We start from the raw sequence: 57,671 nt of genomic DNA, 5'->3' as shown, positions 1-57,671 counted from the left end.
CGAAGCAGAAAGGCAATTCTCAAAAAGGCAAAAGAAGAAGCCGCAGAACTTCTGAAAGAAAGTAACAAGAGAATCGAAAACGCCATCCGGGAAATCAAAGAAAGCCAGGCTGAAAAAGAAGAAACCCGCCGTATCCGTCAGGAACTTGATACCTTCAAGCAAGAGGTTCAAGAAATTGATACCAAGGAGACCGATGACAAAATTGCCCGCAAGATAGCCCAGATTCAACAACGCAAAGAGCGCCATGCCAAGCGCCAGGCTGAAAAGAAAGAGAATCAAGAAAAGGCTGCTGCAGCACTAAGAAATGCACAGAACAAGACTCAAGCAGATAGCAAACGTGATATTCAGATTGGCGATACGGTGCGCATCAAGGGACTGACTACTGTCGGAAAGATAGAAAACATTACTGGAGATACAGCAACTGCCGTATTTGGAGGAATGAGAACCAAGATGCGCCTGAACCGTCTGGAGCATGCCACAACTCCTGTTGAAAATGCAGACAAGACAGAAGAGCGCAAGGAAAATCTGGCTTCATACGGTATCAGTAAGGAAACCAGAAAGACCATAGACTCACATAAATCCAACTTCCACCAGGATCTGGACGTTCGCGGAATGCGAGGCGATGAAGCACTTAATGCGGTACAATACTTCATCGATGATGCTATCCTGGTAGGAATGCCAAGAGTCAGAATCCTTCACGGAAAGGGAAATGGCATCCTAAGACAACTCATTCGCCAATATCTGAGTAGTGTGCCTAATGTGACCCATTATGCAGATGAACACGTACAATTTGGCGGATCAGGCATTACGGTAGTTGATTTTTAGCAAACAAACGTTAAACAACTGAAGTTTTTCGGCAAAACATTTGGCGGGTTCAAAGAAAAACCGTACCTTTGCACCCGCTTAAAAATTGAGACGGACAAGTCTCATACGACCAGCTCCCTCGGAATCCCCCAGGATGGGAACATAGCAAGGGTACTTGGTTGTAGCGGTGCGATATGAATCGCTTGTCCACCCGCCTCTTTAGCTCAGTTGGCCAGAGCACGTGATTTGTAATCTCGGGGTCGTTGGTTCGAATCCGACAAGAGGCTCAAAAAGGAATCTTCTTTTGGAAGGTTCCTTTTTTTTATTTACATACATTTTACTTCTATATTTCATAACATTACAGTTCAAACCTCTATTTCACGAGGATTTATCTTTAATTATATATAAATATTTCCACCCTTTACACCTTATATAATAAAAAAGTTGTATTTTTGCAAATTGATATGTTACATCCGTAGAAATACAATAAAAACAATGAATACAGAAAATAACGAGAATCAGGAAGAAAAGAAGACAAGCCAGCAAATGCATAAGGTTAAAACGATTATCATCGACACAGGCAAGATAAGACAAACCAAAGCATTTGCCCGGCAAGACGGCGCCATCCTCGGAGTTGTCTGGATTGTCAGTTTCGTATGTACCATGCTGGCAGTAGACCCGCAATATCAGATGCTGGGATTCATTTCCAACATTCTCATCATAGCAACCCCATTTGTTGTGGCCAAGCGACTGAAGGCATTCCGTGACTATGCAAGAGACGGACATATCTCTTTCCGTCATGCATTCTACTATTGCATCCAGACATTCTTCAATGCAACCCTTCTGCTTACCCTTGTGCAATATCTTTGGTTCCGTTTTATGGATACGGGTCTATTCATGAACCAACTGCAAACCAACTATCAGATTGTAGCACAAGCGTATCAGTTAACTGCAGAGGAATCTAAAACCCTTCTTGATGCCGTCAGTATGATGAAACCGATAGCCTGGGCTTCCATGTTTATGATTACCGACCTGGTAGCAGGTGCTGTACTCAGTCCGATTATTGCTGCTGTAATGGCAAAGAAGGATAAACAACAGCATACAAAATAACAATAAATAAGAAACAAACAGATAAATACAAGATAATGGATATTTCAGTAATAATTCCTCTTTTTAATGAGGAAGAGTCGTTACCAGAGCTCTTCGCCTGGATAAAGCGAGTAATGGACTCAAACGATTTTACTTATGAAGTCATCTTTGTGAACGACGGTTCTACCGACCGTTCATGGAACGTCATAGAAGAACTTGCTGAGAAGAACGAGCAAGTAAAGGGTATCAAATTCCGCAGAAACTACGGAAAGAGCCCAGCACTCTTCTGTGGTTTCAAAGAAGCGCAGGGCGATGTTGTCATCACCATGGATGCCGATCTTCAGGATTCTCCAGATGAGATTCCGGGGCTCTACCAGATGATTAAGAAAGAGGGATACGACCTCGTGTCTGGTTACAAGCAGAACCGTAAAGAAGGAGACCCTCTGAGCAAGACCATCCCTACCAAACTCTTCAATGCTACTGCACGCAAAGTAAGCGGCATACACAATCTGCACGACTTCAACTGCGGTCTGAAAGCTTATCGCCTCGACGTAGTTAAGAATATCGAGGTATATGGTGAGATGCACCGTTATATCCCATATCTAGCCAAGAATGCAGGTTTTGCCAAGATAGGCGAAAAGCCTGTTCATCATCAGGCAAGAAAGTTCGGCAAATCAAAGTTTATGGGATGGAACCGCTTTGTAAATGGTTATCTTGACCTGATGACTCTCTGGTTCCTGAGCAATTTTGGCAAAAAGCCAATGCACGTATTCGGCTTCCTGGGTAGCGTCGTATTCTTCATAGCCTTCCTATCGCTCATCGGCTTAGGCATAGACAAGGCCATCGACCTGCACAACGGCATCTACGGACATCTCATTACCGATTCACCTTACTTCTTCATTGCTCTTGTAGCGATGGTTTTGGGTAGCCAGCTGTTCCTTGCCGGATTCCTGGGCGACCTTATCAGCCGCCAGAACCCAAACCGTAACGATTATCAAATAGAAAAAGAAATAAGATGCGGAAAATAATACCTTTCGTCGTTTTCATGGTTCTAGCCATGATGGGATGTACATCTCTCGACTGCCCACTCAACAATACTGTATATACCAAATACAAGTTGATGGGCGACAATAAAACGCTAAAAGACACGCTAACGATTTCTACGAAAAAGATAGCAGGAACAGATAGTGTGCTGATCAATAAGGATGTAAACGTAGACAGTTTCAGTCTGCCTATGAGTTACAGCCTGGACGAAGACGTATTGTTTTTCGAGATACATACCCTATCGAAGCAAGTATTCAAGGACACCGTGACTGTATCAAAGGAAAACCGCTCTCATTTTGAGTCGGTAGACTGCAGTCCATCGTTCTTCCATACGATAACCGATGTTAAGACTACTCACAATTTTATTGACTCAATAGTCATCAATCAAAAAGAGGTAAATTATGATGCATCCAAAGCACATTTCTACATATATTTTGGCAGCCGCAACTAGTATGCTATCCCTATTTGCTGTTCTCCCCTGTCAGGCCCAAAGCAAGAAGAAGATCATAGAGCAGCAGCCTGATACCATACCTTTTTTTAGAGGTATGGCTGTGGGAGTTGACCTGATAGGTCCCGTACAGTTGATGGTTAGCGACTATGGGCAGTACGAAGCATCTCTCCGTATCAATCTGAAAGATAAGTATTATCCTGTTTTCGAATTGGGTTATGGAAAGGCAGATGCCAGCGATGAGGCAACCCAAATCACCTACAAGACCAGCGCTCCCTATTTCAGATTAGGTGTAGACTGGAATCTTCTGAAGAACAAACACGACGACTACCGTCTGTTTGGCGGTTTCCGTTATGCCTGCACCTATTATGAATATGACCTGAGCGCCCCACCCGTTACAGACCCAGTATGGGGCGGCGAAACGCCCTATGGAGGTAACGGCATTTCCTGCAACTATCATTGGCTGGAAGGCGTAATAGGTATTGATGCCAAAATCTGGGGTCCCGTCCGTATGGGCTGGAGTTTCAGATACAAACGCCGCCTCTTCAAGAACGATGGAGAATTAGGCAACACCTGGTATGTGCCAGGCTACGGTAAGCAGGGAGGTTCACGCCTTGGCGGAACATTCAATGTAACCCTAGAGATTTAAAGACTTCATAATGTGTAAAGAATGAAAAAAAAGAAACTTATCTGGCAAATTCCATTTCTGTTGATACTTATCGTTGGTACCATCGTTATCATACGTCAGCAGCATAATACGCCCTATCAGAAAGATACCGGCTTTATCTTTGGCACCATCTATCACATTACCTATCAGAGTGATACCAACTACCAGCAAGAGATAGAAACAGAACTCAAGAAGGTAGACCAATCCTTGTCTCCTTTCAATAAGACCTCTGTCATCACACAGGTAAACCAAGGTAAAGATATTGAAGTAGACGAAATGTTTACCGAAGTATTCCGCATGGCAGAAAGCATCTCAAAAGAAACCAATGGAGCCTTTGATATCACGGTTGCCCCAATGGTAAACCTCTGGGGCTTTGGATTCAAGCAGGGGGTACCTCCTACGAAAGCCAAGATAGACAGTATCAAAACGCTGGTTGGTTATGAGAAAGTAGCCTTGGAAAAGGGACGCATCATCAAGCTAAATCCTAAGATCATGCTTGACTGTTCTGCTATCGCCAAAGGATATGGCAGCGACATTGTTGCCAGATTCCTGAAAAAGAAAGGTATCAGCAACTTTATGGTTGAGATTGGTGGAGAAATCGTAGTAAACGGTGTTAGCGAGAAACAAGTGCCTTGGCATATTGGTATCAACAAGCCAACTGACGATTCTACCAATACGAGTCAGGAAATTCAGGATGTACTTGATATTACCGACATAGCCATGGCTACGAGTGGTAACTACAGAAACTTCTATTATAAAAACGGCAAGAAGTATGCACATACCATCGACCCAAAAACAGGCTATCCTGTGCAGCATAACATCTTATCAGCAACGGTTTTAGCCAAGAACTGTGCTACAGCCGATGCCTATGCTACCTCGTTTATGGTAATGGGAATGGAGGGCGCAAAACAGATTCTGAAAAAGCATCCGGACCTCTGTGCATATCTCATCTATGCTGACAAGAAAGGACAAAACAAGATATGGTATTCACCGTCTCTCAAAAACAAGATATTAAATAAATAAACTTACATGTCAACCAATAGACTATACGACAGTTTATTATCACTCCCATTATTCCTGGGAATGACTTGCTATGACTTCCAAAATGTAGCTGGTAAAACCCGTTTTGACTTTCAAAAACTGGAAGCGGGTGAAACTATAGTTGAAGAAGGCACCAGTTGTACACGTCTATATTATTTAATCAGTGGAGATATTAAGGTGATAACCCAGGCAGATGACTACGGCTATCAGGTAGAAGAAGACATTTCGGCACCGGAATCATTCCAGCTGGAACGACTTTTCGGTCTTACCCAGCGCTTCACCCACACTTATGTGGCAAAGAACAGCTGCAGCATCATGTCAGTCAGCAAGCAAGAGATCATGAAGTTATCCGATGAATATGAAATATTCCGCATCAATCTTCTGAACTTGGTCTGCACCCAATCCCAAAAGAACAACCGCAGACTGTTCAGAGTTCCTGCCAAGACACTGAGTGAGCGTCTGATCCGTTTCTTCGAGAGCCACAGCGTCCGCCCGGCAGGCGAGAAAATCTTTCATATCAAGATGACCCGTTTAGCAGAAGAGATGAATGTAAAGCGCATCTATGTATCCAAGGCCCTCAACGAACTACAGTCAGAAGGACTTATCCAGCTAGAACGAGGCAGAATCTATATCCCTGCACTGGAAAATCTCATCAAACGCTAAAGACTGAACTTTCGCATGTGGTTTAAGTACGGGCTGAAGGCCCAAAAGCTCCTAGCTCAGGGCATCGCCCTGGGTATAATAGCAGTCAGCAAGGCGCCCTGTAAGGGCAAAAGCTTTGTTAACTGCCCGGTATTTAAAGCTTTTGCCCTTACAGGGCGACAAGTTTGCGTCCATAATACCCCAGGGCGCTGCCCTGGGCTAGGAGCTTCTGCCCTTTCAGGGCGTGTGGAGCCAACTTGCGAAACTTGAGTAAAGAAAGTATAACGACCGATAAATATAAGTTAAAAACGTTTATTATCAAGGCAATAAAGCATTTTTTTGCTAACTTTGCAGCTAAAAAGTAACAATATGCAAGACAATACAATACAAAATAGAACCAACCCATTCTTCGTGCCTTACAATACACCGCACGATACAGTACCATTCGAACGAATCCGTCTCGAAGATTATGAACCAGCATTCATGGAGGGAATCCGCCGTGATGACGAAGCCACAGACAAGATTGTAAACGATCCGGCAGAACCGACCTTTGAGAATACCATTGCAAGAGTTGATACCGATAAGGGCGAACACTATTACGACCTCTTGAGCCGTGTATCTAACGTTTTCTCATGCATGATGAGTGCTGAAACCTGCGATGAGATGGAAGAGATTGCGCAGAAGATGAGTCCGATTCTCACCAAGCACGCAAATGACATCACGCTGAACAAGAAACTCTTTGAGCGCATCAAGTTCGTTCACGATCATCCCAACAGAGAACTGACTCCTGAAGAGAAGATGCTTCTGGATACCAGCTATGACGGATTCGTACGCAGCGGTGCGCTTTTAGATGAAGAAGGTAAAGAGAAACTTCGCGAACTTACAGAAGAAGCCAGTATGCTCACTCTGCAGTTCTCACAGAATCTCTTAAAAGAAAACAAGGCATTTACGCTCCATATCACAGACGAAGCTCAGCTCGACGGACTTCCTGAAACAGCAAAAGCTGCCGCTGCGCATACCGCCAAAGAGCAGGAAAAAGAAGGCTGGATCTTCACACTCGATTATCCAAGTTATTCTCCTTTTATGACCTACTCTACCCAGCGTGAGCTCCGCAAACAGATGTATATGGCACGCAATACGGTATGTACCCATGATAATGAGCAGAACAACCTGGAAATCTGCAAACGACTGGTAAACCTGCGCAGAGAACTCGCCCAGTTGCTCGGTTTTGAAACCTATGCCGACTATGTTCTTCGCCATCGTATGGCAAGCAATACAGAACATGTATATAAACTTCTCAACGACCTGATAGAGGCTTATAAGCCAACGGCAGAAAAGGAAGTGAAAGAAGTGGAAGCCCTTGCCAAGAAGCTGGAGGGTAAAGATTTCGAAATGAAACCATGGGATTTCGGCTTCTATTCTCATAAACTCCAGATGGAGAAATATAATCTCGATGCAGAAATGCTTCGCCCTTATTTCCAGCTGGACAAAGTGATAGACGGTGTGTTTGGCCTCGCCAACAAACTGTATGGCATCACCTTTAAGGAGAACAAAGAGATACCGGTATACCACCCAGACGTCAAGGCATACGAGGTATTTGATAAAGACGGCAGCTATCTGGCAGTATTCTATGCCGACTTCTTCCCTCGCAAGGGCAAGCAAGGAGGTGCCTGGATGACAGAGTTCCAGGGACAGTGGATAGACCATAAGGGCAACAACATACGTCCTCACGTAAGTGTGGTAATGAACTTTACCAAGCCAACAGAGGAAAAGCCTGCTCTCTTGACATTAGGAGAAGTAGAAACCTTTCTCCATGAGTTTGGTCACAGTCTTCACGGCATGTTTGCCAATACCCGCTTCGAGAGTCTTTCGGGAACCAACGTATGGTGGGACTTCGTAGAATTGCCATCACAGTTTATGGAGAATTATGCAATAGAGAAAGATTTTCTCCGTACATTTGCCTTCCACTATCAGACAGGTGAACCGTTGCCAGATGAACTCATAGAGCGCATCGTGAAGAGTCGCAACTTCATGGCAGCCTACGGTTGCCTGCGCCAGGTAAGTTTCGGATTGCTTGACATGGCATACTACACCCAGAAGAAAGAATTTACTGCCGACATCATGCCTTATGAAAGGGAAGCCTGGAAAAAGGCGATGATATTGCCACAGTTGCAGGAAACCTGTATGACCGTACAGTTCTCCCACATCATGGCAGGAGGTTATGCCGCAGGATATTATAGCTACAAATGGGCAGAAGTATTGGATGCTGATGCTTTCAGTGTATTCAAGAAGAATGGAATCTTCGACCAGAAGACTGCTCAAAGTTTCCGTGACAACGTACTCTCTAAGGGTGGAACAGAGCATCCTATGGTTCTCTACAAACGGTTCCGTGGACAAGAGCCAACCATCGATGCACTGCTGGAACGTAACGAAATCAAGGTACAAAATAAAGGATAAGAGGATGGCAAACGAACTTTCCAAACAAACCAAGCTCGACCTTCGCTATTTGCGAATGGCACGTATATGGGCTGAAAACAGCTATTGCAAACGCCGACAGGTAGGTGCACTGGTTGTAAAAGATAAAATGATTATCAGTGATGGCTACAATGGTACACCGAGCGGATTTGAAAATGTCTGTGAGGATAACAACGTAACCAAGCCATACGTTCTCCATGCGGAGGCTAATGCTATTACGAAACTGGCTCGCAGCAGCAATAACAGTGAGGGAAGTACGCTTTACGTCACCGCCTCTCCATGTATAGAATGTGCCAAACTGATCATACAGTCGGGCATCAAGCGTGTTGTATATGCAGAGAAATACCGTCTGGACGATGGTATCAAACTGATGCAACGAGCAGGAATCAAGGTAGAATACCTCAATCCTGATGAAAAGACATCTTCTGTAGAAGATTAGAGATAAGATAGATAAAACGTTAGTAAAAAGAGAATTGTTATGAACATGAGTAAGAATAAGACCAACCGCTTTATGCCATTCATCATGGCATTCTGTGTTGTGATAGGTATTATCATCGGAACATTCTTTTCCAACCATTTCTCTGGAAATCGCCTCAACGTTATCAATAGTGGAAGCAACCGTCTGAACAACCTGCTCCATCTTATTGATGACCAATATGTAGATCCCGTGAACATCGACTCGCTGGTAGATAAGGCAATTCCACAGATTTTAGCAGAACTGGATCCACATTCCGTATATATCAGTGCTAAAGACGCAGCTCAGGCCACCGACGATCTGAAAGGATCTTTCTCGGGTGTAGGCGTAGAGTTTGTCATCCGCCAAGATACAATACATATACAGAATGTGATACAGAATGGACCTGCCGAGAAAGCAGGACTTTTGGCAGGAGATAAGATTGTAGCCGTAGACGGCAAACCTTTTGTTGGCAAGATTGTAACCAATCAGGAGGCAATGCATCGCCTGAAGGGTCCAAAAGATACCAAGGTAAAAATCGGAGTTATACGATATGGAAGCAAGAAGGTTCAGACCTTTACCGTAACCCGAGGTGAAATTCCGACAAAGAGTGTTACAGCTGCCTACATGCTTAACGATAAAACAGGCTATATCCGTATCAAGAACTTTGGCGAGAACACCTATCCGGAAATGCTGATTGCCCTGGCCAAACTCTCACAGCAGGGATTCACCAACCTCTGTATTGACCTTCGGGATAACTCAGGTGGTTACCTGACGGCTGCAGTAAACATGGCAAACGAATTCTTGCCAGACAAGAAGCTCATCGTTTACACACAGGGACGCAAATCGCCTAGACACAACTATATGAGTGACGGTAAGGGTGCCTACCAGAAGATACCGATGGTAGTTCTCATCAATGAAGGTTCTGCATCATCTGCAGAAATCTTTGCGGGTGCCATGCAGGATAATGACCGTGCTACCATCATCGGACGACGCTCGTTTGGTAAGGGACTGGTTCAGCAACAGATAGAATTCCCTGACCACAGCCTCATCCGTCTGACCATTGCGCGCTACTATACTCCTTCAGGAAGATGCATCCAGAAGCCATATACTTTGGGAGATGACAAGGATTATGAGCAAGACTTGCTTGACAGATATCAGCACGGAGAGTTCTTCTCACAGGATAGCATCAAGCATACAGGACCAGCTTATCATACAGGTAACGGCCGTATTGTCTATGGCGGAGGTGGTATCACCCCAGACATCTTTGTTCCTGAAGATACGCTCGGCATGACATCCTATTTCAAGGAGGCTAGTCTGAGTGGTCTCATCTTGCAGTTTGCCTTCACTTATACAGACGATAACCGTCCGAAGTTGAACAACTTCAAGGAGATGATGGAACTTGCCGATTATCTTGACAGTCAGGACATGGTTGAAAAGTTTGCCAGCTATGCTGATAAACGTGGTTTGAAACGTAGAAATCTTTTAATCAAGAAATCACACAAACTATTAGACCGTGTCATCGACAGCCGTATCATCTACAATATGTTGGACGAGCAGGCATGGACCCAGTACATCAATCTTGATGATCCAGTCATCAAAAAGACGCTGGAGGTATTTGAGAACCATGCAGCATTTCCAAAGAAACCAGAGCCAGCCAAAAAACGCGCTGCGAAGAAAGAAAAGATAGCTATGGCGAATACGCCCTACAACTATTCTTCCTTACACCATAATAATTGTATGATAGCAAATGCTTAAGGCATGGACAAGAAAGAATTAAGAAAAATCATAAAAGACAGAAAGCGACAGTATTCCTCAAGACAACTTGAGGAACTGTCGCTTTCTGTATTATCACGTTTAGATTCCAACCCGTATCTTCAGAATGCCCAAACCATACTGATGTACTATTCGCTTCCTGATGAAGTGGACACCCATCATTATATAGACCAACTTGTTTCCAGGGGAAAACGGGTGATACTGCCCGTTGTGCTGGACGATACGAATATGGAACTGAGAGAATATTCCGGAGTTCAAGACCTGAAGGAAGGAGCCTATCATATACTTGAACCGAAAGGCAAGATTTATCCGGAAGAGAAATATCCCGAGATAGAACTTGCCGTAATCCCAGGTATGAGTTTCGATATGAAAGGCAACCGGTTAGGAAGAGGAAAAGGCTATTACGACAGATTTCTTGTCCAGATTCCACATGCATACAAAATAGGAATCTGTTTCGACTTCCAGAAAATCAAAGAGGAAGGACTCCTTCCTGTTACCCCTACAGATATATGCATGGACGAAATCATATAGCATATAGAGCGGGGAATATTAATAAAAGCGTATATCTGCAATAACCTGTGCACCAACCTGTTCATTCAAACGGCGAACAAGGGTAGCACGGCTCATCGTGAGGTCAGCCCTCAATGCAGCATTCTCTATCTTTACATAGAGAGTCTGGTTCTTGATAAACTTATCACCACAATATGCAGCAATATTTTCCCCTACTACAGAATCCCAACTCATGATCAGGCGTTTCTGCTGCAAAGGAGTCTCCAAGCCTTCCTTTCTCAGAAATTCGGGCAAGAGTTCTGCTATTGACTTAACTTTTCTTTTAAACATATTCTTACTTTATTATTTCCCCATTCTCTACATAGAATATCGTATGATCTCCCTGCATGTTCTGGAGAATCTTATCCAAATGATCACGGTTCGTATCCGTGATAAAGATCTGTCCGAAATGGTCACCGGCAACCAGTTTCACAATAGCCTCAACCCGCTGAGCATCCAACTTGTCGAAAATATCATCTAAGAGGAGCAAAGGAAGCGTATTGGAACTCGTGCGCTGCAGAAAAGTAAATTGAGCCAGTTTCAGGGCTATCACGAAAGTTTTGTTCTGCCCCTGACTTCCCTCTCTCTTCATCGGATAATCACCCAGCAAAAACTCCAGATCATCACGGTGAACACCATGCAGAGAATACCCTACAGCACGGTCCTTAAACCGGTCGCGCTGGATAACATCCAACAAAGGACCTCTCTGGCAATGAGAAACATAGTGAAGACGGACCTGCTCCTTATCACCCGAAATCTGCTGATAAATCTGCTGAAACAGCGGAACCAGTTCGTCAACGAAAGCCTGCCGTTTCCGGTACAGCAATTCACCATTACTCGCCATCTGCTGTTCCCAAAGTTCCAGCAGCGTAATATCAGGCTCCTCCTCCATTTTCAGCAAAGCATTTCTCTGTTGCAAAGCCTTATTATAGTTGGACAAAGCCTCTATATAAGAGTAATCATACTGAGAGATGACCACATCCATCAGTTTTCTGCGCTCTTCACTTCCTCCTTCTATCAGAGAAACATCAGATGGAGAAACCAGAATCAGAGGGATGAGCCCGATATGTTGCGAAAGACGCTTATACTCCTTCTTGTTTCTCTTGAAATGCTTCTTGGTACCCCGTTTCATGCCACAGTAAACATTCTCTATCTCCCCCTTATCATTATCATAATTTCCCTCCAGCATAAAGAAAGGCTCATCATGAGTAATAATCTGGGAATCGATAGAATTATAGGCACTCCTACAGAAAGAGAGATAGTAGATGGCATCAAGGAAATTAGTCTTTCCCATGCCATTATGTCCTATCAGACAATTGATTTTGGGCGACAACTCCAGATTGGCGCTCTTTATATTTTTAAAGTTAATAATGGAAATATTCTTTAAAATCATAGTCTCTTTTCTGCTTTTATAGTGCAAAGTTAGCAGAAAAAGAGGAAAAAACAAAAAAAATAGGCTAGAAATTTCAATAATTGAATAAAATTGAGTAAATTTGCAGAAGTTTAGCGGCATTCCACAATTTGAAAGCTAACTTTCTATTGAACAGATTGCCACAAAACCAGAAACGAAAAAGTATAGAATAATAAAAAAGCAAAATAAAAATGGCAAACAACAACGTACAGGCTCAGGAAACAGAGAGCCTAAACATTCGTGAGGCCTTCTTCTTGAAGTACAAGAAGGCAATTATCATTGCAGTAGTAGCTATCATTGTTATCATTGCAGGTGTATTCGGTTATGTATCTCAGATCTCAGGTCCTCGTGAGGACAAGGCTAGCACTATGCTTGCTAAGGGTCAGACCTACTTTGCTAACCAGATGTATGAGCAGGCATTGAAGGGTGATGGCGCTGGCTATGTAGGTTTTACTAAGATTGCTGACGAATACAGCAGCACAGATGCAGGTAACCTGGCAAACCTCTATGCAGGTCTTTGCTATGCAAACCTCGGCAAATGGGCAGAAGCTCAGAAGAGTCTGGAAGCATTCTCTTCAGAAGACGACCAGATGATCAGTCCTGCTGCTGAAGCTGCCTTAGGTGATGCTTATGCGCATCTCAACCAGCTCGACAAGGCTGTAGATGCTTTCAAGAAGGCTGCTTCTATGGCTGACAGCAAGGCCGAGGATGGTACAAACAACAGTCTTTCTCCTACATTCATTATCAAGGCAGGCGAGATTCTCGAAAGCCAGGGTAAGAAAGACGAAGCTTTGAAGCTTTATCAGGATGCTAAGAAGAAGTATGTTAACGCTATGCTCGTACAGGGTGGCGAAATCGACAAGTACATCGAGCGCGCTTCTAACTAATCTGTACTGATAACAATTCGAAATCAATATGGCAACAGCACTTCATAATTTATCTGAATACGACTTTACTAAAATACCAGACGCCAGTAACATGTGCTTTGGTATCGTTGTAGCAGAATGGAATCCTGAGATAACGGGCGCTTTGCTCGACGGAGCAGTAAAAACACTCGAAAAACATGGAGCTCTCACTGAGAATATCCATGTAAAAACTGTTCCAGGCAGCTTTGAGCTTATCTATGGAGCCCATCAAATGGTTTTGAATGGCGGCTATGATGCAGTCATCATTTTAGGTAGTGTGATACGTGGTGAAACTCCTCACTTCGATTACATCTGCGAGGGTGTTACCTACGGAATTGCCCGTCTGAATGCTACTCAGGAAATACCTGTTATCTATGGTCTCTTGACTACCAACGATCTGCAGCAAGCTAAGGATCGTAGCGGCGGCAAGTTGGGTAACAAGGGTGATGAGTGTGCTATAGATGCTATCAAGATGGCTAAGTTCTAGTCTTCACAACGAGAGTTGATAAACTGAATGTTATATATATAATAAGGTATAAGCATATGAAACTCTACCAGCTATTGCAGTCGTTTGAATTTGAAGAGATTTTTCCAACAGTCAATGTGATGTTTCCAAATGCACAGTTGCATCGCGATATTTTTGAAAAAGCATTCGATATGCTTTGCAATATCCAACCTATCACATCCAAAAAGGTTATCAAGTTTGAACTGATGGAAGATCCTGACTCAAATGATATGTTTGTTGGAGCAAATGATAGCTGTTTCCAGTCCACATGGGATGTATGCCTGGGAAAGGAAGTCAAAAAAGGCAAAGGCGCTGATCTCAATGATGTAGAACTGGCAGCCAACTGCTTACTCAATGTTCTTTTCATCGGACGTCATCCTCAAGGATTTGACAAGGACTACAAAAAGTTATTGAAATAAACTATCAATACAAAATAATCAAACTCCTGAAGTTGTTTGAAACAAACTTCAGGAGTTTTTTTATGTTTCTTCAGTAAAAAGAGCCTTTAAAAGCCTTTTACCTTTTCACACAGTTCCCAGTATCGCAGAGCAAGGTCATGGATGAACTTCCGTCCTCGTTCGGTCCATACGAGATAGGTGTGGGTGTAGGCTCTGCCCATCTTCTCCTGTCTACCATCGCTTTTCGGGTCTAGGAAGGCGCTGTAGCGGGTGCGGCTCTTGGCTAAACCCATGTGGGCGTAATCGGCATAAAGAAGATACTGACCGCTCTGGTAATACTGGATATGCAGAGCACAGAGCGAGCGGTTCAGCTCCTGCGCTGTGATACCGAGTTCCTTCGCAATCTGCGTGGTAGTGAAGCAAGAAACGGAATCGAGCACATTATCGCTGTAAAGCGCTTTCGGCAGAAGATTACCCACCTGATTCTCCAACTGTATGATGTTCTCACCATTTTTGGCGTTGCGAACCACCTGCTCATCCACCACATCATTCAAGCGGCGGATTTCCGTATCCTGTTCGCCGATAAGTTTCTTCTGCTGTTCAATCTGCAGACGCTGCTTCTTCAGCAGATTCTCCTTCTCCTTGAGCGTAGCACGGAGGATTTCTTCTGCATGTCGGATTGTCTCCTCATCGCTCTCTCCCTGCTGAACCGGAATATAACCACCCGTCTTACGGATCTGTGGCAGCACATCGGCCGTAACCCAGTTCTTGAACTTCACGGCAGTAGAAAGCTTGGAGCCGAGAACCAAAGCATAGAAACCGCTCTCGTTAACGAAGATCATCTTTTGGAGTCGTTTAGATGGGGTTCCATCCTTACGCAGGCTTCCCGATACCTTGACGCTGTGTTTTACAGCGTCAAGTGGGTTAACTAGCTGAGCTACAGCGCATCTTGCTCTTTTATATCCCAGTACATCACAGACATCCTTTGCACAGAACAAAGGTTCTCCGTTCTCATCGGTCAAGGTACGAATCTTACCGAATACAGGATTTTCAAACACGACAGCAGCTGCTGCCTTCTTATCCATTTCTACTTTATTTGTATTAACTGACTTTACCATAATAATTTGTTTTTAAAAATTAATCACTAAAAATTCAACATCCAACATTCAAAAATCAACATTCAACACTCAACACTCAACATTACAAAACGGTAATCCAAACGCTCTCCTCCCGTTCCCTTGCTGCGGTAATGGCATTCATGAGCCTGTGCAGCCAGATGCGGGAATTAAAGACTGCGCCCTGTAATTTATTTTCACCTACCAGGATGCAGCCCTGCGTATCATCGGGATAATTACCGGCATGAATGCGGATGCCCTCAAAATCGGGAACACCCTGCACCAACGGAAGCCACTTCTTGAACCTTGGCGATTTCGAGATAACCACAGGATATGAACCCTCCGGTATCGCCGTATGACCCGGTATCTTGCGGGCTTTCTTGCCCGATACCCTACTGTACCGTCCATCCTCCTCTTCCGGTTTCAGTTCGATACCCAGGAGGTTTCTCCACGTAGGCTCCAGGGTATCACAGAAGTAATGCTCCTTGTCCAACTTCGCCTTATCGAAGCTGTGCTCAAAGATACGCTTGTCGCCTATTTTTACCCCCGAACGCCAAGTACGCTTCACGTCCTTATCGCTCAGGATATAAAGATGACCTATCGTATAAGTCTTCTTTTTTGCTATTCTTTTTACTACTATTTCCATACGCTATGAATTCTCCTTTCGGAATTTAAGTTTAATAAAAACTGAGGAACTGAGGAATTGAGGAACTGAGTCGTTCTCCTTAGCCCTGATGTAATGGCGATCCTTCCAGTTTCCCAACATCTTGGAAGTACCTTTCTGACTCATCCCGTTTGCTACACGCAAGTCTATCACCTGCTGGTAAGTAAACTCATCCGGCAACTGCATCAGCATGTTGGAAGGTCCTCGCTTGCTCGACTTCTCGCCTGTATCATTCGCCCTCTTGATGGCATCACCGAAGAAACGCATCTTGCAGTAGAGGTCGTAACGCTCGCTCCAGCGGATGAACTCGTCAATCTCCGGCTCCCATTTGCAACCGTTCGCCACATACAGCACACACGCCTTCAGGTAGGCGATGACGTTGGCACGGAAGGAAAGATTCTCATAAACCCTATCCTGCGACAGACGTGAAAACTCAGCATTCTCATCCTTCAGCCGGAGGGCAAGCTGGAACGCCTCAGGACAGTCAATCAATCCCCTGGCGTTGTTCAGATTTTCGATATAAGGCTTCAGCGCCTCACGGTAAGCATCATTGTAATCGCCGTAAACAGGCATTTCGTCACCGATTTCACGCTCCGGAATGGTACAGAAATTGATACGGCTTATCGGACCGTCTGTCAAAACTTTTAAGAAGTAACGCTGCCCTTTCTGGATGGTGGTAGAAGCATTCCAGTTGAACCTGATCGTTACCCTTTCTGTCACACTTTGAACGCCCACGCGCTGTTGGCCAAAGAGGTTGAATGGATCAAAGGCGAGGCACATGATGCGGAACTGCTGGTTACCGCTACCCCGGAGAGCATCAAACTGGTCCAGCTCGTTAAGCGAAGTATAGAGGAAACGCCCCTGCGCCTCAGCGGTTCGCATCACGAATGCCGGACTGGTCATATCAGCATCAATCTCCTGGATAACGAGATTATCCGGTCGTTTGCGCTTATCCTTGTTGGCACCCTTGCGCGTCACTTCCTCCTTCCATTCCTTCTCACGTTTCAGATTCTCCGCATCCCGCTTTCTGATATCCTCCATAATATACCTAATCGGCTTATCCACAGACGATTTACCTGCACCCGTACCAGCCAGCAAACAAGTAGAAAGCGTAGCCTCATGCACAACATTATCAATATATCGGAAGCTCGTCTGCCAGAGGTGCGTAGCGAGCGGTGGGAAGATAGCGTGCGCCACAGCCGGCTTATAAATCTCCGGTGTCCGAGATATCAGCAGTTCCACCAGCTTCGGCAGTTTCTCCGGCATCGCTGGCGGTTCCGGATAATCCTCCTCGGTACTTTGAACGTTAGGCTCAGCCCTATTAACTGTAGACTGTAAACTATTAACTTGCTCAGCCCTATTAACTGTAGACTGTAAACTATTAACTTGCCGGCTGGCCTGTTCTGCGGTGGCATTGATGCGGATAACATCACGTGAGAAAGGTTTCGAACTGTCACCATATTTCGCATAGAAATCATGGATAAGTTGGTGGCAATCCGGCTCCTGATAATAGCTCGGCATTTTCTCAGCCACCACCTTCATCAGTTCCTCCTCGCTCATCACCCTCGAAGCGCCTGCGCTCATGATAGCCAGCAGGGAGGAATGTCTTGATCCTACGGAATCAATCGTCATCCCCTTCAGTCCCGCTGATTCCTGAAACAAATCAAAGGCTATCAGATTCTTCTCACTGGCCTCTCCCAGTTCACCAGTGCCATAATTGCCTCCAGGATTCCCGAGATGAGAATCATCAGCATGATTGCTATTACCAGATTGGGCAGGCTGAACAGCAGTGCCAGCAGGAGCAGCATAATCGCCATGATTGCCCGAAAGTCTATTGTTTTCATTATTTTTACTATTGCTATTAACTGTAAACTGTAAACTATTAACTTTTGCATTTCCTCTTCCGTCCACGGTCAGCCCACGGTCGAGAAACGCCTGTCTGCGAGCCTGTATCTCGCTCTCCGGCAGCACTGCACACCACATTTTAGACCGGTAGATTTCCGAGTCCTTATCCGTCAGGAAAATCATTCTTTCAGGTGTGATGCAGCTCTCATCATAAGGCACGCCCAGTGCCTCACAATATGCCTTCTGCGTCTCTTCGATGGTCATCCCAATCGGCATTCTAATCCCGATATGCAGCTTCTTGCGAGCGCTATAGCAGAGATGCAGCAAACTCCCATTCCAGATACCCGAAGAGCAGTTCAGCTCGCGCGCCTTCTCGATAGCCTTCTCCACATACTCCTTATCATCCACATCGATAATCGTCTGGAAGAGAAAGCTTTCCGGCAGGGCATTCTCCTGTCTGCGCACATTATTCTTGAACATGCCGTAGTGCGGACAGAAGAAAGGCAGCTCGCTCTTGAGCCTTTCCTGCGCCTTCTTCACCGCCTGCGCATCGTTCAAATCCACTCCGTCAATCGGCAATTCACCCCGAATCTGCTGAATCATCTTTTTAACGGCAGCCGATTCAATCACCTTATCATAAGTATCGATATTGTAAGAAAAAACTTTCCCCTTATTTCCCTTGCGATAAGGATTAATTGCCACTACATGTACTATCTCCATTTTACCTCCATATTTTTCAATTAATCGAACATTTCGCTGTTAATCATGATATACCCTGAGCCATAACTTACATTAATCGGCAGAATCAGCGAGTTATCCGAAATCTCCTGGACCCCGTTCGCCTCGAAAAGCGAAGCATTCTCAGCATCATTCAGTCTGCTCTTGACGAACCCTAGCACCCATTTTGCCGCAATCTTCTCGGCGGCAACACGCCTGTCTACGAGGTCCTTCACCAGCTGTTCATCGCAGAAGTTGATATCCGCATCCACGTTCTCAGCCTCCGCTTCTTCCTTCCCCATTTCCTGGTTCTCGAAGAAGAGGTTATACTTGATTTTCATATTCTTCATCATTACGATGTTCAGATTTTTCAGTTCCCCCTCCGAGTCAGCAATCGTCTCATAGAGTTTCTGTACCGACTTTTTGAAGATGTTCTTCACGTCCATCAGGCAGTAATAGATTTTCCCGTCAATCACCACCACCCTCAGTTTTCCGTACTGCGGATGAACAAAATAAAAAGGTTTCATTGCTTTCATCTTATAAATTCCTTTTTAAAACAGTTGGGCGCTCCCACAACGGTTGATGTGCCTATACACAAAAGCCCCCGAAACCCAGACCATATCGGTTCTGAATTCCGGGGGCAAAGGTAGGAAGAATGTTTGGTTCCTACTTGGTAGTCGGTTGGTAGGCTACCAACTGGTATTACCCTACAATTCGTTCCAATTTCTTATAATAAAGCATAGCAGCTTTAGTATCACAGTGCTTCTGATAGGCACTCTGCAAAGCACCTTTATCACAATGTCACAACTCAGCAAAAGGCTTCCACATGCACATTCTCTGCACCTTCCCCGACAGGAATGCGACAATCACGCTACGCTGAGTCCACGACTGGTTCCTCAAGGCATAGGATGCCCCTAGGATACCAGCTTCTGAAAGCCTATCCAACAAGTTTCTCATCTCTGGAAAGTCCAAAGACATAGGCAACAACGGCTCATTCCCACAAGCCCTATCATTGTCAACACCACAAAGAGAAGATTCCATCTCTCTTATCATCACCTCCAAGGTACTAGCCTCGGTCATTACTTTTTTCAACTGCGCTTTCAGGTTATTAATTCCTATTAAAATTGTTATTTCAGTCTTCATTATAGTATTTATTAAATAAATACCGATTTTGACGTGTTTGTTCCGCATAAGGCCTTACACCAAAATTGCCCATGCAAGATCGGTTTGGGTTAATTAATAGACAAAAAATCCCGTCTCCAACAAGTGAAAACTCGTCAGAGGCGGGACATTCATTTATCTTTCGATTACAAAGGTATAACAATTTTCTCGAATTACAAAGAATTTCTGAAATAAAAACTAAGAAAAAGTCATTTTTTCTTTCGTTTTAAAACGAAATATCCCTTAACAAGGCCATCGTACATACGATACCAAATTCGTGCTTCTGGATTTATCACAGACAACAGTCGCCTAATATGTGTCCAATTCAAATTGTGTACGAACTCGTACACTTTTGAATAACTTATCCTTTCTGCTGCTGTAACTGACTCTCCGACAATCCTGTTATTTCCATCACCGTGGCAGCATCCATACCATTCGTCAGCATCTTTCTGGCAATTTTGCAAGATGATCGAGCATCTTCTCCACCCAGTGGTCTATAATATGTCCTTGTATATCCATAATTATCTTGTATTTTAGTATTCTTAAAACTTTCGCTCGTAATTCGCTCGTACTTTTTATATCTTCGCCAAAAATAATTACGTTATTATTCTACTAATAATCAACGCATTATAATTCTATCGCTCGTAATTCGCTCGTAATTCGCTCGTAATTCGCTCGTAATTCGCTCGTAATTTGCTCTTATTTTACGAGCGACCAATTTGATACATTACCTTTGGTTTCATTTTGCATGATTCCATCCTTACGAAGCTTACGTAGGATATTTCCTATTTTTGTCTTTTTCTGGGTATCATCCAACTGGTCAGAAATGACATTCCACAGCAGTTTGTCTATTTCTCCTCTTGACAACACCCCATGGTCTTTCAATGAATCTACGAGCAATCTCTCGCACGACTTCGAGTCAAGCCCCTTATGCATCGAATACTCCACCTTCTTGTCTGCACGCTGTGCAATGTGTTTCGCCACAAACAAATGAGGCTTTCTGCCTTCTATAAGATGCTTCTTTCTTAATTCCTTGATAGCTTCGTCACCGATTGGCTTATCACGCTGTACTTGATCAAGAAGTACAGCCTCCGTAAGGTTGATGTTCTGGTTGGCGAACAACATAAGACTATAATTCTCGTCAATAACCGTACCATACATGTGCATTACAACATGCGAGTCATCTGTCCCATTGTAGTCGGGCATCGGCAGAAATCGTTCCTTCTGACGCACAAACAGGTTGTGTATGCCATAACCTTGCGAATCTATCATCTTCAAGTTCACCATGGCCCTCATAAGGAAAGGGTTGCGATACAACTTCGGCGTCTTTGTACCAAAGATATATTGTGTATAGTCACCTTCAAGGAAACCGCCTGCGTTCTCAAACGTCAGTTTGTCCTTGTCTTCAGTAACTATAATACGCTCATTCTGCAAGTAATTCTGATGGGCTATGCAGTTATGCAGCCCCTCAAGTATGCTGCGCGTATCGTATTTCCAAACCTCGGCTGGTATAAGCGAATCCTGCGGATATATCTTGAAACGATAGTTGCGTATACGGCTCATCAAGGCCGTTGTCGCTTTGATGTATGGAATGGTGTAGATGTCACCAAACACCTCACCGTCCTGGTAGCATTTCCAAACTATCTGCGAAATGTGATAAAGTTTATGCACCTTTTCCGACTTACCCACAAGCAACAATGCCGTACGCGTAATCAGTCCGTCCTGTGTAAGATGGGCTTTATCCAAGAATGTGGCATCATCCCAAGTCTCCACGGCTTCTGCAAAATCGGGATAGCGCAGTTTATAACCTGCCCGAGCCAATTGTATTGCCTCAGGATCAAGATCGTCGAGTGTTGCATCCTCTACTATCTGTGCCGACCAGTCGATTTGCGAGGTATATATCTGGCGCATCCAGTCAACGTATGGAGTAAGGTCTGTAACATGGCTGTCCACTCTGATATATGGTTTCTGTTTATAAGTAGTTGGCTCATTAACAGCAGCAGGAATCTTGAACAGCACAACACGCAGTTTCCCTTCATACATGAACTCTATGATAGAGAAATTCACCTTAGGAACAACCATTCTTCTTAGGTAAAGTTCCAAAGCCTCATTACCTACCGCTTTCATCCTTGCACAGTCAAAGGTTGTACCTTTTATTTCTAGAGTTTCGTCATCTACACCAAAATACAGATAGGCAAAATCCTTATGATCAAGGCATGCACCATTCGACAAGGCTGAGATATATCGCCCCAGCTTATCTACTTCCTGATAATTGGATTTGAACTCCAAATATCTACATTCTTTTCCTATTTTGGCAATCTGCTCATTAAGCAGACTGGTATACTTCTGATTAACATCCATATTTAATTCTGTTTTGATGTACTTAAAATAGTAACGATGCCTGGATAATGCCAGTAACCTATTTATCTACCTAGGTAAACTTCATCCGCAACAGATGCTTTCCCCTGCATTTTCTTATACAGATAATCGATGCTGCAAAAAATAGTATTTTCTTCGTATTCATTATCGTTAGTTGTTGTTACTTTTTTGAGAGCAAAGGTACATTATTATTTCGAAACACGCAAGAAAATCGGGGAAAAGTTTTAGAAAAAGTTATCAGGAAGTATTAGGGGAGGCTGGTATCACATATTGGCTTTCATCAGAACTGAAATTCAAAGTCACACTTTTCTACGTTGCGCAACTTCTCCAGTTGCTCAGCTTTATGAGCCTTCAGTTTCTTTACCCATTCTGCCAGCTTGGGAGAAGAGCTCTTTATAACTATTGTTTCATTTACATGTACCATAAGCCTATAGTTTTATATATCGGGGCAAAAAGACTATTTCACTTGAAATTACCTCCATAATGGTTCCATTTGCCATCCCTGCGGAAAGCCGAGAGCTTTTAAGTCAATTTCGGGAAACCGAATGAACAACCATGTTATTTTGGGATAGCAATTTCAATCTTTTCTATCTCATTGAACATGAGTAGTCTCAGTTTCTTATCAAAACGATAAAGCATCATCACTTTTTTGAAGGATGAACCTTCCTTGTATAAATGTGCTGTCTTGGGCATCTTCAACAAAGGATACATATAAGCAGACAATCTGTAATAACCAATATTGTCAAGGTACTGTATGGCTTTGTTCCTATCATAAATCTGTAAACCTCGTGATTCAAGCAAATTAACGAGATTTTCTGAAGATTCAAATCGTTTTGTAAAAGGTATAAGATTTGCCATATTCAAATGTGTATAAATAAAAAACGCCTCGCACGATTTGAGCATTGTTAAGAGGCTTGGCGAGGACTGACGCTGCAAAGATACGAATAATTATTGAAATCACAAAATTTTCCGCAAGAAAAATCTCGCAAAAGTGAATATTTATGTTTAATAGTAATAATGGAAAGGGTTTAATGATATGAAACAACGCTAACACTCAATTTCCGAATACCTTTCTTACTGCATACGATGTGAAGGAAAAAGCCATCGTAACACCAGAGAATTGGTTGGAATGGGTGCTATAAATAAAAGGTAAAATCACCATATAATCAAGGGTCTATACGCCACCTTTTCATCGTGGCATATAGACCCTTGTCGTTTCCCGTGAGGCGCAATGTGTACCAAACCTGTTAATTATAAGTAATAAAAACAAAAAATCTATCGTTTTTGTTACTTATGTGAAACAAAAAGAGTATCTTTGCGAAAAGTTTTACTCGTATGAAACAAAAAATATTAGAAAGACTAGGGTATTCCAATCGTATCGAACGCATGTTTGGACGTGGAATGATGATTGCATTGACGGGCCAGAGGCGTGTCGGCAAGAGTTGTGTGATCAGTCAAACCAATATTGATGGCATTAAGCACATTCATCTGCGAGATTTTCTGAAAATGACTACTTTGGTTTGATGCCATGTAGATTATGAATATCACCATATAATCAAGGGTCTATACGCCACCTTTTCATCGTGGCATATAGACCCTTGCCAACCAAGTTAATTGCAGATTTACTACTATTATTCGGGCTTTGTATCAAAGAAACCGATAAACTCATCAAAATCTCGAAGAATGTCATTCAACTTAGGATTACTCTTTTGAACTATAATGGCTATGTAATTGTCAACTTCTTCATCCCTAAGAATAGAAACCTTGACACAAAAACGATCTCGTTTATCGAATTCGTTAAACCATCTGGTAAAAAGGCGAGCTCGCATAGCCTGTCTGCTATCACCCGTTTCACATTGATATAGAAGTATATCGGGATTCGTAAGAAAGAATTCCTCTATAATACATTGTATAGTTGCTTTAACTTTAGAATCGTTAGGAGAATTCTTCTTGTTTTCATTGAGAATGCCGAATTCATACGCTTTTTCATCCTCCCAAATATTATTGTTTTCTACAAATTCTATTCGATACTGAACACCATAATCTGTTAAGAACTTATATGATCCATTATCTATCCAGACCTTATAAGGAGAATGAAAATTGAGGCGAGTTAAGTTAAAGGCATGCATAACAGTCTGCAGCCTCCTCTCGTGCTTTAGCAAAGTCTATTTGAGCCTTTGCTTCCATTTCTTTTTTACGTCTAACCATATCTCGTAATACAGCAATTGCTTCTTCACGAGTTTTAATTTTTAAAGCCATACTTATTCATTTTAAAGTTCTACTTCTTGTTGGTTGCAAAGATAAGCTTTTATTTTGAAAGTGCAAAGAAAACGGGAGAAAAGTTTCGGGAAAATTTGGATTCCCGTATTTTAAAAGATAAAAGATAGCCATTCCATGCCACAAATGAAGGGTCAATACACCACCTTTTCATCGTGGCATATAGACCCTTGTCCTGTCACATAAGAAACGCAATCTCTTACTTTTTCATAAACTTTTCACTGAAATCTCTTGCGGGTTTGAAAATAAAGTCGTAACTTTGCGGCATGGATTTTTAATACAGATGATTATGAAACAGGTAGAAGAAAGATACATCAGCTTGCTGACCGACTTCGGTTTCAAGCGAATTTTCGGAACAGCAATGAACAAGGATTTGCTCATTTGCTTCCTCAACAGCTTGTTTAATGGCAGACAGGTTGTGAAGGACGTGTCGTATCTGAATCCAGAGCACGTAGGAGATGTCTATACAGACCGCAGAGCCATCTTTGATGTATATTGCGAAGGCGAAAACGGCGAGAAGTTCATCGTAGAAATGCAGAATGCCTACCAGACGTATTTCAAGGATCGCGCCCTCTTCTACTCCACCTTCCCTATCCGAGAACAGGCACCAAAGGGGAATGAATGGGATTTCAGACTCAATCATGTCTATACCGTAGCCCTGCTCAACTTCAGCATGAACGAGGATGCCTTCGATAAGGAGAAAATCCGCCATCATGTGCAGTTGTGCGACACAGCTACCCATAAAGTATTTTACGACAAACTCGAATATATCTATGTAGAGATTTCCAAGTTCAACAAATCCCTGGAACAACTGGATACTCTATACGAGAAGTGGCTCTATGCACTCAAGAACCTCTACAAGCTTACCCAGCGCCCTAAAGAACTGTGCGATAAAGTCTTCGACCGCCTCTTCGAGGAAGCCGAGATAGCCAAGTTTACTCCGCAGGAAATAAGGGAGTACGAGACCAGCAAGATGGCATATCGCGACATCAAGAATTCCGTAGACACTGCTAAGCGTGAAGGTATAGCTGAAGGTAAGGAAATTGGTATGAAGGAAGGTATGGAAAAAGGTATGGAAAAAGGTAGAGCAGAAGGCAAGCATGAGGCCAACACAGAAACAGCACAACGATTGCTGGCAATGGGACTTTCTGCCGAACAGGTTGCCAAAGCTACCCAGCTACCTTTGGAAATCATTAAGAATCTGAACAATACATAAAAAATATAATAGCGGAGATATTGATGACGAATATCACCATATAATTAAGGGTCTATACGCCACCTTTTCATCGTGGCATATAGACCCTTGTCGCTTCCCATGAGGCGCAATGTGTACCCAACCTGTTAATTATAAGTAATAAAAACAAAAAATCTATCGTTTTTGTTACTTATGCGAAACAAAAAGAGTATCTTTGCGAAAAGTTTTACTCGTATGAAACAAAAAATATTAGAAAGACTAGGGTATTCCAATCGTATCGAACGCATGTTTGGACGTGGAATGATGATTGCATTGACGGGCCAGAGGCGTGTCGGCAAGAGTTGTGTGATGCGGCGAATTTATAATCACATCGCTGAGAATGAAGAAAATCACGTTATCTATATAGATAAGGAGAAAACCTCATTTGATATGATAGCCAACTATCAGGATCTGGAGGCTTATGTAGCAGCCAACATCGTTGAGGGTAAGGAAAACTATCTGTTTATCGATGAGGTGCAGGAGATTTCTGATTTCGAGAAAGCACTCCTCAGTATCCAATCGGATGATACCTGCCAGATTATGATTACCGGCAGCAACGCCAAGATGCTTTCGGGCGAACTGGCAACTCGCCTGAGAGGCAGATATATTGCTTATCGCATTAGAGGACTCTGCTATGAAGAGTTCCTGACGTTCCATGAACTGAAGGATGATGATGCTTCCTTGAACCTGTATCTGCAGTATGGCGGGCTCCCTCAGTTGCGCAGTTTTGGATTGGAAAATACGGATTTGGTAGAAGATTATCTTGACAATGTGTATAATACGATAGTACTTCGTGATATCATAGAGCGAGAAAACATCAGAAACATACCATTGTTGCGAACGCTGCTGAAGTTTGTGAGCGATAATATCGGTAAACAATTCTCAGCAACGAGTATTGTAAAATTTCTGAAAAGCCAGAACACCGAAACGTCTGCCAAGATGATTCTCACGTATTTGGAGTATTTAAGCAATGCTTTTATTATCGATCGAGTTAACAGATACGACATTCATGGCAAGCGACTTTTCGAGTTAGGCGACAAGTTCTATTTCGAAGACCTGGGAATCAGGAATCATATTATAGGTGGCAACAGGCGTTTTGATATCGAAAAGGTGATGGAAAACGCTGTATATATCCATTTGTGCAGGATGGGGTATAAAGTATATGTTGGTCAGATGTATAAGGCTGAGATTGATTTTGTTGCCGAGAAAGCGGATAGTGTGGCGTATGTGCAAGTTACCTATCTGCTGGCTTCTGAGGAAACGGTAGAGCGTGAATTCGGCAATTTGAAATTGATAAAAGACAGTCATCCCAAATACGTGATTTCTATGGATAGGCTTTATGGTCAAACCAATATTGATGGCATTAAGCACATTCATCTGCGAGATTTTCTGAAAATGACTACTTTGGTTTGATGCCAGGTAGATTACGAATATCACCATATAATCAAGGGTCTATACACCATCTTTTCATCGTGGCATATAGACCCTTGTCGTTTTCCCATGAAGTGCGGTAAAAGTCACTGTATTAAGGACTTATACAATATTATTTTCTTGTTCAGCAGCAAACGCCAGCATATAACTTATCTATTGGAAATATCAAATCCCAATTCTTTCCCCAAACGATATTACCAAACTCTATCTTGAACTTTTTGAATTTGTTTTCATTCAAGTAAGAGTTATATTGCGGATGTGGGTGATTTCTGATAAAAGCACCTACATCTATCGTCTTAATGGTGTCATCATTAAAGTGTAATTCAACTTTTAATGGCGCCACATATTTTGCAGAAACGATACTTAAGTTCATAATTTCTTCGTTATTTTAGTTGAACGTGTATTGGTTCATGCTCATTTGAATAGAACAGAAAGATAAATCCGAAGTATTCAAATATCTTTGGCATCGCAACCTCCTTTTTTAATCTATCTTGATTGCAAAGTTACGACTTTATTTTGAAAACGCAAAGAAAACGGGAGAAAAGTTTCGGGAAAAGTTTGGATTCCCGTATTTTATAAGATAAAGGATAGCCATCCCATACCACAAATGAAGGGTCTATACGCTACCTGTTCATCGTGGCATATAGACCCTTGTCGTTTTCCGTGAGGTGCGGGGGATATATGTTTGCTGGGTAACTTATACTCCTGCCCAGCTTAGGAATGTATATGGAACTCTTACTGAAACTTCATCCCACATGTTATAGACTTGAATGTCATTCCAAGGAAAGATATGCTTGTATGGTCTTCACTCATCTGATAGGGTTCTTTAGTTGGAGTCCAACAATAACGACCATCAATTAGTTGCTTGGTCATTATTCTCTGTTTTTCAGACAACTCTAAATCTATATTTTCTATAGAATGAGAATCGAAGCCAAAAATACCATCCCCGTGTTCATAGTCACCTTTTACATTCGTGAGTTCTCCCAAAGTTACTTTTCTCAAATGGTAACATTCTGCAAATGCACCTTCATCTATAGCAGAAACATTCGGAGCACAAATTTCTTCCAAATCCACACAGAAGAGTAAGGCATTCTTTCCAATTTTTGTCACATCAGGCAAAGTAATAGACTTTAATGCCTCTAGTCCTCCTGATTGGTTGTTCAAACCATCTGCAGGAATTTCCTTGCATCCTATTAGAGTGAGATCTATAGTGCCAGATTTCACATTCTCAAAAGCTTCGCGGATAGCCTTAAACTCATTATCGCCAGCATCAGAAGCGAGGTTAAGTCTTATAGCAGTCTTGCCGTCTGCTACTTCTTGCTTGATAGCTGACTTTATTTCTTCTGCACTATTTGCCGAAATGACAGTAGCATCCAGAGCATAACTCTTAGCTTTTTCTGTTGCTTGCAAGAATGTATGAGTTGCCAAAGTTGCTTCTCTATATTTCACAGTGACTTCGGCATATCTATCAAAAGTACCATATAAATAGGCATTGCCCTTTTCATCAGAAGTAAGGGCATAATTTTGATCCCATATCATATTGCTGCTGCCCGCAGGAGTGTATTCACTGATGCTAACTGTTATTGGCTTATTTGGCATAGTTGCAATGCGGAGGCGTGAATAATTACGTGTGACATTGGCAAACGATATGTCTATATAATTATCATCTCCATAATGAACATTACAAGTTGCTTCGATGAACTCTGCTATTCCATCTTCTCCATCATCCTTATACCCAAGATAACCATCATTTAAATATTTACGACCTGGAGCATAGTAAGCATAAGCCGTCACAGGTTCCCCCTCAAGATAGCACAATGAGTTGCCATCTTGGATTTCAAACTTTACTCCATTGTATTTTAAAGTTGCAGTCTGGATTCCTAACTCTTTAGATTCTAACTTTATACAGATTTCGTCTCCAACAGCCCATGCTGTCTTACCCTTGTCTTCTTCGCCGATAGTTCGGGTAGAAGGTTTCTCAAACATAGGAAAGTCATCTACAACAAAACGTATATTACTTTTAACAGTTGGTGTAGATTCTTCGCTTATATCATTAGCACATGATGCCAAAACAACAGCAATCAATGCCATCATCATGTATTGAATAATCTTACGCATAATTATATTCTCCTTTTATTTGTTATAGTTCTTCTTCATTTTCCCAACCAGGCAGAACACCTTGATTGCGGACTGCGAGTTCCACTTTGTCTCTTCCTATTTTTTTGAGACTATAGGTGTAACGATGCCCTTCCAAAAAATCTGTTTTTTGCTTTAACTTGACGGTATAATCTTGCCCGTCTAAAGTAAACTTCAAAAAATCAGCACTTGTGTCTAACGAGCCTGGTACAATGATTGCAGAGAAAGACTTTTCTCCATCATCTCCTGTCTGGCATGCATATACCAACGTTGGCTCTTTATAATTAGAAGTGTCCATTATCCAATCAGTATTTGATCTTCTGCTAAAGCTAGCCCCATTGCATGGCGAACAAATCCGTAGGTTACTTATATCCTTATTAGGATGATCGTATGCACCAATTTCATAGAAAATTGTAACCAGCGACATGCGATGCTGCATAGGAATTCTTAAATCGTACCGAGGAACATCGTGCCAATATCCAGTTATGAGATCAGCGTTTTTCAAATTACCTTCGCTGCTTTGGTCTGTCTGTAAATCATACTGTAGATTTTCTTTCCCAAAATCCGTGTCAGATGGATATACAGCCAAAATAGTATGTTGTTCGTATCCATTTAACCAACGGAAACTACCACTGCGGGACCAGGTTTCGCCATTAAAAGAAAGAACTGTCGTACTACCAGAATCATAATCCGTAAATATACTTACTTTCAGTTTATCTTTATCCTCCCAATTTTTACCGTGTCCCAATGTATTGACACGAGTCTGCATACCTCCAACAGAGAAAGTGGCATTGATTTCCTGCCCTTTCAGCGTTGGAGCCATATCTTCATTTTGCGTACATGCTGTAAAGCCCATAGCCATAAGGCCCATTACCGCATAGGAAATTCTTTGTTTTATCGTCTTCATAATCTTCAGTTTTTTATTGTTAGTGAGTTAGTGAGCGGCCAAGCTCACTAACCCTGTATTCCCTATTTTCAGTACCTTATTTATCATTACAAAGCTATATCTGCGTCTAAATCACTTGAATCACCATTTTCCCAAGGAACTATATTAGCTTTTTCTATAGTAATCCCCGTATTTTTAACAGTTATGTTGTATGTATATTTTTTGCCACCTTCAAATTGTCCATTGGTGGATGGTGTTATAGGGGTTGTGTATTTTACTTCGCTATCATTCAACAACAAGTAAATCTCTATATCCATTTTATTGCTTTCAAGGCTTTGCGGCAACATGATATAAGCAAAACTTTCTTCGCTTTCAAAAGGTACATCATTAAAAACACGAGTAAGAGTCGCTCTGTCACCAGCAGTTTCAACCGAACCTGTTCTTGTGTCAAATTTACCGCTTGTAAATATTCCTTTCATATTCAAGCTATTGAATTTATAATTGTTATATTTGACACCCTGCCCTGGCTTAATTTTGAATTCAACCAAACTCATACAATGCTTAAAGCGATGTTCTGCATCTGTAAAATTCACAGTTGGAGATGCTTTACTTGCAGTAGCTCCTGAGGCAAAAAGTACATCAGCCTTACAAGGTTGGTTTGCTTCTACCTCAGCTATATTCCAATTCATTTTACCATCAGTTAAGAATTTGCTATAAGGATAGTATGCACTAAATGTTGTCTCTTTGTTGTCCTTGAAATAGATGATGTTGTTATTGTCAGCAGCTTCAAAAGTACCATCCCCATTTGTTGTTACATACTTTTTGTTGTCTCCTGTTGTATTGCCAGAAGATGTGGCATATACGCCAATGGCATCATTCTTAGACCATGTATCGTCAGTGGTGGCACGTGTGATGTTTTTAACAATGTCCGCCTGTACGGTAGCAGCAACAGGACCATTGTTGCCGATACCGTCTTCTTCGTTAGCGCAAGCTGCAAACAGCAATGCTGCGGCAGCGATGTATATGATTTTAAACTTCTTCATAAACGTTATATTTTAAGTGTTGTTATTGTGCTATATGTTCATTATCGTCTCCAGCCTTTATCCAAGGCTCAATGTTTCCAGAAATATCTACGGCAGAACGACTCAATTTTACTACTGTATAGTGGTATCTGCTGCCACCCTCAAGTTTTGCAGACATTGTCCATACGAAAGGAGCGTCGTAACCATTGTTGAGGTCAAACTCTATCACTCGGCTTGCTTCTTCTGTAGGGAGCAGGATTGCCTCATACAGCTTGCCAGCTTCGGTAGTTTTCATCGTGATGTCCGCAGGAGTTTCTTCACCAGAGATAGTTCCATCCACAAGATTGAAAGTGGCTTTGGTATTCTGGCCTTTCACTGTCACAGTCATTTTCTTAAGGTCTTCTTGCGTGAGACCGTTACCTGGTTGAACATCCAAAATAAGATTGCTTAACTTATGGAAGAACTTCAAGTCAACCTGTGGCGTAGCTTTGTTGCAGCCTTCTGTCTTGGCATACATGAAGTCGATAGCTTCTTGTTTCGTTTGGTATGTTACATCAAGTGCTACCTTGTAGTCATTGACAGTGGTCTGTGGATAGTAAGAATAGAAATCCACATCTCCATCTATCGGGAAGAAAACAGTCTTACCTCCAGAAACAGGTGAAAAGCCTATACTTCCACTTGTCTGATAGCAAATATTGTCAACACCCTCTTGGATAGCATCTGCCGAGAGAGGCTGTTTGGTACCTGTCATGAAGATACCAATCTTGTCACCATCAGCCCAGGCTAAACCGGCAGCACGGGTGTTTACGCTAATACCACCAGTAAACTGCACGGCTACCTTATCGTTCTGGGTAGAAGGTGCGGTGTCTTCTGTACTGCATGAAACCATTGCACCAACCAAGAGTGCAAGGGCGAAGAACTTAGTCATCTTTTTCATCTTATAAACATTTTAAAAGTTATTATTATTTTATTTCTACTTCATTGTTGAGGTTCGTCCAACCGTTGATGGTAGCTTCCAGATTCATCTTTGGCTGCATTTGGTTGTAGTTGAGTCGCAACTCATACTTTCCTCCAACCTTCATCTTAGGAGCGGTGATGTCATACTCCTGCAAGGTCCCGTTAGGGAGCAAGAGGCGGAGATAAACATGAGAGGCGGGGCTTCCCTGTATGGTCGGCATCAGCCGAATGACTTCTGATTGCAAAGTTGACTCCGTAGCCAGGATAGTAGGTATTTCCACTTCCGTTGGCTCTATGCTCGGCAAACCGTAGTCTCCATCACTGTTCTTCTGTGTAGGGAACAGACACCAGGCACAATCCAAAGCCTTGCCACTCATCTCTGTGCCTTTTGGCACATTCTCAATGATGATGGTCAGTTCCGGAAGCACGCTCTTCATAGGGTTTTGCACCACATAGCTGCCTTCCTTGTTATCTATCTTCACATCGGCAACTCCGAAATAGGCATTATGCTTCACATCTTTAGGATTGGTCAAACCTATCTGGATATTGTTCCAGTTAGTCAAAGCCCTAGTCTGGTCAGTGGTGAAGAATGGCTCTATGAGATTGGTAATAGCCAATATCTGATAATGCCCTTCAGGAAGAGCAAAGCGTTGGCTTGCCACCTCCTGCGCACTGCCACCATGTTTTTCCTCTACAAGCGAACCGTCATCGGCATTGAATATCCAGAGCTTCACATCTTTCACTTCCGTACCTTGGTCGGCTTCATCAGCCCAAGTGAGCGATACTGACAAACCGCCTTCTTCCTCACCGTCATGAACATCATGGTCGCAACTTGCCAACAGGCATGGGACGCATAGCAGCACCCATAACCAAATATTAAATCTTCTTTTTGCTTTCATTCTCTATCTTGTTTTATGGGTTACTGATGATGATGGGTAAAAGGCAAGTTGATTCCTAATCTTATGCCACTTTCCCACAAGAAGTTGTTCTTATGCAGATATTCCGGCATTCCGTCCATACGTTCGCCAGTAAGACGGGTCAAACCGGAATAGATGCCCAATTTCAGGCATGAGGTCAGTTGATAACCAACCTGCAAATCTGCACCATAACCCAAATGCCAGTTGGTAGAACCTTTCATTACCTTGGCATCATCGGCTATAGTCTGGATATCAGCCTTGGTCGTTACTGCATATATATGAGGTGAAACAGCCAAATCCCATCGGCTGTTAGCTGTTTGATGGAACAGTCCAAGAAGATGAACGTTCACTCTTGCCCCATATCTGCCCATTCTGACATGGCTTTTCAGATTGGCATATTCCCAACAGTCCATGCCCAGAACACCTGCGTTGTAAAGCACACCGTCGCTACCCAACCAATAGTTACGTTCTACGCAGCAGTCTTGTGCAGACAAGTTCATCTCTCCATACTTGGCAGATAACTCAGCCGAGAATATGGAGTTGAAACGATAGCCCCCATATAAGCCAGCAGCCCAACCGAGGTGCGTCTTGTCATGTCCGAAGCTTGAGAAGGTAGAGAAGCCGAAAGGCATTCCACCCTCTACTCCTATATACCAGCCTTGCTGCCCCGTCTTTCCATCTTCTCTTACTTCTGCTTTCGCGAAAGAAAATGGAAGAATAAATGCAAGCATTGCGACCAGCAATCTTTCTTTTCCAGTTAAGTAATTTCTCATATTGATCTTTTTTTTATAGAAAATATACTGTCTTTTTCCAAAGAGCAACATACTTTTTTCTTAGTTAAAACTTTCTTCATATCTATTATGTTTTGATTATAATTTACAATATTTTAAATCCTTCATGATACAGATTGTAAAAATCCTGGTGCAAAGTTAAGGCTTTTATATGAAAGTGGGGGGGGTAATATTTGTTTTTTCAGGTATGAATTTTTGGTTTTTGGTGTCGCATTCGTGAGCAATGCGACACCTTGTTAGTATTTTTTAACGTTTTCAGACTCTATTCAAGAAGTAATTATCAACAAAGACTAATTATACGTCACCTGTTCATCGAGGCATATAGACCATTCAACACTCCACATTCAACATTCAACATTCTCTAACTTTTTCCGAAACTTTTCCCTAAAATCTCTTGCGGGTTTGAAAATAAAGTCGTAACTTTGCAGTAGTGAATTTTAAAACAGATGGTTATGAAGTACTTAGATCCTAAGGCAGACCTTACGTTCAAGAAGATATTCGGCAATCATCCCGATCGATTGAAAAACCTTCTGAATACCCTTCAGTCACTCAATGAAGATGAACTGATACGACAGCAACAATATCTGCCGACAACAGAAGAACTGGAGATTTCCGGCTTTACTGATGCCGAACTCCGTGCCTATGATAAATTCTGGGATTCGGTAAGTGTTGAAAGAACCCTTCTGGATGACAGGTACCAGAAAGGAATGGAAGAAGGTATGGAAAAAGGCAGAGCTGAAGGTATAGCTGAAGGCATAGAAGAAGGAATGTCCCAGCGAAGCCTTGAAATTGCCAGAAAGATGCTGGCAAAGGGTATGGATGAAGCGTCTATCATGGATATGACGGGGCTGACGGCAGAGGAGATAAAGCTGCTGAAAGCGGAGATGTAGATTACGAATGTCACCATATAATCAAGGGTCTATGCGCCACCTGTTCATCGTGGCATATAGACCCTTGTCGTTTCGCCCTGAATCAACGGAAGAACCGCTTTATACCCCATCTTCTTCCTCTTCTTCCTCTTCAGCAGAAGCGTTGGTATCCAACTTCTCATCCTTTGATATAGAGATACTACCCATTCGGGAAATCTTAAGTACCAGAGGTACATATTCATCACTGGTAACATCAGGCGACCCAACACTTGCTGCGAAGTAAAGATAATCACCTTCTGCTTTCACATACACAATACCGAGCAAAGCACCCATGTCCTGTGTATGTTTGTCAATATAGGATGTGAAATCTTTCTTTGTGAAAGTACGGCTAAAGAATTCAGAACCATCGCTTCTCAATACCTTAACCGAAATTCTGTTATCATAATACTTGGTGTTTTCGTCCAACTGGAGAACCGGAAGTTCCTTGTCAGAACTACGCTTCACCACCACTTTATAATGGGAACCAACCCAGTCAGCCTCCCTGGTCTGCTCATAATCACTCATTTTCTGAGTAGCTTTGTTCACAACCTTAGCCACCGGTTTAGGAGCTATAATGATATTACTCTTCTTCTTTTCTGTACAAGCCGTCAAGCTAGAAATAGCCAAAAGACCTATTAATATATAATCAATTCGTTTCATTCCGTTATTTTTTCTTACTGCAAAAGTACATTTTTCTTTTGAAATAGCCAAAGAAAAGAACCGAAATCTACATTCTTACACAAAATCAGATGCAAAAAGGCGCCTACTTTCACAAGCAGACGCCTTAACATACCTAAATACTAACTAATAAATTTCCTATTGAATCTTACACGATATAATAAAAGTTCAGTTTATGAATTCTAATCGTAACTTTGACGAAAAGAAAATGAAAAGGTTTAATCAAGATATAAAAAAAAGTGCTTTTTCTGCTTTTTTTTTCATTTCTTAGCAAAAGAACATCAAAAAAAACGATTTTGTTTTGTTTTTCGAACAATTTGCCGTACCTTTGCAGCATAATAAAGACATTAAGTATGAAAAAGAGGTTAATATTTATCATTTCTGTATTTTTTGCCTTCATTTCATGTTCGCATCAGCAAACAGAAAAGAAGGAGCAAGTCATCGACACAATACCTGTGATGGTGATGCAGATACAGAAATGCAATCGCTTATATACAGCAGAAGCTCATGTTCATAAGATTATAACACATGATGACCAGCTCAATCTAAAGGGCTCACTGTTCAAGAAAGACTTTAATATTCATGTTCCCGGCTCAAACCGCAAGGTGGCCATTCCGATGGATGCGACATTAAAAGCTTATGTAGACTTTTCAGGATTCTCTGCTAAGAACGTTAACCGACAAGGCGACAAGATAGAAATCATCTTACCAGACCCAAAAGTGATGCTCACCAGCAGTAAAATCAATCATGAAGGTGTAAGACAATTCGTTTCACTCACCAGAAAGAACTACAGTGATGCAGAACTGTCACAATTCGAACAACAAGGCAGGGAAAGTATCATTCGCGATATCCCGAACCTAGATATTCTTGAGCAGGCACGCCAAAGTGCAGCAAACACCCTGATTCCGATGCTACAGGACATGGGATTCGCAGAAGAGAATATCAAAATCAGTTTCAGGAAGAAATTCACTTTCAATGATCTGAAGACTCTTCTGGATAAGACAACTATCGAAAAGAATCACTAAGCGAGGAGAACAATGATATGAAAAGAATACAAATCATCGTACTATTAGCACTGATCCTTATTCTGGGTGGAGCCTTCTATTGGCTCACCAAAGACAACGAGGTCAGCGTGGTACAGGAAGATAAGACAACCCTCTCACCCACTCAGGTAGAAAGCATCGAGAATATCGGTCAATGGGAATTTCTATCTGTAAGTGATGAAGAACTGATAGATACTATACGCCGTGGCTTTTTTGGCGACGACCAACTGGTACGTATCTATTACGGAACATTGCGCTTGGGTATCGATATGAAGGATGTTAAAAAAGGATGGCTACAAGCCAACCAGGACAGCATCGTATGCACTTTACCTCCTATCAAACTGCTAGACCATAACTTCATTGACGAAGCGAAGACCAAGAGTTTCTTTGAAGAAGGCAAATGGACAGGCAGCGACAGACAGGCTATGTATGAGCGTGCTTATCAAGCCATGAAGAAACGTTGCTTAAACCGCACCAATATCTATACTGCACAGGCGAATGCCAAGACTCAGTTTAGAGAGATGCTGAAAGCAATGGGATTCAAAAACGTAAAGATAGAATTTGAGAAATAACAAGGTTATAATACACAAGTAACTGCGTTATCAGGTATAAAAAAATATAGATATAAGATAAACATAAAATTTTTAAGAGATGGATGCAATAAACGATTTTTTCACCGCATTTAGTTCATTCCTGTGGGGATGGCCTATGATTATCCTGCTGTTGGGAACCCACATCTTTCTGACCATCCGCTTGCGCTTTCCACAACGCAAGATTTTCAAGGCAATCAAACTGTCTGTAAAGAAAGACAAGAATGCCACAGGAGATGTTTCACAGTTCAGAGCACTGGCAACAGCACTGGCAGCTACAATTGGTACCGGTAACATCATCGGTGTGGCTACAGCTATCGCTCTTGGCGGACCAGGAGCCGTACTCTGGTGCTGGTTAACCGGTGTCTTTGGTATTTCTACCAAATATGCCGAAGGATTACTCGCCGTAAAATATCGCGTTAAGACCAAGCGAGGCACGATGTTGGGTGGTCCTATGTATGCCCTGGAAAAAGGATTGGGCTGGAAATGGCTTGCAGTCCTGTTCGCCCTCTTTGCCGCATTGGCATCATTCGGAATCGGCAGCACGGTACAGGCAAATGCCATCTCTACCCTGGTAGAAAACCAATACGGCATTTCTCCATACATTACTGGAACCATCGTTACGGCTTTAGGAGCAGCTGTGATTCTTGGAGGCGTGAAAAGTATCTCCAAGGTTTGTGGCATGCTGGTACCTTTCATGGCACTCTTTTATGTATTAGGCTGCATCTACATCCTCTGTGTAAATCATGCTTATTTATTGCCTGCCCTCCACGTAATCTTTGACTCTGCATTCACAACTAAGGCTGCAGGTGGCGGCTTCGCTGGAAGTACCGTGATGATTGCAGCCCGCTATGGTATAGCCCGCGGATTGTTCTCTAACGAAAGTGGTCTGGGTTCGGCACCCATCGTTGCTGCAGCAGCCCAAACCCGTAACCCTGTGCGTCAGGCATTGGTTTCATCTACCGGTACCTTTTGGGATACTGTCATCATCTGTGCCCTTACAGGTCTCGTCATCACCTCAAGTATCATAGCATATCCAGACATTGACTACCATAACGGAGCAGCACTCACCAAGGCTGCCTTCAGTAAGATTCCATATATCGGAGCTCCGATATTGACCATCGGACTGGCAACATTTGCATTCAGTACGACATTGGGATGGAGTTATTATGGAGAACGGTGTGTAGAATATCTGAAAGGCAAAAAGTGGATGCTCTGTTTCCGCATAGTCTATATTGCTACTATCTTCCTGGGTAGTGTTATCAGTCTGGGACTGGTTTGGAACATTGCCGACTGCATGAATGCCCTGATGGCCATACCAAACCTTATCTCCTTGCTCTGCCTGAGTGGTATCATAGTGCATGAAACCAGAAAGTATCTGTGGAGAGACCAGTTAGATAAAGACATGGACGAAAAAGAAATAGAGGAATTAGAATAAAAGATACAGAAAGAAAATATCCTGAATGGGAGTAAAAATACAAAAGCTCGGTATTGCATCACTGCAGACCGAGCTTTTATTATTAAATCAACAAAAACTAATAAAATATCTTTTCTAAAAACCAAAAAACCTATTCGTTATGAACTTATGGTGCAAAGATACTACCGTTTGCGCAATAAACAGCACATTTTCTGTTGATTTCTATACTTTTTATTGGGCAAACGTTTGCACAGTTTGCCCTATCAGATTACAATTTATACTGCAGATGTTTCATTGCATGACCACCCCAAGTGGTATCATTGACATATTGGAAACCAACCTTCGTATAGAGACGCTCCGCTTTCGGATTGCCTTTATCACAAAGCAAACCTACAGCAGGAAGTCCTAATTCTCTTGCGCGAGAGATAGCAGCATCCAACAGTTTAGATGCAATACCTTTTCCACGGTATTGGTTAGAAACTGCCAAACTATCCAAATAGAACTCACCTTCCTCTGTTTCAAGCTCCATAGCCGAATAGTCTATTCCAAAAGCCACGATTGCAGCCTCAATAAAGCGCTTACGTAATCTTTTGACGTCAGCACCATCGTATGCAACCAAGATGCCAACAAGAATGCCATCAGTAGACATAGCAACCAATGTATTCTTATAACTATACTGACTGTCCTCCATCTCTACAAGTTTAGTCATCATACGGTGAAAATCAACCAATGTATGCTGAGGACCAGCAAAATTTTGGCAACACTGCGCATTCATCGCCTCCATGATAAGCGATGCGATATGCGAAGCCTTGTCAGGCGTAGCCTGTTCTATTTGAATTTTCATTATTCTATTTTTTGTTTATTGTTTTATTATTGTTATTTCTTTCATGCTCCAGCATCGTGAGGAAATTCTACAATTACTTTTTTCATGATTGCAGATTGGGTTTGATGCCTTATCGTTTACAAAGTTACGTATATTTTTTGATAAGAGCAAGTTTTTTATATTTTTTATTCGAAAAAGTTTTTTTATTCGAAAAAAAGATGTATCTTTGCCGCAGGTTTTGAAGCTAAATTTCTATTACTAGCATAATAGAGATACCCAAATCCCTTGGGTCCCAATGCTTCAAAACCTTTTTCGTTTTTAAGAGCGAAAAAGGTATACACCGAAAGAGTGTATCCTTCTTCGCAATATAAATCATTAAGGTTTTGATTTTCAGAATATTACTATAATCACAAAGCTACAGAAGCATCCTTTAAGTCTACTGCCTGTGCCTTGAGGGTTCCCTTACCTTTTATCACAACGACACATTTTCCGAAGAATGCCTTGCGATGTGAATCGGTAAAACGCTCCAAAGAAGTCTGACATCCATTATCTGTTCCCAGAATCTTTGGTGTATTCGGGATATTCTGACCATTTGCCTCCTGTTCACCAGAAACAGAGAAGAAGATCTGGTTATCTGCGTTCGGACAGAGATTGCCGTCTTTATCTACTACATTCACCTCGACAAAGGTGGTCGGATCAGAAGAGCCAAAAGCCTGACAGCCCTGATAAGTCTTCTTCAACACAAGATGATGAGGAGCTCCTGCTGTCTTTATGACCTGCTCTCTAAGAACTTTACCATTCTTTCTGGCTACAACCTTCACTTCTCCCGGTTCAAAGTTTACGCGCCACATCACATGATATTCAGTACTCTTTCTGAAAGCATCGCCTTCGTTCTTTGCACCATAGACAGTCTTCTTACGGATGCCCTGACTCTTGCCATTGATAAAGAGTTCTACCTCATCGGCATGATTATAATAACACCACATGTCGATGGTCTGTCCCGGCAGCCAGTTCCAATGAGGGAAGAGATGAAGCACATCTTTCTGAGTCCACTCACTCTGATACATATAATAGCTGTCTTTTGGAAGACCCGCCAAATCGATAATGCCAAAATAACTGCTACGGGCAGGATAAGCATAAGGAGTAGGTTCACCGATATAATCGAAACCGGTCCAGATAAACTGTCCGCCCACAAAGTCGTTGTGCTTCACCACATCCCAGGTTTCTTCGTGGGTACTACTCCATGAGGCGTGGAAATTATCATAAGCCGAACACATAAACGATGGATCGGTATAAGGCAACCACCATTCCTTTGGCGCAGTATAAATGCTGTCGCTAGGCATCATATAGTAGCCACGAGTCTGCAAGGCTGAAACACTCTCCGACAGAATGAAAGGCTTGCCAGGGAAATTCTTTGGCACATCCTTCACCCACTGATGGTGATAATTGAAACCTATAACATCAATAGCCCCACTCTTAAAGAGATGATTCTTCGGGTCGGGCTCATTGCAGCCAGCAGTAACAGGACGTGTGCCCCAAGGATCATACTCCTTCACGATTTTGGCAAGATGCTGGGTAAGAAGCGAATTGACACTCAGTTCATCGCTATGTGCCAAAGTTGAAGCATCATGACCGGCATTCAGAATCAGGTTAGCCTGCTCCAGACTGAGCGTATCAGCAGCCGCATCCGACCATTGTTCGAGAACCTCATTACCGATACTCCACATGATGATACTTGGATGATTACGGTCGCGCTTGATGAGATCAGACAGGTCTTTCTTATGCCATTCATCGAAGAAACGGGCATAATCACCATTCGATTTCTTGCGGCGCCACATATCAAAACTCTCGTCCATCACGAGGAAGCCCATCGAATCGCACATGTTCAGGAGTTCTGGTGCCGGAGGATTATGACTGCTTCGGATAGCGTTCACGCCCATATCGCGAAGGATGGTAAGTTTGCGATGCATCGCATCTTCATTGACAGCAGCACCCAGGCAACCGAAATCATGATGCTCACAGACACCATTTATCTTGAGATTCCTGCCATTGAGGAAGAAACCCTTCCTTGCATCAAACTTCACATCACGGAAACCGGCAGTTGACGTAGCAACATCCACTACCTTCCCATTTACTAACAGCTCGCTCTTGACGGTATAGAGATATCCCTTTCCGATGTCCCAGAGATGCGGATTCTTCACCTTGAGTTTCTGTTCCTGAACACCCTGACTCTTGGCTACAATCTTTCCGGCAGCATCATAGATTGTATTACGGACAGAGAGTTTCATCTTTTTACCGGAAGCAGCGAAATCCACCTTCACCCTGACATCACCCTGTGGAGAAGTTGCTACATACTGTCCCCATTGGGGAATATAAGCAGTTTTCATGGTTTTGGTGAGCCAGACATGGCGGTAAATACCGCAACCGGAATACCAGCGGCTGTTAGGCTGGTCGCTGTTGTCTACCTTCACCGCAATGACATTATCACCCTTCTTATTAATATAAGGTGTAAGATCATACTCGAATGTACTGTATCCGTAAGGGCGGGTTCCGAGTTTATGACCATTGATATACACGGTAGAATTCATATATACTCCATCAAAGGTGATAATAAAGCGGTCATACTTTTCCTTCGGATTCACCGAGAAGTGCTTACGGTACCATCCGATGCCGCCCGGCAATGCACCACCACTGGCTCCAGAAGGATTTGATGGAGAGAAATCGCCCTCTATCGCCCAATCGTGAGGAAGATTCAAACTTCGCCAATGTCGGTCAGAATAATCAGATTTCGACATTCCGGCACTATCTGCTAAAGTGAAAAGCCAGCCTTTATCAAAAGACTGGCGATCACGGGCGCTCAACGACTGAGCGCCCAATAGAAAGATTGCTAAAGCAAATATCTTCTTCATATTACTTCAGTTTTACTGTAACTGCCTTACCGGCATACTTCACCATCTTGCCCTTAGGCGCCTTGGCGAGGCTGATACCCTGCTGGTTGTTATCACTAACAAGTACGATATTGAAGCGACGCTTCTGCAGCATACCGTCGAAAGAACCCTTACGGGAAGCAATAGTAATGGTCTTCTGAGCATCATTATACTTGAAGTCGATCATAGCATACTTACCCTTCTCGTAGTTGTAGTTGGTTCCCTCATCCTCATAGAGTGTATAAGAACCGTCCTTGCCTGCATAGACATAGAGGTCGATGAGTTCAGCCTTCTTCTGATCGCTCCACTCCATCTCTGGACCCACAGGAAGAATAGAACCCTCTGGAACAAAGACTGGAATCTTATCGAAAGGCGCATCGGCTACGATGGTCTGTCCACCGGCATAGTGCTTACCTGTATAGAAATCATACCAGCCCTTCTGCTTAGGAAGATAAACATTGCGGCTGTACTTCTGATACTCGCCTACAGGACAAGCCATGAGAGCAGGACCGAACATCCACTGATCCTTGATGTCGTAAACATTGTCATCGCCGTTGAAGTCCATTACCAAACCACGCATCATGGTATAGTCCTTGAAGTGAACCATACCCGCCATACTGTAGAGGTAAGGCATCAGACGGTAACGGAGTTTATCGTAAGCTACGATGGTCTTGTAAGCCGGATGATCAGCCGGAGCAATGTTCCATACCTCACGGGTAGGCCACTGGCCATGAGTACGATAAAGAGGTACGAAGCAACCGAACTGGTTCCAACGCGCCTGCAACTCGCGCCATTCCTTCAAGTCAGCATTCTCCTTACCGGTCTTATCGAACTCCTGCTGGGCAGCCACATAACGGTTTTCTACACAGAAACCGCCCTGGTCCATTCCCCAGAAAGGAAGACCTGCCATAGAATAGTTCAAACCTGCAGTCATCTGGGCACGCATATCTTCCCAACGGGTAGCAATGTCACCAGACCAGGTAGCCGTACTGTAGCGCTGTTCACCGGCAAAACCGGAACGGGTCAGGAGGAAGACACGCTGGTTAGGATTCACGCTGCGCTGTCCGTTATAGATAGCATCTGCATTCACGATGCTGTAAGCATTGAAATATTCGGTAGATGTACCGAGGGCTGTAGGACCGGAAAGGGCCTTGCGGTACCACATCGGGGTACAGTCACGAACGTTTGGTTCTGATGCATCCATCCACCATGCATCGATTCCGAACTTATACTTGGTATAAAGATTCTCGTCCATCTGGCGCCAGAACATCTTGCGGGCACCATCAGAATAGGCATCATAGAATGAACCGCGGAAGCCGAGCCAGTCGTGAATATCATCCTTGATAGCCTGATGATACATCCAACCCTTGCTGTCGAGTTCCTTATAGTTCTTGACAGTATCATAGAACTTAGGCCATACGGAAATCATGAATCTTCCGTTCATGGCATGTACGCTGTCGAGCATCGCCTGTGGGTTTGGATAGCGGGCAGCCTCAAACTCATGGCTTCCCCATGAATCCAGTTTCCAATAGTTCCAGTCTTGAACGATATTGTCTACAGGAATATGCAGGTCGCGGAACTTCTTCATGTTGTCTTCGATGTCCTTGCTGCTCTGATAGCGCTCACGGCTCTGCCAGAAACCGAGGGTCCACTTAGGATAAAGCGAAGCCTTGCCTGTAAGCGTACGGTAACCGGAAATCACCTCATCGAGATTCTGACCGGCAATGAAATAATAGTCCATATCCGGCGACATTTCACTCCAGATGCTCAACTGGTTCTTCTCTGCCTCAGAACGAGGAGCTGCTACGCGAAGACCGCAGTAGGAAACATCACCATCAGGCTGCCACTCGATACGGATAGGAGTCTTTACGCCCTTCTTGATAGGAGTTTCAAACTTATAAGAGTTCGGATTCCAGGCTGTACGCCAGCGCTCAGGCACTACCAGTTTGCCATCGATATAAATCTTCATGTAACCGGCATAATAGAGGATAAACTGATAGAAGCTGTTGGTTGGAGCCTCTACATAACCCTCATACACCACCTTGGAGCCATTCAGCGCAAAGCCCTTTGGCAGGTTCTGAATGCCGCCCTTATCTGTCTTGTTGCAAATCTCAGAAGCCTCAGGCATTGCATACTCAAAGTAAATGCTATCTTCGCCCCGAACAATCTTTTGACCATTCTTATCCACATAAGTACCTGTCAGCTGACCTTCCTTACCATCCTTATCATAGAGTTTGAAGGCACGGTTGAGCTGGAGATAATCTTCCGGATTACCCCAACGGCAATAAGAATAAGAATCCCAGAGGATGCCGTAGTTTTTATTAGAGATGACGAAAGGCACACTCACCTTGGTATTATACTGGAAGAGGTCTTCGTTCTTGCCCTTCATGTTGAGTTCCTCACTCTGATGCTGACCGAGACCATAGAACGCCTCGTTATCAGGAGAGTTGAAGAGCGCACGCCATGACCATCCGTGCTTCTGTGCTTCAGGAACCTTGGCAATGTCTACACCGATTTCACGGTCAGGCACAGTGAACGGCTTGAAAGTCTTTCCGCCCTGAGCAACCTCGTTGAGAAGGACATTGTCTTTCAAGTCATAGAAGGTAATCTGACCCGTAGCCTCGTTCATGACAGCACGCATGGCCGCAGTGGTAATGATGAGATTGTCTCCCTGCTCTTCCACCTTGTAATTTGCCTTACTGTTTTGAGGCACTATTATCAGACTCTGTTTGTTACGGAAACTCTGTTCGGCTGTAGCCTGAACACGGATAATCTTATCGCTCACCACCTGGAGGCGAATCTGACTAGGACCAAAATTCTGGTGTTGCTTCAACTGAACAGTGAGATAATTACCATTCTGGTTGAAACCAGCTGCCTGCATGCCTGTGGCACTCATCAGCAGCACTGCTGAAATCAATAATGTTTTAGTTAGTCTCATTTTATACGTTTAAAGGAAAGTTTAAAAATTTGCGGCAAAGATACGAGAAATTTCCCGTATCTTTGTGCGCAAATGTTATCTGTATATGTATTAAATGTTAACTAGAAGCGTAAACTACTCTGATTCTGACAGATTCTTACGATATTGAGACGGCGTAACGCCATACGCGTCTTGGAAGTATTTAGTGAAATAACGTGGATTATTGAATCCCACCTTATAGGCTATTTCACTGATGTTCAAGTCGCCCGAGCGGAGCAGATGCTCTGCAAATTTGATACGCTTGGTTCTGAGATACTCAGAAGGTGTAATACCCGTCAGCGAAATCATGCGCTTATATAATTGTACGCGTGAAATGCAAAGATGAGTACTGAGCGATTCTACCGATGTTTCAGGATTGCTCATATGATCGCGGATATAAGCATTCACCTCATCTATAAATTTGCGGTCGGCCTCTGTTATTACATATTCTGTGCTCACATTCTTGCGTTTCTTCAAGAGGTTCAGAATACAGAGATTCAACATATCAATATCGAATGGTTTGGCAATATACTCGTCAGCACCACACTTCAGACTTTCCTTGCGTTGCTCATCTCCCATACGGGCTGAGAGCATGATGAAAGGTATGGCTGTTGTTTCGTCATTGTCCTTACACATCCGGCAGAGTTCGTTACCATCCATCACAGGCATCATCACATCGCTCAGGATGATGTCTGGACGACGGTCGATGATTTTGTTCCAGGCATCCTGACCATTGACAGCCTCAACAACCGTATAGTCTGTCAATACTTCGTTCATAAACTCACGGAAGTCCTCACTGTCGTCAACGAGGAGCACTACCGGCTTCTTGATCATCGATTCTCCAGGCTGATGCGCACGTTTACTCATTCCGTAGAGAACGTTCTTACCTGCATCCGGATCCTCATCAGTAGCCTGATGCACCGTAGTTATGATAGGTGCTGCTCGCAAGGAACCGAGATGTGCCGTAGAATTGGAGGTGGTACTACTCTCTATCGGAAGGTCTACCATAAAGATGGCTCCTCCGCTTGGATTATCTGTAACATCTACTTTACCGCCATGCAGTTCGGCAAACTTCTTTACCAGGTTCAAACCTATTCCGCTACCACCCTGTGGTTGCATTTCAGTACCATTGACCTGATAGAAACGCTCAAACACATGTTCCTTCTCCTTATCGCTGATGCCCTTGCCAGTATCAGATACTGAGATGCGGAGCATATCCGAATCCTTGTCTCCTACACGCTGGCGGAGTGCAACACTCAGAGAAACGGTGATAAATCCGCCATCTGGCGTAAACTTATAGGCATTGCTCAAGAGGTTATTCACGATTTTTCCTACCTTATCAGCATCAAACGACATCTGCAGACTAGGCACCGTAGAATCGAAGGCAAGCGTTACTTTGCTGTTTGCCAAAGTACGGAACGAAGTACAGATATTGTCAACGAAGCTCACGATGTCGATATGCGACAGGGTAAGTTTTTCCTTGTTCTGGTCTATCTTGCGGAAGTCGAGAATCTGGTTTACCAGATTGAGCAAACGGGTAGCATTGCGATGAATCATCTCCAGCTTTCTGCGTTTACTTTCATCTCTTTCTTCTCTAATCATATTGACCAGCGGCGAGATAATCAGGGTGAGCGGAGTACGGAGTTCGTGGCTCACATTGGTGAAGAAGTTGAGTTTGAGTTCGTTCAACTCCTTGGTCTTCTTGATACTGTCTTCCTTGCTCTGGAGTTCGAATTTTACACGTTGCTTTTCGAGCATACGTTTACGGTAGAGATAGAAAGCTACACCTATTAATATAATATATACGATAATCGCCCATATAGAGAGATAGAAAGGCGGATGAATATAAATCTTCAGCGTGCTCACCTCTTCGCTCACACTACCATCAGCATTCACCACCTTTGCCTCCAGGACATAGCTGCCTGAAGAGAGATTGGTAAAGGTAGCCTCAGGACGTCCCTCAGGTGTAAGCATCCATTTGTCATCAAGTCCCTTCATGCGATAGAGGAAACGGCAACGGGCCGGAATACTTACCTGGTCGGAAGCAAACTGTATGGTAAACGCCTTATCCTTATAACTGAGATCCAGTTCAGGATGAGTATCGAGCGATTTTTCCAGAGGCACTCTTCCCTCAAACTCCTCACCTGCCTTCAGCGGATGATCGAAAAGTACGAAACCGCTGAACAAGACATGTGCATGTTTCTGGGCAGGAAGAATCTTGGCAGGATTGATGATATTAATACCATCCTGACCACCGATGGCGATGGCTCCATTTCTCATCAGACAGGCAGAACGCTGGTTAAACTGGCGGCTCTGCAAGCCATCGAGCGAATTGAAGCTGATCATCGTAATGTCCCATTTGCCCTGATTGTTCTTGGTCAGCGTAACACGGGTAACGATAAATTCAGAAACCAGCCAGATGTTATGCTGCTTATCTTCGAGCACCATACAGCCTACCGTGCCCTGCGTACCATTGAGGTCATTGATTGACTCCAACTGTCCTGAAGCCTCATCATACATGGTGACGCCCGCAGGCGAAGCCATCCACAAGATGCCTCGGCTATCCTTCATCATGTAATTCAGGGAAGGACTAGGGAAAGGCTGTCCGTCCTTGGTTGTATTCACATTGGTTACCTTTCGGGTTCCGAAATTAAAGATAGAATAGTTCTGCGAATGACCTATCAGAATTTCATCTTTATTCGGCAGGAAGAGCGAGTTGATAAAATCGCTGGTAATACCAGAATTCTGAACATTGTAGGTTGTAAACTTTCCGCTCTCAGGATTATAAATCTGGAAGCCTGAGCCCAAGGTTCCGATAATCAGGCGATGATACGGATCTTCGGCAAGACACCAGACGCTGTTATTGGCAAGTCCGCCAGGAGCTGCCTGAAAACTCTTCCATCTGCCGTTTTTATATTGGGCAAGTCCACCATTGAAGGTTCCGAAATACATCGTACCATCACTCATGGTTACGCTGCTGACGATAATATCCGAAGCCAGACCGGTTTCAGCCTGTGAGAATCGCCAGCTCTGTCCGGTAAGCGGACTGTAGCATACAATTCCGCTATCATTGGTTCCGCACCAGAGATTTCCATTCAGATCCTGCGTGATAGTACACACATCACCAAGCGGAATAGTTGTGAATTTCTGAGCAGCAGGCGAATAATAAGCCACACCGTTCTTGTAACTACCTACCCAGATAGCTCCCTCATCATCCACATAAACCTTCTGCAGGGAATTGTCAACGATACTTCCCTTTGCTTCGGAATGAACATACTGACGGCAGATTTTGCGTTTGAAATCAACAAAGAAGAGACCATTATGGTCGGAAGCCACCCAGAGATTGCCTGCCTTATCACGGGCTATATCGCGCATCAGAATACGGGTTGGGCAAGGAATATCAATGCCCATGTTCTCAATATAAGAACGTGCATCGGTCCATTTCCCGGTCTTTGACTGATACACGTAATTGGCATTACTTACAGAAACCCAGAAACCACCTATACCATCATAGAAAGTATAGGCGCCATTATCACCGGCAGCTTTATGGGTGGCAAGGAAGGAATTGGACCAGAGAACCTTCTGTTTCTGTCCGTTGACACGGCTGATTGTACCATCACCATAGGTAATGAGCGCATCGCCGTCAACCTCGGTTATTTTACTGATATTTCCCTCTTTCAGACAGCCCGGCTGAGCCTTTTTGGTAAATTTAAAAAGATAAGTATTTTTGGTTTTGGCATTATGAAAGTAGAGTCCCTGTCCGTAGACAGCTATCCACATGTTCTTATCCTTATCTATCAGGAGTTTGTAAGGAGGTCCCTGCACATGGATGTTTTTGAGCCATTCTTCCGGTTTGCGCTCAAACTGCTCTTCATCATATTTGTAGATGCTGTAACCCACAGAGGTATGCACCCAGATATTTCCATCATAGTCTTGCTGAAGTTCATCTACCGAATTGTTAGGCAGCGACTTATCATCAGTGTTGCTATAATAGAAAGTTTTCATACGGAAGCCGTCAAAGCGGCACAGTCCCGACTGGGTACCGAACCAGATGTAGCCTCTGGTGTCCTTGAGGATGGCACCCACCTGACTGTTCGTAAGTCCATCATGATTGGTGAGGCTGCTGAATTCTACGTTTTCATAGGCAGCCCATGCCCTCTCCGGCTGCATGAGCAGCAAGAGCAGAAACAGCACGATGGCATGTTTCAAGTAGTTTTGTTTTTTTATCATCATAATCGTAGGTTTATTATATATTTTCTGAAAAGATATTTTATTTCTATAATAGGTTTTATTTCACGTCGTTTTTTTCAGAACTTTCGCGTATTTTCAGTATCATCGGTACCACTTTCTTGTAGATTTTTTCATCACCATTGATACTTCTCATGAGAAGATCGCAGGCTGTGGTTCCCTGTTCGTGTGCCTTGTCCATGATAGCCGAGAGTTTCGGCGTAACGAAGGCAGCAGTATCACCATCGGTAAAACCGATGATAGCAACATCCTCTGGTATTCGGAGCCCTTTTTCCTTGATAGCATCGAAGGCGGCATAGGTGATTATGTCGTTAAAGGCGAGGATGGCATCAGGTCTGTCCTCCTTTTCGAGGAGACGGAGGGTAGCGTTTCGAGCCACATCGAAATCGATTCTGTCGCAAACCACGAGGTCGCGGTCGATAGGAATGCGGTTCTCTCTGAGCGCCTCCAGATAACCGTGTTTTCTGCGGCGCACCATATCAAGATGGTTTGGACCGCCGATGAAGGCGATGCGGCGCGAACCGGTATCTATCATATGCTGGGTAGCCTCCTGGGCGGCAACATCACCATTGCCTACTACCTGGGAGAACTTATCTTCTAAGCAACAACGGGCAAAGAACACCAGTGGAACTCCCATCTTATGCAACTGCTCGAAATGAGAATAGTCGACCGTATCCTGTGCCAGACAGGCGATGATGCCTTCTACATGCATATTCAGGAAGTTTTCTACCGCTCTCTTCTCGTGTTCTGTATTCTCGTGGCTATTGGCGCTGATCACCGAGTAGCCATTTCTTACGGCATAATCTTCTATACCATCCAGCACGGCAGCATAATAATGAGTCACCAGGTTTGGCACAATTACACCAATTACCCTAGGTGCTTCTTTTCTGAGGCTCTGTGCAAAGGGGTTTGGTCGATAATTGAGCTCCTTGGCAAGGCTTTTCACCTTTTGAGTCATCTCCTCACCCACTTCATGGCTGTTTCGCAGGGCTCTAGATACAGTTGCTATGCTGACGCCAAGTTGATCGGCGAGGTCTTTCAAAGATGTTCTTCGTTGTTTCATTTGTTAGTTTACGCTTTATTGACATACATTTTTGTATCCACAAATTCTGCATATTTTGTCTTTCCGACAGCAAAGTTAGTGAATTCTCTGCAAAGATAACAATTTCTTCCGAAAACGCAAACGTTTACGTTATTATTTTTTTGAAAAAATTTATTTTATAAGAAAAAAACTCGTATTTTTGCAAACTGAAAAGTAATGAATAGTTGATAATAAGTTAGTTAGAAACAAGCGTGGGTTTGGAATGTCGGGAGACAATCCAAACTCTTTTTTTATGTCCCGATGCCAACAGATTACCTGATAGGATACAAAAAAAAGATGAGGGCACATACTGAATACTGCCCCCATCTGATATGGTTATTTCTGCTTAAAAACAAATTTCTTCTGTCCGGGATAGTTAACGAATATCGCTACCAGCAGAGATACAATACTCTTCGGAATCATATAATGCAACTGAATATGTTCGTGCGCATTCAGAAATTCGGTCAGGGCGATAGTGCCGCCCGAATTGAGCATCCAGCTGATGCCCCAGATGATAAAATAGCGCCAGGCTACACTCTTTTTCTTGCTCTTGGAATCGCCGAACACATAACGGTAATTCAGTATGCAGTTGGTAATGCCGCCACTTATCACTCCCAGCGCATTGGCAAGTCCGTAATAAATGCCGATGATATCTGAGAGGAAGAATGCCAGTCCGAAGTCTATCACAGAGGCGCAGGAGGCAGTCAGTTCCGCCTTGCCGAAGGTTACGAGTTCTTCTTTAATCTTGCCCATAATCTCTTGGATTCCATTAGCAGTACGCCTACTATCGTAGTAAGAATACCCAACATGACATCGATGATATAATGATGACCGGAATAGACTGCCGTCCACCAGATGCCCAGACAGATGCAGGCGAAGAGCAACACCGTATACCAGCGTTTACGGCTCATCACAGCATAAATCGTAGTGAGGAACATATAGGCAGCATGCAGACTAGGCACGGCAGCAAAGACATTGGCATTCTTGCCATAGAGTCCATGGAACACGTGCAGTCCGGTCATTGCGTCCCATCTGCCCAGACCAGCCACATTGCCCGGTGTATTGAGCACAGCCTTGAAGCCATAGTTCATCGCATACCAGGGCGGAGCAGCCGGATAGATGTAGTAGCCGATGAAGCCGATGAGATTCACCAGCAGGAAAGCCCAGGAGAAGCGCTTGAACCATTTAAGCTGTTTCGTTAGATACAGATAAAGGGCAAAGGCGATAGGCACCGGAACCCAGCAGAGATAGAAGATGCCTGCCCAGAAATCGGCAAAACCGCAATGGTGAACCTTGAAGTATTCGCCCGGAATCATCAGCTGGCTATGGTCGGCTACAGCCTGCAGTTCTGCGCTGGATGAAGCAGCAATGCCGAAGAGCGACTTTTCTGCATGATAGAGATTCGCCACGTCAATATCGTTCACCATATAGTTAGGATAAAGGCGCATCGAATCATAGATGATTCCGAAGAGGAACCAAGGCAGGAAATAGAAGGCAAAACGGCGTGTCTTCTTCCAGGCTGCGAGTACCGCCAGAAGGATAATCAGATAGATACTAAACACTTTTTTCTACTTTTTATTGATAGAACTTGAGTTTATTATTTATGAGCGTTCATCACAACATAACAATGCCAGATGCGCCAGAAAGCGGTGATGTTTGCCAGAACGGCAATCAGAATCATGCCGCCAGCCAGCCACCAGATATTGCCTGTAAAGCCGGTAATCATCGCAGTAACGGCAGTAACCACAACGCGCTCAGGACGCTGCATGAAACCTACCTTGCACTCAATATCCAGACCCTCGGCACGGGCACGGACATAACTTACCATCACAGAACCGATCATCGCTGCAAAGGTAACTACGCCCATCCAGAACCAGGTCATATCGCCCTGCATACGTACGAAGATGAGGCAGATGCCAAAGAGACTTACCAGCTCGCTGTAGCGGTCGAGTGTAGAATCCCAGAGTGCACCGAAGAGACTGCTCTTGCCGCTCATACGTGCCAATCGGCCATCCATCATATCGAAGAGACCGGCTGCAAGGATGATGAATCCACCCCATCCTACAGTAACCATGCAAGATGCATAATCAGCCTGTTCAGTTCCGAGCATCCATGCAGCATCGAGGAAGAAACCGGCTGCCACGATATTGCCCAGGAATCCTACGAAGGTAACAATGTTAGGAGTAATACCTACTGCTATCATCCCCTTGATAAGTGGATTGATGATGGCATAGATAACTTTTTGTAAGAAATCTCTATAATTCATATTTTTATCTATTTTTTATTGTCTGTTTAAGAAATGTCTGTTTAAGAATTTGTTTCTTTAAGAAATGCCAGACTAGATGATTCCAGCCGAAACCAGTATGATTTTGATGATGATTAAAGAAACGGCTGCATAAAAGCCGCCCAGCAGATCATCAGCCATCACATAGAAGGCGCCCTGCCTGTTATCCAGTTTCTTGATGCCCAGCGGTTTCACCATATCAAAGAAGCGGAAGAGAACAAGTGCCACCAATGCCCACCACCAGGCATCTTTCACTTCGCCCTGAGCGGTAAGCGGGGTCAGCAACGACAGGGGAATCCACACGCCAGCCATCTCATCGATGACCACACGGCTGGGATCCTCGCCCCAGTAAGGCTGCAACTGCGCTGTTGCCCAAGTGCCCAGAATGGTAGAAACAATGACGAGAAAGAAGGTGATACTCTGCAGACTCTCGCCCGTAATACCGAGTCCGTAAGCCAGGGCTGCCCAGATGAGGGTTGCCAATACTGAGCCAGCCGTTCCCGGTCCCCAAGGCCAGAAGCCACTGCCGAAACCGGTGCCTATGATGACGGGCAGCAGTGGAGGCCGCTCGTCGGTAAGATTTCCCTTGTTATTCATTCTCTTGATGTTTAATAAGCCCGCAGAAGGGCGTTTCTTCTTTAAATTTCAGTGTGCAAAATTACGCTAAAAAATTAAATTAACCAAATAGTTTTCTGTTATTTTTCGGAATTTCATCAGATATTGACAGATAAACAGGTGAAATAGAGCAATATGAAGGAGTTTTATACCACTCAGGCTCGCACGGCGAAGAGCAAGAACAGGCAGCAGAAGGAACTGCAAGGAAGCCTTTTTCTGAAAATCTCATAAAAAACTGAAATAATGAATAGGTTTTTGCGTCTATTTACGAATAATGTTATAACTTTGCATCCTGAAAAGATTAAATCATGGGCGGAGAGCCCCTATATATAATAAGGTATAAAAAATGAAAGGTATTAAAAAGTTGTATTTTACAGTCATCCTTCTGATGATTTCTACACTTCAGATGATGGCTCAGCAGAAGATAACAGGCCGTGTCATCGATGACGACGGTTTTGCCGTACCGTATGCAAGCGTGCAATACAAAGGACATAAAATCGCGGTTTCAAGCAACGGAGAAGGTAAGTTTACCATTGATAAGAAACCGGGACTCATGCTCACCGTAAGCGCACTGAGCTACAAGAGCACATCGGTGAAGGTTGACGAAAAGACCAACTTTCTGGAAATCAAACTGAAAGACGATACGCATAAACTTACCGAAGTGGTGGTAAAATCGAAAAAAGGCCGCTACAAACGTAAGGATAATCCTGCCGTAGAACTGATGCGGCGCGTGATTGCTGCCAAGAAAAAGAGCGACCTGAGCAACCACGACTATGTGCAATATGATAAGTATCAGAAGATTACACTCGCGCTCAACGACCTGAAGAAAGAGCAGCTCGAGAGCAAGTTCTTCCAGCGCCGCCAGTATCTCCTCGACCAGGTAGAAACCTCTCCGTACAACGGAAAGCTCACCCTGCCTGTCAGCATCGACGAGACGGTTTCACAGCATATTTACCGCAAAGATCCGAAGACCGAAAAGGACATCATCAAGGGTCAGCAGAGCAATGGAATCGGACAGGTAATCCAGACCGGAGAGATTCTCAACACCGCCCTGAAAGAGGTGTTCACCGATGTGGACATCTACGATGACTACGTGCGCCTGCTGCAGTATCCCTTCCCATCTCCTATCGGCAGAACGGCCATCAGCTTCTACCATTATTACATCGAAGATACGGTGTATGTGGAAAGAGATCTCTGCTACCATCTGCAGTTTATCCCAGCCAACAGCCAGGACTTCGGATTCCGAGGCGAGCTCTATGTGCTTGCCGACAGCAGCCTGCACGTGAAGAAATGTAACCTCTACATGCCTCACAACAGCGATGTAAACTGGGTTACTGACATGAAGATTGAACAGGAGTACACCAAGCTCGACAACGGCGAGTGGGTGCTCTCTAAAGACGATATGATAGCCGAACTGCACGTCAACAAGCTCCTTCAGGACCTGCTGGTGGTGCGAAACACGCGAATCACCGATTATGCCTTCGATGCCTTGCCGAAGCAGCTCTTCAAGGGCAAGGCGAAGATCAGGCACGATATGGATGCGATGAACCGCGATGAGGCTTACTGGAACAAATACCGGCAGGTGGGCCTCACGAAGAGCGAATCGTCGATGGACAGCTTTATCCACCGCATGGAGAACTCCAAGGGATTCAAATACATAATCTTCGGTGTGAGAGCCCTGATGGAGAACTATGTGGAAGTGGCTCATACCAAGGGCAAAAAGGTAACGGTGAAAGACAGTCTGGGTGTTGAAAGGGACAGCATCATCAACGACCGCCGCAGCCTCTTCGACCTCGGACCTATCAACACGTTCCTCTCCAACAACTACGTAGACGGCGTGCGCCTGCGTCTGGCGGGCAGAACGATGGCAGCCCTCAACCCTCACTTCTTCTGGGATGGTTACGGCGCCTACGGTCTGAAGAGCAACAAGTGGTATTACGGCCATGTGCTCACCTATTCGTTCAACAAGAAGAAGAACAGTCCGTTCGAGTTCCCGATGCGCAAGCTTACCTTCGAGCTGGGGCATGATATTACATCTCCATCCGATGATAACCTGCTGCACAACAAGGACAACTTCTTCATGACCCTCCGTGCCACTACGCAGGACCAGATGTATCAGTATCACCGCCAGAAGGTAACCTTCACCTACGAAACCGACTGGGGCTTCCGCTTCGACACCAGCCTCCGCTGGCAGAGCAACCGCACCGTGGGCAATCTCCACTACTACAGGGTGAGCGACGGCGAGGAAATACGCAAGATACGCACCACAGAGGCAAGTGTAGGCTTAGATTACAACCCGGGTGTCACCTATGTCAACACCAAGCAGCAGCGCCTGCCAATCAACCTCGACAGTCCTGAAATCTCGCTTCGCCACACCATGGGCTTAGACGGATTCATGGGCGGCCAGTATCAGAGCAACCTCACCACGCTGGGCATTTACAAGCGCCAGTGGCTGGGAAGTTTCGGCTATATGGATTTCAACATCGTGGGCAAGGCGCAGTGGAGCAAAGTGCCTTTCACCATGCTCATCCAGCCACCGGTCAACCTCTCTATCTTTGAGCAGGAGGCAACCATCAGCATGATGAAGGACTGGGAGTTCCTGAGCGACCGCCAGCTGTTCTGGTCAGTAGCCTGGGATATGAACGGCAAGCTGCTCAACCGCATTCCGCTCATCAAGAAGCTGAAGTGGCGTGAATATGTAGCCATCAAGGGTGTTTGGGGCGATTTGACCAGCAAGAACGACCCGAGCAAGAACCTCAATGATGAGAAGCTCTTCAAATTCCCTACCAACTCCTATACCTTTGGCAAGACGCCATACTGGGAGTTTGTAGCCGGCGTGCACAACATCTTCAAGTTCTTCGGAATCGATTATGTTCGCCGCCTCAACTATTATGACCATGCAAACATCTCAAAATGGGGCATCCGTATGGGCTTCCTCATGTCATTCTAATAAGAAAAAAGATGCCTTGATGCAGTATTGTATTGCATCAAGGCATCTGCGTACATATATAAACAACATATAAGAGAGTAAACACAATGAAGATTCTATTAGCAGACAAACAGGACATCACAAGAGCCGGATTGAGCTATGTGATCAGTAAGATAGAGGGTTTGGAAACCCAGACTATCGAAGACAAAGCAGACCTGATGCTTGCCTTAAAGGAGAATGAGGATACGGTCGTAATACTCGATTATACCCTTTTCGACATCAATGATGCTGCCGAGTTACTTATTTTAAACCAGCGTTTCCCATACACGCGCTGGCTACTGTTCAGTGAGGATCTGAGTGCCGATTTCGTGAAGATTCTCATCGCCAGCAGTACACAGTTCAGCGTATTGTTGAAGGAGTGTTCGCTAATGGAAATCAAGGAGGCGATACGTTTTTGTGTGGCAAGCAACCGTTTTGTCTGCCAGCGCATGATGGAGGTACTTCTGGCTCCGAAACAGGAGGAGCAGGAGAAAATCAACCTCACCAAGACCGAGACAGAGATTCTGAAGGACATTGCGCTGGGAATGACGACGAAAGAAATAGCCGAGAAGCGCTTTTCCAGCTTCCATACGGTCAATACCCACCGCAAGAACATCTTCCGCAAGCTGGGCGTAAACAACGTTCACGAGGCTACGAAATATGCGCTGAGAGCCGGTTTGGTTGATTCGGCAGAATACTATATTTAACTATCAACTTTTCATTGGGGGGTTAACAGGGTTAACAGTTAACAGCTGTTTTTTGCATGGTCCCCCTCGCGTACCTTATTATATAATAATATATATATACTTATTTTTATATAAGTGTGTGGATGGAAGTATGCATTTTTGGGGTGTTAACTGTTAACCTGTTAACCCCCATCTTAATTTTCTCTTTCCAGAGCGCATCTTTTTATCTTGGCAAGCGTCTTATATTAAGACGGAAAAGTGCCTTATATTAAGACAGATAAGAGGCTTAAATGATGACCAGCGGGAGGCTTCAATGATGCTTTACGAGGGGGCAATTAATGCGTCGCGACGGAAGAATTGGTGCGTCGCGATGAAAAAAATATTGCGTCGCGACGCAAAAAATAATGCATCGCGATGGAAGAAAACAGCCATTTTACAGCCATCTTTCATCCTATCGCGATGCATTCTTCATTTTCTCAACCGGAAAGCTATGAGTTGCTAACCGGAAAGCTATGAGTTGAGAACCACAAAACTATGAGTTAGTTTTTTTAACATAAAGCTCTAAAGCAGCCAAAGGAGAATAAGAGAGGTTGGAACGTAAACAGTTGGGAATGAGTAGATTTGCACAAAGTTGCCAAATCGGCATAAAGCAAGCGAGTGAGGAATATTGAAGTAGTTCAGTTACTAAATCGTGAGCCACAGTTACC

Annotated in this window: 51 protein-coding genes, 1 tRNA gene and 1 pseudogene (1 of these 53 running past the window's edge); 24 read left to right on the top strand and 29 right to left on the bottom strand. The window is 43.7% G+C overall.

The window, feature by feature from the left end:
* The 12 genes from NNC77_RS00265 to NNC77_RS00210 form a co-directional block, all read left to right on the top strand.
* On the top strand, window positions 1-825 hold the end of the coding sequence (locus tag NNC77_RS00265) for an endonuclease MutS2 (protein ID WP_119226866.1). It extends 1,749 nt beyond the left edge of the window; 825 of the gene's 2,574 nt are visible here — the last part of the coding sequence; its start codon lies beyond the left edge, outside the window; it ends in the stop codon at window positions 823-825.
* Window positions 826-1,017: 192 nt separating this feature from the next.
* Window positions 1,018-1,091 (top strand) — tRNA-Thr (locus NNC77_RS00260).
* Window positions 1,092-1,299: 208 nt separating this feature from the next.
* Window positions 1,300-1,914 carry a DUF4199 domain-containing protein gene (locus NNC77_RS00255; RefSeq protein WP_254969563.1) on the top strand — a complete coding sequence of 205 codons (615 nt, stop codon included), beginning with the start codon at window positions 1,300-1,302 and terminating at the stop codon, window positions 1,912-1,914.
* A gap of 35 nt (window positions 1,915-1,949) precedes the next feature.
* Window positions 1,950-2,921 (top strand): glycosyltransferase family 2 protein, encoded by a 972-nt coding sequence (locus NNC77_RS00250; RefSeq protein WP_117691989.1) that lies wholly within the window; start codon window positions 1,950-1,952, stop codon window positions 2,919-2,921.
* Window positions 2,909-3,388 (top strand): DUF6452 family protein, encoded by a 480-nt coding sequence (locus NNC77_RS00245; protein ID WP_254969562.1) that lies wholly within the window; start codon window positions 2,909-2,911, stop codon window positions 3,386-3,388. Before NNC77_RS00250 ends, NNC77_RS00245 begins: the two co-directional genes overlap by 13 nt.
* On the top strand, window positions 3,339-4,034 hold the full coding sequence (locus NNC77_RS00240) for a DUF6048 family protein (protein ID WP_334559929.1): 696 nt from the start codon (window positions 3,339-3,341) through the stop codon (window positions 4,032-4,034). The genes NNC77_RS00245 and NNC77_RS00240 overlap by 50 nt, the downstream gene beginning before the upstream one ends.
* Before the next feature lie 21 nt (window positions 4,035-4,055).
* Window positions 4,056-5,075, top strand: a complete 1,020-nt coding sequence (locus NNC77_RS00235; protein WP_254969561.1) for an FAD:protein FMN transferase — start codon at window positions 4,056-4,058, stop codon at window positions 5,073-5,075.
* Window positions 5,076-5,081: 6 nt separating this feature from the next.
* Window positions 5,082-5,756 (top strand): Crp/Fnr family transcriptional regulator, encoded by a 675-nt coding sequence (locus NNC77_RS00230; RefSeq protein ID WP_118190397.1) that lies wholly within the window; start codon window positions 5,082-5,084, stop codon window positions 5,754-5,756.
* A 348-nt stretch (window positions 5,757-6,104) separates the two neighbouring features.
* Window positions 6,105-8,192 carry a M3 family metallopeptidase gene (locus NNC77_RS00225; RefSeq protein WP_254969560.1) on the top strand — a complete coding sequence of 696 codons (2,088 nt, stop codon included), beginning with the start codon at window positions 6,105-6,107 and terminating at the stop codon, window positions 8,190-8,192.
* Between the two features lie 4 nt (window positions 8,193-8,196).
* The gene (locus NNC77_RS00220) at window positions 8,197-8,649 is read left to right on the top strand and encodes a deoxycytidylate deaminase (RefSeq protein WP_006846261.1); all 453 of its coding nucleotides are present in this window, start codon (window positions 8,197-8,199) and stop codon (window positions 8,647-8,649) included.
* Between the two features lie 45 nt (window positions 8,650-8,694).
* Complete coding sequence (locus NNC77_RS00215; RefSeq protein WP_118064254.1) at window positions 8,695-10,422, top strand: S41 family peptidase; 1,728 nt, start codon at window positions 8,695-8,697, stop codon at window positions 10,420-10,422.
* Between the two features lie 3 nt (window positions 10,423-10,425).
* Window positions 10,426-10,971 (top strand): 5-formyltetrahydrofolate cyclo-ligase, encoded by a 546-nt coding sequence (locus NNC77_RS00210; RefSeq protein WP_254969559.1) that lies wholly within the window; start codon window positions 10,426-10,428, stop codon window positions 10,969-10,971.
* An 18-nt stretch (window positions 10,972-10,989) separates the two neighbouring features.
* On the opposite strand, the gene NNC77_RS00205 is transcribed toward NNC77_RS00210, so the two are convergent.
* Window positions 10,990-11,280 carry a DUF721 domain-containing protein gene (locus NNC77_RS00205; protein WP_118079051.1) on the bottom strand — a complete coding sequence of 97 codons (291 nt, stop codon included), beginning with the start codon at window positions 11,278-11,280 and terminating at the stop codon, window positions 10,990-10,992.
* A gap of 4 nt (window positions 11,281-11,284) precedes the next feature.
* A complete protein-coding gene (recF, locus tag NNC77_RS00200; protein ID WP_117691976.1) occupies window positions 11,285-12,382 on the bottom strand; it encodes a DNA replication/repair protein RecF in 1,098 nt (365 codons plus the stop codon).
* Between the two features lie 209 nt (window positions 12,383-12,591).
* On the opposite strand from recF, the gene NNC77_RS00195 reads away from it, so the two are divergent.
* Genes NNC77_RS00195 through NNC77_RS00185 form a run of 3 tightly spaced genes read left to right on the top strand, consistent with a single transcriptional unit; the run spans window position 12,592 to window position 14,229 of the window.
* Window positions 12,592-13,287: a tetratricopeptide repeat protein gene (locus tag NNC77_RS00195; protein WP_203068153.1), complete on the top strand. Its 696-nt coding sequence runs from the start codon at window positions 12,592-12,594 to the stop codon at window positions 13,285-13,287.
* A 28-nt stretch (window positions 13,288-13,315) separates the two neighbouring features.
* Window positions 13,316-13,792 (top strand): 6,7-dimethyl-8-ribityllumazine synthase, encoded by a 477-nt coding sequence (gene ribH, locus NNC77_RS00190; protein WP_006846254.1) that lies wholly within the window; start codon window positions 13,316-13,318, stop codon window positions 13,790-13,792.
* A 56-nt stretch (window positions 13,793-13,848) separates the two neighbouring features.
* Window positions 13,849-14,229 (top strand): hypothetical protein, encoded by a 381-nt coding sequence (locus NNC77_RS00185; RefSeq protein ID WP_006846253.1) that lies wholly within the window; start codon window positions 13,849-13,851, stop codon window positions 14,227-14,229.
* An 86-nt stretch (window positions 14,230-14,315) separates the two neighbouring features.
* Here the strand turns inward: NNC77_RS00185 and NNC77_RS00180 are convergent, their stop codons facing one another.
* From NNC77_RS00180 to NNC77_RS00145, 8 genes and pseudogenes are all read right to left on the bottom strand, one after another.
* The gene (locus NNC77_RS00180; RefSeq protein ID WP_254969558.1) at window positions 14,316-15,326 is read right to left on the bottom strand and encodes a phage antirepressor; all 1,011 of its coding nucleotides are present in this window, start codon (window positions 15,324-15,326) and stop codon (window positions 14,316-14,318) included.
* Between the two features lie 82 nt (window positions 15,327-15,408).
* A complete protein-coding gene (locus NNC77_RS00175; protein WP_254969557.1) occupies window positions 15,409-15,969 on the bottom strand; it encodes a DUF5675 family protein in 561 nt (186 codons plus the stop codon).
* A gap of 3 nt (window positions 15,970-15,972) precedes the next feature.
* A complete protein-coding gene (locus tag NNC77_RS00170; RefSeq protein ID WP_254969556.1) occupies window positions 15,973-18,552 on the bottom strand; it encodes a hypothetical protein in 2,580 nt (859 codons plus the stop codon).
* Window positions 18,553-18,572: 20 nt separating this feature from the next.
* Window positions 18,573-19,085, bottom strand: a complete 513-nt coding sequence (locus tag NNC77_RS00165; RefSeq protein ID WP_254969555.1) for a spore coat protein — start codon at window positions 19,083-19,085, stop codon at window positions 18,573-18,575.
* 265 nt (window positions 19,086-19,350) lie between these two features.
* Window positions 19,351-19,629, bottom strand: a complete 279-nt coding sequence (locus NNC77_RS00160; protein WP_254969553.1) for a hypothetical protein — start codon at window positions 19,627-19,629, stop codon at window positions 19,351-19,353.
* Between the two features lie 780 nt (window positions 19,630-20,409).
* Complete coding sequence (locus NNC77_RS00155; RefSeq protein ID WP_233338700.1) at window positions 20,410-22,071, bottom strand: RNA-binding domain-containing protein; 1,662 nt, start codon at window positions 22,069-22,071, stop codon at window positions 20,410-20,412.
* Window positions 22,072-22,369: 298 nt separating this feature from the next.
* On the bottom strand, window positions 22,370-22,513 hold the full coding sequence (locus NNC77_RS00150) for a hypothetical protein (RefSeq protein WP_153082639.1): 144 nt from the start codon (window positions 22,511-22,513) through the stop codon (window positions 22,370-22,372).
* A gap of 143 nt (window positions 22,514-22,656) precedes the next feature.
* A pseudogene (locus NNC77_RS00145) lies at window positions 22,657-22,947 on the bottom strand (Abi family protein); the annotation flags it as partial.
* Window positions 22,948-23,424: 477 nt separating this feature from the next.
* On the opposite strand from NNC77_RS00145, the gene NNC77_RS00140 reads away from it, so the two are divergent.
* Window positions 23,425-23,613, top strand: a complete 189-nt coding sequence (locus NNC77_RS00140; protein WP_119229956.1) for a hypothetical protein — start codon at window positions 23,425-23,427, stop codon at window positions 23,611-23,613.
* A gap of 107 nt (window positions 23,614-23,720) precedes the next feature.
* Here the strand turns inward: NNC77_RS00140 and NNC77_RS00135 are convergent, their stop codons facing one another.
* Both NNC77_RS00135 and NNC77_RS00130 read right to left on the bottom strand, forming a co-directional pair.
* On the bottom strand, window positions 23,721-24,218 hold the full coding sequence (locus tag NNC77_RS00135; protein ID WP_118117046.1) for a DUF6169 family protein: 498 nt from the start codon (window positions 24,216-24,218) through the stop codon (window positions 23,721-23,723).
* Window positions 24,205-24,348, bottom strand: a complete 144-nt coding sequence (locus NNC77_RS00130; RefSeq protein WP_153082491.1) for a hypothetical protein — start codon at window positions 24,346-24,348, stop codon at window positions 24,205-24,207. Before NNC77_RS00130 ends, NNC77_RS00135 begins: the two co-directional genes overlap by 14 nt.
* Window positions 24,349-24,655: 307 nt before the next feature.
* Between NNC77_RS00130 and NNC77_RS00125 the strand changes: the two genes are divergently transcribed.
* Entirely contained in the window at window positions 24,656-25,582 is a 927-nt protein-coding gene (locus NNC77_RS00125; protein WP_437183262.1) for an Rpn family recombination-promoting nuclease/putative transposase, read from the top strand.
* A gap of 213 nt (window positions 25,583-25,795) precedes the next feature.
* Entirely contained in the window at window positions 25,796-27,013 is a 1,218-nt protein-coding gene (locus NNC77_RS00120; protein WP_254969550.1) for an ATP-binding protein, read from the top strand.
* A 142-nt stretch (window positions 27,014-27,155) separates the two neighbouring features.
* On the opposite strand, the gene NNC77_RS00115 is transcribed toward NNC77_RS00120, so the two are convergent.
* The 7 genes from NNC77_RS00115 to NNC77_RS00085 form a co-directional block, all read right to left on the bottom strand.
* Window positions 27,156-27,404: a DUF2442 domain-containing protein gene (locus NNC77_RS00115; protein WP_022251301.1), complete on the bottom strand. Its 249-nt coding sequence runs from the start codon at window positions 27,402-27,404 to the stop codon at window positions 27,156-27,158.
* 362 nt (window positions 27,405-27,766) lie between these two features.
* Window positions 27,767-29,149, bottom strand: a complete 1,383-nt coding sequence (locus tag NNC77_RS00110; RefSeq protein ID WP_254969549.1) for a leucine-rich repeat domain-containing protein — start codon at window positions 29,147-29,149, stop codon at window positions 27,767-27,769.
* 22 nt (window positions 29,150-29,171) lie between these two features.
* Entirely contained in the window at window positions 29,172-30,074 is a 903-nt protein-coding gene (locus NNC77_RS00105; RefSeq protein ID WP_254969548.1) for a fimbrillin family protein, read from the bottom strand.
* An 86-nt stretch (window positions 30,075-30,160) separates the two neighbouring features.
* A complete protein-coding gene (locus tag NNC77_RS00100) occupies window positions 30,161-31,096 on the bottom strand; it encodes a fimbrillin family protein (protein WP_254969547.1) in 936 nt (311 codons plus the stop codon).
* Window positions 31,097-31,118: 22 nt separating this feature from the next.
* Window positions 31,119-32,012: a fimbrillin family protein gene (locus NNC77_RS00095; RefSeq protein ID WP_254969546.1), complete on the bottom strand. Its 894-nt coding sequence runs from the start codon at window positions 32,010-32,012 to the stop codon at window positions 31,119-31,121.
* Window positions 32,013-32,037: 25 nt separating this feature from the next.
* On the bottom strand, window positions 32,038-32,931 hold the full coding sequence (locus NNC77_RS00090; RefSeq protein ID WP_254969545.1) for a FimB/Mfa2 family fimbrial subunit: 894 nt from the start codon (window positions 32,929-32,931) through the stop codon (window positions 32,038-32,040).
* 20 nt (window positions 32,932-32,951) lie between these two features.
* The gene (locus NNC77_RS00085) at window positions 32,952-33,722 is read right to left on the bottom strand and encodes a hypothetical protein (protein WP_254969544.1); all 771 of its coding nucleotides are present in this window, start codon (window positions 33,720-33,722) and stop codon (window positions 32,952-32,954) included.
* A 470-nt stretch (window positions 33,723-34,192) separates the two neighbouring features.
* On the opposite strand from NNC77_RS00085, the gene NNC77_RS00080 reads away from it, so the two are divergent.
* Window positions 34,193-34,630 carry a hypothetical protein gene (locus NNC77_RS00080; protein ID WP_367398714.1) on the top strand — a complete coding sequence of 146 codons (438 nt, stop codon included), beginning with the start codon at window positions 34,193-34,195 and terminating at the stop codon, window positions 34,628-34,630.
* Window positions 34,631-34,729: 99 nt separating this feature from the next.
* Here NNC77_RS00080 and NNC77_RS00075 read toward each other — a convergent pair whose 3' ends face one another.
* Window positions 34,730-35,308 carry a DUF4738 domain-containing protein gene (locus NNC77_RS00075; protein WP_218435440.1) on the bottom strand — a complete coding sequence of 193 codons (579 nt, stop codon included), beginning with the start codon at window positions 35,306-35,308 and terminating at the stop codon, window positions 34,730-34,732.
* A gap of 371 nt (window positions 35,309-35,679) precedes the next feature.
* On the opposite strand from NNC77_RS00075, the gene NNC77_RS00070 reads away from it, so the two are divergent.
* The 3 genes from NNC77_RS00070 (at window position 35,680) to NNC77_RS00060 (ending at window position 38,397) form a co-directional block, all read left to right on the top strand.
* Window positions 35,680-36,351 carry a DUF4230 domain-containing protein gene (locus NNC77_RS00070; RefSeq protein ID WP_118152970.1) on the top strand — a complete coding sequence of 224 codons (672 nt, stop codon included), beginning with the start codon at window positions 35,680-35,682 and terminating at the stop codon, window positions 36,349-36,351.
* Window positions 36,352-36,368: 17 nt separating this feature from the next.
* On the top strand, window positions 36,369-36,941 hold the full coding sequence (locus tag NNC77_RS00065; RefSeq protein WP_254969542.1) for a DUF4230 domain-containing protein: 573 nt from the start codon (window positions 36,369-36,371) through the stop codon (window positions 36,939-36,941).
* 79 nt (window positions 36,942-37,020) lie between these two features.
* Window positions 37,021-38,397, top strand: coding sequence for an alanine/glycine:cation symporter family protein (locus tag NNC77_RS00060; RefSeq protein ID WP_254969541.1), 1,377 nt, complete (start codon window positions 37,021-37,023; stop codon window positions 38,395-38,397).
* Between the two features lie 247 nt (window positions 38,398-38,644).
* Here the strand turns inward: NNC77_RS00060 and NNC77_RS00055 are convergent, their stop codons facing one another.
* From NNC77_RS00055 to NNC77_RS00015, 9 genes are all read right to left on the bottom strand, one after another.
* Complete coding sequence (locus NNC77_RS00055) at window positions 38,645-39,220, bottom strand: GNAT family N-acetyltransferase (protein WP_022120562.1); 576 nt, start codon at window positions 39,218-39,220, stop codon at window positions 38,645-38,647.
* Window positions 39,221-39,606: 386 nt separating this feature from the next.
* The gene (locus NNC77_RS00050; RefSeq protein WP_254969540.1) at window positions 39,607-42,108 is read right to left on the bottom strand and encodes a glycoside hydrolase family 2 TIM barrel-domain containing protein; all 2,502 of its coding nucleotides are present in this window, start codon (window positions 42,106-42,108) and stop codon (window positions 39,607-39,609) included.
* A gap of 1 nt (window position 42,109) precedes the next feature.
* Entirely contained in the window at window positions 42,110-45,064 is a 2,955-nt protein-coding gene (locus NNC77_RS00045; RefSeq protein WP_254969539.1) for a TIM-barrel domain-containing protein, read from the bottom strand.
* Window positions 45,065-45,178: 114 nt separating this feature from the next.
* Window positions 45,179-49,315 (bottom strand): hybrid sensor histidine kinase/response regulator transcription factor, encoded by a 4,137-nt coding sequence (locus NNC77_RS00040; RefSeq protein ID WP_254969538.1) that lies wholly within the window; start codon window positions 49,313-49,315, stop codon window positions 45,179-45,181.
* 55 nt (window positions 49,316-49,370) lie between these two features.
* Window positions 49,371-50,393 carry a LacI family DNA-binding transcriptional regulator gene (locus NNC77_RS00035; protein ID WP_006847718.1) on the bottom strand — a complete coding sequence of 341 codons (1,023 nt, stop codon included), beginning with the start codon at window positions 50,391-50,393 and terminating at the stop codon, window positions 49,371-49,373.
* Window positions 50,394-50,747: 354 nt separating this feature from the next.
* The gene (locus tag NNC77_RS00030; protein ID WP_119226880.1) at window positions 50,748-51,164 is read right to left on the bottom strand and encodes a GtrA family protein; all 417 of its coding nucleotides are present in this window, start codon (window positions 51,162-51,164) and stop codon (window positions 50,748-50,750) included.
* Window positions 51,137-51,973 (bottom strand): phosphatase PAP2 family protein, encoded by an 837-nt coding sequence (locus NNC77_RS00025; protein WP_218487851.1) that lies wholly within the window; start codon window positions 51,971-51,973, stop codon window positions 51,137-51,139. The genes NNC77_RS00030 and NNC77_RS00025 overlap by 28 nt, the downstream gene beginning before the upstream one ends.
* 35 nt (window positions 51,974-52,008) lie before the next feature.
* Window positions 52,009-52,677 (bottom strand): CDP-alcohol phosphatidyltransferase family protein, encoded by a 669-nt coding sequence (locus NNC77_RS00020; protein WP_118086133.1) that lies wholly within the window; start codon window positions 52,675-52,677, stop codon window positions 52,009-52,011.
* A gap of 72 nt (window positions 52,678-52,749) precedes the next feature.
* Entirely contained in the window at window positions 52,750-53,292 is a 543-nt protein-coding gene (locus NNC77_RS00015) for a phosphatidylglycerophosphatase A family protein (protein ID WP_006847723.1), read from the bottom strand.
* A 364-nt stretch (window positions 53,293-53,656) separates the two neighbouring features.
* Between NNC77_RS00015 and NNC77_RS00010 the strand changes: the two genes are divergently transcribed.
* Both NNC77_RS00010 and NNC77_RS00005 read left to right on the top strand, forming a co-directional pair.
* Window positions 53,657-56,260: a DUF5686 and carboxypeptidase-like regulatory domain-containing protein gene (locus NNC77_RS00010; protein ID WP_022120438.1), complete on the top strand. Its 2,604-nt coding sequence runs from the start codon at window positions 53,657-53,659 to the stop codon at window positions 56,258-56,260.
* A gap of 86 nt (window positions 56,261-56,346) precedes the next feature.
* Window positions 56,347-56,985 carry a helix-turn-helix transcriptional regulator gene (locus tag NNC77_RS00005; RefSeq protein WP_254969537.1) on the top strand — a complete coding sequence of 213 codons (639 nt, stop codon included), beginning with the start codon at window positions 56,347-56,349 and terminating at the stop codon, window positions 56,983-56,985.
* The last annotated feature ends 686 nt before the right edge of the window (window positions 56,986-57,671 follow it).

The organism is Segatella copri, from assembly GCF_024330485.1.
GTDB lineage: Bacteria > Bacteroidota > Bacteroidia > Bacteroidales > Bacteroidaceae > Prevotella > Prevotella copri_L.
Note: the sequence above shows the minus strand (reverse complement) of the source record. Positions and strands in the feature narration are given on the sequence as shown.

Excerpts from the sequence above, each read along its gene's own strand:
- NNC77_RS00150 (WP_153082639.1), bottom strand. The coding sequence starts at position 22,513 with ATGGTACATGTAAATGAAACAATAGTTATAAAGAGCTCTTCTCCCAAG.
- NNC77_RS00245 (WP_254969562.1), top strand. The coding sequence starts at position 2,909 with ATGCGGAAAATAATACCTTTCGTCGTTTTCATGGTTCTAGCCATGATG.
- NNC77_RS00165 (WP_254969555.1), bottom strand. The coding sequence starts at position 19,085 with ATGAAAGCAATGAAACCTTTTTATTTTGTTCATCCGCAGTACGGAAAA.
- NNC77_RS00210 (WP_254969559.1), top strand. The coding sequence starts at position 10,426 with ATGGACAAGAAAGAATTAAGAAAAATCATAAAAGACAGAAAGCGACAG.
- NNC77_RS00035 (WP_006847718.1), bottom strand. The coding sequence starts at position 50,393 with ATGAAACAACGAAGAACATCTTTGAAAGACCTCGCCGATCAACTTGGC.
- NNC77_RS00020 (WP_118086133.1), bottom strand. The coding sequence starts at position 52,677 with ATGAATTATAGAGATTTCTTACAAAAAGTTATCTATGCCATCATCAAT.
- ribH (WP_006846254.1), top strand. The coding sequence starts at position 13,316 with ATGGCAACAGCACTTCATAATTTATCTGAATACGACTTTACTAAAATA.
- NNC77_RS00085 (WP_254969544.1), bottom strand. The coding sequence starts at position 33,722 with ATGAGAAATTACTTAACTGGAAAAGAAAGATTGCTGGTCGCAATGCTT.
- NNC77_RS00105 (WP_254969548.1), bottom strand. The coding sequence starts at position 30,074 with ATGAAGACGATAAAACAAAGAATTTCCTATGCGGTAATGGGCCTTATG.
- NNC77_RS00230 (WP_118190397.1), top strand. The coding sequence starts at position 5,082 with ATGTCAACCAATAGACTATACGACAGTTTATTATCACTCCCATTATTC.
- NNC77_RS00045 (WP_254969539.1), bottom strand. The coding sequence starts at position 45,064 with ATGAGACTAACTAAAACATTATTGATTTCAGCAGTGCTGCTGATGAGT.
- NNC77_RS00240 (WP_334559929.1), top strand. The coding sequence starts at position 3,339 with ATGATGCATCCAAAGCACATTTCTACATATATTTTGGCAGCCGCAACT.
- NNC77_RS00010 (WP_022120438.1), top strand. The coding sequence starts at position 53,657 with ATGAAAGGTATTAAAAAGTTGTATTTTACAGTCATCCTTCTGATGATT.
- NNC77_RS00140 (WP_119229956.1), top strand. The coding sequence starts at position 23,425 with ATGAAACAAAAAATATTAGAAAGACTAGGGTATTCCAATCGTATCGAA.
- NNC77_RS00080 (WP_367398714.1), top strand. The coding sequence starts at position 34,193 with ATGAAGTACTTAGATCCTAAGGCAGACCTTACGTTCAAGAAGATATTC.
- NNC77_RS00120 (WP_254969550.1), top strand. The coding sequence starts at position 25,796 with ATGAAACAAAAAATATTAGAAAGACTAGGGTATTCCAATCGTATCGAA.
- NNC77_RS00175 (WP_254969557.1), bottom strand. The coding sequence starts at position 15,969 with ATGGAAATAGTAGTAAAAAGAATAGCAAAAAAGAAGACTTATACGATA.
- NNC77_RS00135 (WP_118117046.1), bottom strand. The coding sequence starts at position 24,218 with ATGCATGCCTTTAACTTAACTCGCCTCAATTTTCATTCTCCTTATAAG.
- NNC77_RS00225 (WP_254969560.1), top strand. The coding sequence starts at position 6,105 with ATGCAAGACAATACAATACAAAATAGAACCAACCCATTCTTCGTGCCT.
- NNC77_RS00220 (WP_006846261.1), top strand. The coding sequence starts at position 8,197 with ATGGCAAACGAACTTTCCAAACAAACCAAGCTCGACCTTCGCTATTTG.
- NNC77_RS00155 (WP_233338700.1), bottom strand. The coding sequence starts at position 22,071 with ATGGATGTTAATCAGAAGTATACCAGTCTGCTTAATGAGCAGATTGCC.
- NNC77_RS00170 (WP_254969556.1), bottom strand. The coding sequence starts at position 18,552 with ATGGAGATAGTACATGTAGTGGCAATTAATCCTTATCGCAAGGGAAAT.
- recF (WP_117691976.1), bottom strand. The coding sequence starts at position 12,382 with ATGATTTTAAAGAATATTTCCATTATTAACTTTAAAAATATAAAGAGC.
- NNC77_RS00110 (WP_254969549.1), bottom strand. The coding sequence starts at position 29,149 with ATGCGTAAGATTATTCAATACATGATGATGGCATTGATTGCTGTTGTT.
- NNC77_RS00050 (WP_254969540.1), bottom strand. The coding sequence starts at position 42,108 with ATGAAGAAGATATTTGCTTTAGCAATCTTTCTATTGGGCGCTCAGTCG.
- NNC77_RS00255 (WP_254969563.1), top strand. The coding sequence starts at position 1,300 with ATGAATACAGAAAATAACGAGAATCAGGAAGAAAAGAAGACAAGCCAG.
- NNC77_RS00005 (WP_254969537.1), top strand. The coding sequence starts at position 56,347 with ATGAAGATTCTATTAGCAGACAAACAGGACATCACAAGAGCCGGATTG.
- NNC77_RS00160 (WP_254969553.1), bottom strand. The coding sequence starts at position 19,629 with ATGACCGAGGCTAGTACCTTGGAGGTGATGATAAGAGAGATGGAATCT.
- NNC77_RS00015 (WP_006847723.1), bottom strand. The coding sequence starts at position 53,292 with ATGAATAACAAGGGAAATCTTACCGACGAGCGGCCTCCACTGCTGCCC.
- NNC77_RS00040 (WP_254969538.1), bottom strand. The coding sequence starts at position 49,315 with ATGATGATAAAAAAACAAAACTACTTGAAACATGCCATCGTGCTGTTT.
- NNC77_RS00250 (WP_117691989.1), top strand. The coding sequence starts at position 1,950 with ATGGATATTTCAGTAATAATTCCTCTTTTTAATGAGGAAGAGTCGTTA.
- NNC77_RS00065 (WP_254969542.1), top strand. The coding sequence starts at position 36,369 with ATGAAAAGAATACAAATCATCGTACTATTAGCACTGATCCTTATTCTG.
- NNC77_RS00235 (WP_254969561.1), top strand. The coding sequence starts at position 4,056 with ATGAAAAAAAAGAAACTTATCTGGCAAATTCCATTTCTGTTGATACTT.
- NNC77_RS00095 (WP_254969546.1), bottom strand. The coding sequence starts at position 32,012 with ATGAAAAAGATGACTAAGTTCTTCGCCCTTGCACTCTTGGTTGGTGCA.
- NNC77_RS00185 (WP_006846253.1), top strand. The coding sequence starts at position 13,849 with ATGAAACTCTACCAGCTATTGCAGTCGTTTGAATTTGAAGAGATTTTT.
- NNC77_RS00130 (WP_153082491.1), bottom strand. The coding sequence starts at position 24,348 with ATGGCTTTAAAAATTAAAACTCGTGAAGAAGCAATTGCTGTATTACGA.
- NNC77_RS00060 (WP_254969541.1), top strand. The coding sequence starts at position 37,021 with ATGGATGCAATAAACGATTTTTTCACCGCATTTAGTTCATTCCTGTGG.
- NNC77_RS00055 (WP_022120562.1), bottom strand. The coding sequence starts at position 39,220 with ATGAAAATTCAAATAGAACAGGCTACGCCTGACAAGGCTTCGCATATC.
- NNC77_RS00030 (WP_119226880.1), bottom strand. The coding sequence starts at position 51,164 with ATGGGCAAGATTAAAGAAGAACTCGTAACCTTCGGCAAGGCGGAACTG.
- NNC77_RS00100 (WP_254969547.1), bottom strand. The coding sequence starts at position 31,096 with ATGAAGAAGTTTAAAATCATATACATCGCTGCCGCAGCATTGCTGTTT.
- NNC77_RS00180 (WP_254969558.1), bottom strand. The coding sequence starts at position 15,326 with ATGGTAAAGTCAGTTAATACAAATAAAGTAGAAATGGATAAGAAGGCA.
- NNC77_RS00215 (WP_118064254.1), top strand. The coding sequence starts at position 8,695 with ATGAGTAAGAATAAGACCAACCGCTTTATGCCATTCATCATGGCATTC.
- NNC77_RS00075 (WP_218435440.1), bottom strand. The coding sequence starts at position 35,308 with ATGAAACGAATTGATTATATATTAATAGGTCTTTTGGCTATTTCTAGC.
- NNC77_RS00070 (WP_118152970.1), top strand. The coding sequence starts at position 35,680 with ATGAAAAAGAGGTTAATATTTATCATTTCTGTATTTTTTGCCTTCATT.
- NNC77_RS00090 (WP_254969545.1), bottom strand. The coding sequence starts at position 32,931 with ATGAAAGCAAAAAGAAGATTTAATATTTGGTTATGGGTGCTGCTATGC.
- NNC77_RS00195 (WP_203068153.1), top strand. The coding sequence starts at position 12,592 with ATGGCAAACAACAACGTACAGGCTCAGGAAACAGAGAGCCTAAACATT.
- NNC77_RS00115 (WP_022251301.1), bottom strand. The coding sequence starts at position 27,404 with ATGAACTTAAGTATCGTTTCTGCAAAATATGTGGCGCCATTAAAAGTT.
- NNC77_RS00205 (WP_118079051.1), bottom strand. The coding sequence starts at position 11,280 with ATGTTTAAAAGAAAAGTTAAGTCAATAGCAGAACTCTTGCCCGAATTT.
- NNC77_RS00125 (WP_437183262.1), top strand. The coding sequence starts at position 24,656 with ATGAAACAGGTAGAAGAAAGATACATCAGCTTGCTGACCGACTTCGGT.